The organism is Nitrosomonas sp. Nm166 (assembly GCF_900112825.1).
Classification (GTDB): domain Bacteria; phylum Pseudomonadota; class Gammaproteobacteria; order Burkholderiales; family Nitrosomonadaceae; genus Nitrosomonas.
Genome location: NZ_FONE01000015.1, coordinates 1 through 57,671, shown reverse-complemented (window position 1 = coordinate 57,671; position 57,671 = coordinate 1). Strand labels below are relative to the sequence as shown.

At 45.8% G+C, this 57,671-nt stretch carries 49 protein-coding genes, 1 tRNA gene and 2 pseudogenes (1 of these 52 running past the window's edge); 17 read left to right on the top strand and 35 right to left on the bottom strand.

Annotated features, from left to right (window positions below; genetic code table 11):
• The 10 genes from BM021_RS06120 to BM021_RS06075 form a co-directional block, all read right to left on the bottom strand.
• Positions 1–140, bottom strand: partial view of a hypothetical protein gene (locus BM021_RS06120; RefSeq protein WP_090719917.1) — the start only. Its footprint begins 1,696 nt before the window's first position; the window shows 140 of its 1,836 coding nt (coding positions 1–140); the start codon lies at positions 138–140; the stop codon falls past the left edge of the window.
• Positions 133–1,065 carry a toprim domain-containing protein gene (locus tag BM021_RS06115; RefSeq protein ID WP_090719915.1) on the bottom strand — a complete coding sequence of 311 codons (933 nt, stop codon included), beginning with the start codon at positions 1,063–1,065 and terminating at the stop codon, positions 133–135. Before BM021_RS06115 ends, BM021_RS06120 begins: the two co-directional genes overlap by 8 nt.
• Positions 1,066–1,299 (bottom strand): helix-turn-helix transcriptional regulator, encoded by a 234-nt coding sequence (locus BM021_RS06110; protein WP_090719914.1) that lies wholly within the window; start codon positions 1,297–1,299, stop codon positions 1,066–1,068.
• Between the two features lie 438 nt (positions 1,300–1,737).
• Positions 1,738–2,958, bottom strand: a complete 1,221-nt coding sequence (locus tag BM021_RS06105; RefSeq protein WP_090719912.1) for a tyrosine-type recombinase/integrase — start codon at positions 2,956–2,958, stop codon at positions 1,738–1,740.
• A 162-nt stretch (positions 2,959–3,120) separates the two neighbouring features.
• Positions 3,121–3,213 (bottom strand) — tRNA-Ser (locus tag BM021_RS06100).
• Positions 3,214–3,280: 67 nt separating this feature from the next.
• Positions 3,281–4,510, bottom strand: coding sequence for an aspartate kinase (locus BM021_RS06095; RefSeq protein ID WP_090719910.1), 1,230 nt, complete (start codon positions 4,508–4,510; stop codon positions 3,281–3,283).
• Positions 4,511–4,657: 147 nt separating this feature from the next.
• Positions 4,658–5,425 carry a 16S rRNA (adenine(1518)-N(6)/adenine(1519)-N(6))-dimethyltransferase RsmA gene (gene rsmA, locus BM021_RS06090; protein WP_177186311.1) on the bottom strand — a complete coding sequence of 256 codons (768 nt, stop codon included), beginning with the start codon at positions 5,423–5,425 and terminating at the stop codon, positions 4,658–4,660.
• Positions 5,415–6,431, bottom strand: coding sequence for a 4-hydroxythreonine-4-phosphate dehydrogenase PdxA (gene pdxA / locus BM021_RS06085; RefSeq protein ID WP_256207808.1), 1,017 nt, complete (start codon positions 6,429–6,431; stop codon positions 5,415–5,417). The genes rsmA and pdxA overlap by 11 nt, the downstream gene beginning before the upstream one ends.
• Positions 6,421–7,698: a peptidylprolyl isomerase gene (locus tag BM021_RS06080; RefSeq protein WP_256207807.1), complete on the bottom strand. Its 1,278-nt coding sequence runs from the start codon at positions 7,696–7,698 to the stop codon at positions 6,421–6,423. Before BM021_RS06080 ends, pdxA begins: the two co-directional genes overlap by 11 nt.
• 91 nt (positions 7,699–7,789) lie before the next feature.
• Positions 7,790–9,979 carry an LPS-assembly protein LptD gene (locus BM021_RS06075; RefSeq protein ID WP_090719908.1) on the bottom strand — a complete coding sequence of 730 codons (2,190 nt, stop codon included), beginning with the start codon at positions 9,977–9,979 and terminating at the stop codon, positions 7,790–7,792.
• Positions 9,980–10,509: 530 nt separating this feature from the next.
• Between BM021_RS06075 and BM021_RS06070 the strand changes: the two genes are divergently transcribed.
• From BM021_RS06070 to BM021_RS06060, 3 genes are all read left to right on the top strand, one after another.
• Positions 10,510–12,444, top strand: coding sequence for a DNA repair helicase YoaA (locus tag BM021_RS06070; RefSeq protein ID WP_090719906.1), 1,935 nt, complete (start codon positions 10,510–10,512; stop codon positions 12,442–12,444).
• 131 nt (positions 12,445–12,575) lie between these two features.
• Positions 12,576–13,088, top strand: coding sequence for a response regulator transcription factor (locus BM021_RS06065; protein ID WP_143074301.1), 513 nt, complete (start codon positions 12,576–12,578; stop codon positions 13,086–13,088).
• The gene (locus tag BM021_RS06060) at positions 13,066–13,725 is read left to right on the top strand and encodes a LuxR C-terminal-related transcriptional regulator (protein ID WP_256207806.1); all 660 of its coding nucleotides are present in this window, start codon (positions 13,066–13,068) and stop codon (positions 13,723–13,725) included. Before BM021_RS06065 ends, BM021_RS06060 begins: the two co-directional genes overlap by 23 nt.
• A gap of 21 nt (positions 13,726–13,746) precedes the next feature.
• Here the strand turns inward: BM021_RS06060 and motB are convergent, their stop codons facing one another.
• From motB to BM021_RS06045, 3 genes are all read right to left on the bottom strand, one after another.
• Positions 13,747–14,673, bottom strand: a complete 927-nt coding sequence (gene motB, locus BM021_RS06055) for a flagellar motor protein MotB (protein WP_090719901.1) — start codon at positions 14,671–14,673, stop codon at positions 13,747–13,749.
• Between the two features lie 33 nt (positions 14,674–14,706).
• Positions 14,707–15,567 (bottom strand): flagellar motor stator protein MotA, encoded by an 861-nt coding sequence (gene motA / locus BM021_RS06050; RefSeq protein WP_090719930.1) that lies wholly within the window; start codon positions 15,565–15,567, stop codon positions 14,707–14,709.
• Between the two features lie 271 nt (positions 15,568–15,838).
• Positions 15,839–16,981: a glycoside hydrolase gene (locus BM021_RS06045; RefSeq protein ID WP_090719899.1), complete on the bottom strand. Its 1,143-nt coding sequence runs from the start codon at positions 16,979–16,981 to the stop codon at positions 15,839–15,841.
• Positions 16,982–18,281: 1,300 nt separating this feature from the next.
• Between BM021_RS06045 and BM021_RS15470 the strand changes: the two genes are divergently transcribed.
• Entirely contained in the window at positions 18,282–18,506 is a 225-nt protein-coding gene (locus tag BM021_RS15470) for a hypothetical protein (RefSeq protein WP_090719897.1), read from the top strand.
• Between the two features lie 325 nt (positions 18,507–18,831).
• On the opposite strand, the gene BM021_RS15465 is transcribed toward BM021_RS15470, so the two are convergent.
• The gene (locus BM021_RS15465; RefSeq protein ID WP_177186310.1) at positions 18,832–18,999 is read right to left on the bottom strand and encodes a hypothetical protein; all 168 of its coding nucleotides are present in this window, start codon (positions 18,997–18,999) and stop codon (positions 18,832–18,834) included.
• A 116-nt stretch (positions 19,000–19,115) separates the two neighbouring features.
• Here BM021_RS15465 and BM021_RS06035 point away from each other — a divergent pair.
• The 4 genes and pseudogenes from BM021_RS06035 to BM021_RS06025 all read left to right on the top strand — a co-directional run.
• Positions 19,116–19,715 (top strand): annotated as a pseudogene (locus BM021_RS06035) (transposase); the annotation flags it as partial.
• 221 nt (positions 19,716–19,936) lie between these two features.
• Positions 19,937–20,065: a hypothetical protein gene (locus BM021_RS16035; RefSeq protein ID WP_256207805.1), complete on the top strand. Its 129-nt coding sequence runs from the start codon at positions 19,937–19,939 to the stop codon at positions 20,063–20,065.
• 141 nt (positions 20,066–20,206) lie between these two features.
• Positions 20,207–20,386 carry a hypothetical protein gene (locus BM021_RS06030; protein WP_090719895.1) on the top strand — a complete coding sequence of 60 codons (180 nt, stop codon included), beginning with the start codon at positions 20,207–20,209 and terminating at the stop codon, positions 20,384–20,386.
• A 595-nt stretch (positions 20,387–20,981) separates the two neighbouring features.
• A complete protein-coding gene (locus BM021_RS06025; RefSeq protein WP_090719893.1) occupies positions 20,982–22,553 on the top strand; it encodes an amino acid permease in 1,572 nt (523 codons plus the stop codon).
• A gap of 87 nt (positions 22,554–22,640) precedes the next feature.
• Here the strand turns inward: BM021_RS06025 and BM021_RS06020 are convergent, their stop codons facing one another.
• From BM021_RS06020 to BM021_RS06010, 3 genes are all read right to left on the bottom strand, one after another.
• Positions 22,641–23,273: a DedA family protein gene (locus BM021_RS06020; protein ID WP_090719891.1), complete on the bottom strand. Its 633-nt coding sequence runs from the start codon at positions 23,271–23,273 to the stop codon at positions 22,641–22,643.
• A gap of 184 nt (positions 23,274–23,457) precedes the next feature.
• Complete coding sequence (locus BM021_RS06015) at positions 23,458–23,688, bottom strand: DUF3330 domain-containing protein (protein WP_090719889.1); 231 nt, start codon at positions 23,686–23,688, stop codon at positions 23,458–23,460.
• 123 nt (positions 23,689–23,811) lie between these two features.
• Positions 23,812–24,444 (bottom strand): phosphoadenosine phosphosulfate reductase domain-containing protein, encoded by a 633-nt coding sequence (locus BM021_RS06010; RefSeq protein ID WP_090719887.1) that lies wholly within the window; start codon positions 24,442–24,444, stop codon positions 23,812–23,814.
• Between the two features lie 428 nt (positions 24,445–24,872).
• Here BM021_RS06010 and BM021_RS06005 point away from each other — a divergent pair, with 428 nt between their 5' ends.
• Both BM021_RS06005 and BM021_RS06000 read left to right on the top strand, forming a co-directional pair.
• Complete coding sequence (locus BM021_RS06005) at positions 24,873–25,475, top strand: peroxiredoxin (protein WP_090719885.1); 603 nt, start codon at positions 24,873–24,875, stop codon at positions 25,473–25,475.
• Between the two features lie 57 nt (positions 25,476–25,532).
• Positions 25,533–25,991: a ferritin-like domain-containing protein gene (locus tag BM021_RS06000; protein ID WP_090719883.1), complete on the top strand. Its 459-nt coding sequence runs from the start codon at positions 25,533–25,535 to the stop codon at positions 25,989–25,991.
• Positions 25,992–26,083: 92 nt separating this feature from the next.
• Here the strand turns inward: BM021_RS06000 and BM021_RS05995 are convergent, their stop codons facing one another.
• Positions 26,084–28,165, bottom strand: coding sequence for an NAD(+) synthase (locus BM021_RS05995; protein ID WP_090719881.1), 2,082 nt, complete (start codon positions 28,163–28,165; stop codon positions 26,084–26,086).
• A gap of 180 nt (positions 28,166–28,345) precedes the next feature.
• Between BM021_RS05995 and BM021_RS05990 the strand changes: the two genes are divergently transcribed.
• Complete coding sequence (locus BM021_RS05990) at positions 28,346–28,666, top strand: hypothetical protein (protein ID WP_090719879.1); 321 nt, start codon at positions 28,346–28,348, stop codon at positions 28,664–28,666.
• Positions 28,667–28,668: 2 nt separating this feature from the next.
• Positions 28,669–30,303, top strand: coding sequence for an MFS transporter (locus tag BM021_RS05985; RefSeq protein WP_090719877.1), 1,635 nt, complete (start codon positions 28,669–28,671; stop codon positions 30,301–30,303).
• Positions 30,304–30,707: 404 nt separating this feature from the next.
• On the opposite strand, the gene BM021_RS15460 is transcribed toward BM021_RS05985, so the two are convergent.
• From BM021_RS15460 to BM021_RS05960, 7 genes are all read right to left on the bottom strand, one after another.
• The gene (locus tag BM021_RS15460) at positions 30,708–30,845 is read right to left on the bottom strand and encodes a hypothetical protein (RefSeq protein ID WP_177186309.1); all 138 of its coding nucleotides are present in this window, start codon (positions 30,843–30,845) and stop codon (positions 30,708–30,710) included.
• A 301-nt stretch (positions 30,846–31,146) separates the two neighbouring features.
• On the bottom strand, positions 31,147–31,788 hold the full coding sequence (locus BM021_RS05980) for a hemerythrin domain-containing protein (RefSeq protein ID WP_090719875.1): 642 nt from the start codon (positions 31,786–31,788) through the stop codon (positions 31,147–31,149).
• 287 nt (positions 31,789–32,075) lie between these two features.
• The gene (locus BM021_RS05975; RefSeq protein WP_177186308.1) at positions 32,076–32,360 is read right to left on the bottom strand and encodes a hypothetical protein; all 285 of its coding nucleotides are present in this window, start codon (positions 32,358–32,360) and stop codon (positions 32,076–32,078) included.
• Positions 32,361–32,403: 43 nt separating this feature from the next.
• A complete protein-coding gene (locus BM021_RS15190; protein ID WP_143074300.1) occupies positions 32,404–32,913 on the bottom strand; it encodes a hypothetical protein in 510 nt (169 codons plus the stop codon).
• A gap of 243 nt (positions 32,914–33,156) precedes the next feature.
• Positions 33,157–34,680, bottom strand: coding sequence for a galactose oxidase early set domain-containing protein (locus BM021_RS05970; protein WP_090719870.1), 1,524 nt, complete (start codon positions 34,678–34,680; stop codon positions 33,157–33,159).
• Between the two features lie 440 nt (positions 34,681–35,120).
• A complete protein-coding gene (gene mnmA / locus BM021_RS05965; RefSeq protein ID WP_090719926.1) occupies positions 35,121–36,200 on the bottom strand; it encodes a tRNA 2-thiouridine(34) synthase MnmA in 1,080 nt (359 codons plus the stop codon).
• A gap of 4 nt (positions 36,201–36,204) precedes the next feature.
• On the bottom strand, positions 36,205–36,660 hold the full coding sequence (locus BM021_RS05960) for an NUDIX hydrolase (protein WP_090719928.1): 456 nt from the start codon (positions 36,658–36,660) through the stop codon (positions 36,205–36,207).
• Between the two features lie 397 nt (positions 36,661–37,057).
• On the opposite strand from BM021_RS05960, the gene BM021_RS05955 reads away from it, so the two are divergent.
• Positions 37,058–37,597 (top strand): glutathione peroxidase, encoded by a 540-nt coding sequence (locus tag BM021_RS05955; RefSeq protein WP_090719868.1) that lies wholly within the window; start codon positions 37,058–37,060, stop codon positions 37,595–37,597.
• A 50-nt stretch (positions 37,598–37,647) separates the two neighbouring features.
• Entirely contained in the window at positions 37,648–38,244 is a 597-nt protein-coding gene (locus BM021_RS05950; RefSeq protein WP_090719866.1) for an HIRAN domain-containing protein, read from the top strand.
• A 52-nt stretch (positions 38,245–38,296) separates the two neighbouring features.
• Here the strand turns inward: BM021_RS05950 and BM021_RS05945 are convergent, their stop codons facing one another.
• The 6 genes from BM021_RS05945 to BM021_RS05920 all read right to left on the bottom strand — a co-directional run bounded on the left by BM021_RS05945 (position 38,297) and on the right by BM021_RS05920 (position 45,339).
• Positions 38,297–39,493 carry an HAF repeat-containing PEP-CTERM protein gene (locus BM021_RS05945; RefSeq protein ID WP_090719864.1) on the bottom strand — a complete coding sequence of 399 codons (1,197 nt, stop codon included), beginning with the start codon at positions 39,491–39,493 and terminating at the stop codon, positions 38,297–38,299.
• Positions 39,494–39,779: 286 nt separating this feature from the next.
• Complete coding sequence (locus BM021_RS05940) at positions 39,780–41,921, bottom strand: FAD-dependent oxidoreductase (RefSeq protein ID WP_090719862.1); 2,142 nt, start codon at positions 41,919–41,921, stop codon at positions 39,780–39,782.
• A 9-nt stretch (positions 41,922–41,930) separates the two neighbouring features.
• Positions 41,931–42,890, bottom strand: coding sequence for a radical SAM protein (locus tag BM021_RS05935; RefSeq protein WP_256207804.1), 960 nt, complete (start codon positions 42,888–42,890; stop codon positions 41,931–41,933).
• Positions 42,881–43,927 carry a methyltransferase domain-containing protein gene (locus BM021_RS05930; RefSeq protein ID WP_090719858.1) on the bottom strand — a complete coding sequence of 349 codons (1,047 nt, stop codon included), beginning with the start codon at positions 43,925–43,927 and terminating at the stop codon, positions 42,881–42,883. Before BM021_RS05930 ends, BM021_RS05935 begins: the two co-directional genes overlap by 10 nt.
• Positions 43,928–43,967: 40 nt before the next feature.
• On the bottom strand, positions 43,968–44,657 hold the full coding sequence (locus BM021_RS05925) for a TIGR04283 family arsenosugar biosynthesis glycosyltransferase (RefSeq protein WP_090719856.1): 690 nt from the start codon (positions 44,655–44,657) through the stop codon (positions 43,968–43,970).
• Positions 44,650–45,339, bottom strand: a complete 690-nt coding sequence (locus BM021_RS05920) for a TIGR04282 family arsenosugar biosynthesis glycosyltransferase (RefSeq protein WP_090719854.1) — start codon at positions 45,337–45,339, stop codon at positions 44,650–44,652. The genes BM021_RS05925 and BM021_RS05920 overlap by 8 nt, the downstream gene beginning before the upstream one ends.
• A 215-nt stretch (positions 45,340–45,554) precedes the next feature.
• Between BM021_RS05920 and ovoA the strand changes: the two genes are divergently transcribed.
• The 3 genes from ovoA (at position 45,555) to BM021_RS05905 (ending at position 49,965) form a co-directional block, all read left to right on the top strand.
• Positions 45,555–47,669 (top strand): 5-histidylcysteine sulfoxide synthase, encoded by a 2,115-nt coding sequence (ovoA, locus tag BM021_RS05915; protein WP_090719852.1) that lies wholly within the window; start codon positions 45,555–45,557, stop codon positions 47,667–47,669.
• On the top strand, positions 47,666–48,838 hold the full coding sequence (locus tag BM021_RS05910; protein WP_090719849.1) for a MalY/PatB family protein: 1,173 nt from the start codon (positions 47,666–47,668) through the stop codon (positions 48,836–48,838). Before ovoA ends, BM021_RS05910 begins: the two co-directional genes overlap by 4 nt.
• Before the next feature lie 110 nt (positions 48,839–48,948).
• Positions 48,949–49,965: an IS110 family RNA-guided transposase gene (locus BM021_RS05905; RefSeq protein ID WP_090719845.1), complete on the top strand. Its 1,017-nt coding sequence runs from the start codon at positions 48,949–48,951 to the stop codon at positions 49,963–49,965.
• Positions 49,966–50,390: 425 nt separating this feature from the next.
• Here the strand turns inward: BM021_RS05905 and BM021_RS05900 are convergent, their stop codons facing one another.
• From BM021_RS05900 to BM021_RS15455, 4 genes and pseudogenes are all read right to left on the bottom strand, one after another.
• Complete coding sequence (locus tag BM021_RS05900) at positions 50,391–52,358, bottom strand: integrin alpha (protein WP_090719843.1); 1,968 nt, start codon at positions 52,356–52,358, stop codon at positions 50,391–50,393.
• Positions 52,359–52,594: 236 nt separating this feature from the next.
• Positions 52,595–54,601 (bottom strand): integrin alpha, encoded by a 2,007-nt coding sequence (locus tag BM021_RS05895; RefSeq protein ID WP_090719841.1) that lies wholly within the window; start codon positions 54,599–54,601, stop codon positions 52,595–52,597.
• A gap of 234 nt (positions 54,602–54,835) precedes the next feature.
• Entirely contained in the window at positions 54,836–56,815 is a 1,980-nt protein-coding gene (locus BM021_RS05890) for an integrin alpha (protein WP_090719840.1), read from the bottom strand.
• 355 nt (positions 56,816–57,170) lie between these two features.
• A pseudogene (locus BM021_RS15455) lies at positions 57,171–57,671 on the bottom strand (hypothetical protein); the annotation flags it as partial.

The following is a 57,671-nucleotide window of genomic DNA, read 5'->3' as shown; positions in this document are numbered from 1 at the left end:
TCAATAACCTGGCGAGCGTTTTTTAATGTTTCATCTTGCACAATTTCCGCATCGTCAAGGTTGAGGGTGGGAACATTGGGAACGTTGGGAACATTGTTTGAAAGTATTTCGTCCGGAAAAATATTTTGTAAATTATCCATATTGACGCCCCCCAGTCAGATAATCATTCCAATCCTGGCCGGGTACAGGTGGAATCATCACTTTCCCGCCTATTGCTAATGCTGCTTCTCTTGCCTTTTTTTTTCCAACGCCTGATAGATCGTTATCGCCACAGATGATGATTTCACTATCTGGTGATAGCTCTCTGATATTCTTAGTGACAGATAACAGGTTGCCAGCATCAAATGCGATAACTACACGCTGCCCACAATCTTCATAAAGACTTGCGCCCGTGGCAAACCCTTCACAGATCAGAATGCGCTTTGTAAGATCGCCAATGATATGAAAGCAGCCGCGCTTCCTTCCACCATATAGAAAGCGCTTATCACCTTGGGGACTAATGAATTGAAGGTTAACCAATTGATCTGATTCGTTATAGATTGGGATAACCAAAGATTCATGATAAAGCCTCGCGCTATGTTGCTGAATCTGTTTAGTAATCAGATATTGGTGATTTTCTCTTCTGGCGATTGGCTTTGATTTGCGCCAGATAGAAACAGCCTTGTTTGCTGCTTCCTTATGCTTTTGACGTATCTCTGCTTCACGCTGAGCCTTGGCTTCCTTGATCTTTTTAACAACAGTATAGGGAATACGAGAACTGCTTGAACTGTTCCACGTTTGGGATAAACCCGTTGTAAAATCCATAAACCAGCCAGCCGGGCAACCGTCAATGTGTAGCGTATAAGCGCCATTTAAACTGCCGCGCTTATGGCCTTCAATATGGAATCGATGCAATCTACCATCAGCAATGATTTCGCCAGAATAAGCTATTCCAGCGTCTCGCATTACTTGGCGGAATTGTTCAACTACTGAATATGATTGGTGTATAACAGGTTCAGAAATGTTAAAATAACACTTGTTATTTGCATTATCTAAACCCGCATCTTGCCTTTGCGGGTTTGTCATTTATGCCACCTCCGCTCTGTAATTAACGGGGTCAGCAAGCCATTTATGCAGTTCCTGATTGTCGTAGTAAGTACAACGAATACCCATGCGCTCAGGTTGTGGGGCACGGCCTTTTATAGATAACTTTCTGAATGTTTCTCTCGAAACGGGTGAGAATTTGGCTACTTTTGACCAGCGGGATTTGCCGGTTAATGGAAGTACTTCGGGTGAAACTCGTTTTTCTTTTTCTGACATAGGCACCTCTATGATTAATGAAAATTCACCAATCAGGTGGCTATCAGCGTATTTCTATTGCCTTGAATTTATTATCATCAATAAATGATATCGATTTATCTCTTGCGATATCGCTTTATCTCTATTGCAATAAGTACAGCATAGCTGTACTATGGCTTTAATAGAAAAAAGTATTGTGTTTTTTCATAATAAAAATAAATATTCAAATATATTCAATAGTTTAATAACGCAAATATCCACCATAGTGCGTTATTACATCATGAAGGTCTTGAAGTCCGCCATGACATAATTTGGCACAAACCCGTTACGGATTGCCGTCCTTGGCGGGTTTTCTCATTTTTGGTGTACTGAGATTCGCGCATCTTACCACACGTTTACAAATACACAAGATAACTTTATTTTCTGCTGTTGCATACTATATGTTGTGGATAACTTTTACTAAGAACTACCTATTGCGTTAAATTGTAATATCGTTGCACCCGTCTTTATCGCTTCCAAATAATCCGCCCAGTCCTGCATCATTCGTGCTCGTGGTTCAAGGTACAGCGCATGGTTATAGGCTGCTGAGACTGCATCACGTTTGCTATGCGCAAGCTGTAATTCAATATGCTCATGGTTATAGCCTTGTTCGTGAAGGATCGTTGAAGCTATGCTTCTGAAGCCGTGGCCTGTCATGCGTGAGTGATAGCCCATCCGGTAGATTGCATACAGGATTGTATTATTGCTCATTGTCTTGCCGTCTCGGCGTTCACTAGGAAACAGTAAAGTTTCATCAGTAGATAATGCCTTGATTTCTTCCAATACTGTTATAGCTTGAAGGGATAAGGGCACGATATGCGGTGTTTTCATCTTCATGCGTTCAGCCGGTATGCGCCATTCTTTCTTATCCAGGTCGATTTCTTGCCATCTTGCACCGATCAATTCACCTGTTCTAACGAAAGTATAGGCCATCAATTGCAGCGCCAGCTTGGTTAATGGCTGGCCGTCATATGCGTCGATTCTGCGAAGTAGTTCGGGAAGTTCTTTTTCATTCAAGCTGGCATAGTTAGTTTTCTTTGTCGATTTCAGTACATCAGAAGGCTTGATATCAGCGGCCGGGTTACGTTCTGCTAGTCCGTGCGCCACTGCATAACGGAATACTTGACCGCACATGGTTAAAGCGCGTTTCGCGATATCCAAGGCGCCCCGGGCTTCAATTTTCTTGATAACCGTTAGAAGTGTGGCTGCAGTAATTTCATTAATCGGTTTATTACCGATCCCAGGGAATACGTCCGCTTCCAGCCGCCGGATCGTATAGCCTGCATGTCGTTCGGTTCTGCCATGCTTCCAATGATTCCACCATTGACGCGCTACTGATTCAAAGCTGTTTTCGGCTGCTATGGCTTCTTGCTGCTTTTGTTCTTTGCGATTCTCTGAAGGGTCTATGCCTTGCGTGAGTAAATCACTGGCAGTTACCCGCGAATCACGTGCTTTTTTAAGGGTAACTTCTGGGTAAGTCCCAATAGATAGCATTTTTTCTTTACCGTTAAACCGGTAACGATACCGCCACCATTTGGAACCGTTGGGATTGATCAACAAAACAAGTCCATCGCCATCTGATAGCTTGTAAGGTTTATCCTTGGGCTTTGCTGCTTTTATAATAGGATCGTTAAGCTTCATTTGTGGGTAACTTTTTTAGATAATTGAAGTTACCCGCAATGTTACCCGCATTTTAGATTTGTTACCCACATTTTCTACTGTTGCCCAGCATTACCTAAAATCTGTTGAACTTGTTTATTTATAAGGGTATTTGGCAACTGTGGGTAACGTTTGGAATATTTGTGGCGGAGAGAGAGGGATTCGAACCCTCGATAAGCTTTTTGAGCCTATACTCCCTTAGCAGGGGAGCGCCTTCGACCACTCGGCCATCTCTCCAGTTTTTAATACGACAGAATAACAAGCTCAATCATCCCCGTAAACTGCTTTAGAATGCTATAAATAATCAAAGTGCCTGTTCTAAATCAAACGCTTTGTGAAGTACTCTAACAGCTAATTCCATGTATTTTTCATCGACAATAACTGATACTTTTATTTCGGAAGTAGCAATCATCTGAATATTAATGCCTTCCTCTGCCAATACACGAAACATTTTGCTGGCGATACCTGCATGTGAGCGCATACCAACACCAACAACAGAAACTTTTGCGATTCTATCACCTCCGAGCACATCGCGTGCACCAATATGCGGTTGAATTTTTTCTTTTAAGATATTCATCGTATTTTTGAATTCATTACGATGAACTGTAAATGAAAAATCCGTCAAGCCATCATGCCCTACGTTCTGGATGATCATATCCACATCAATATTTGCATCAGCGACTGGACCCAGAATTTGGTAAGCGATACCTGGATGATCGGGAACTCCTAGAACAGTAATTTTTGCCTCATCCCGGTTAAATGCAATACCTGAAATGACTGCTTGCTCCATATTTTCATCTTCCTCAAAAGTAATCAGGGTACCCTGCCCTTCATCTTCAAAGCTGGATAAAACTCTCAGCTTTACTTTATATTTTCCTGCAAACTCAACAGATCTTGATTGTAAAACCTTGGAGCCAAGGCTTGCCATTTCAAGCATTTCTTCAAAGGTTATGGTATTTAGCCGTCTGGCCTCAGCGACTACTCGTGGGTCTGTTGTATAGATTCCATCCACATCAGTATAAATTTGGCATTCATCGGCCTTCAAAGCTGCTGCCAATGCGACGCCTGTCGTGTCAGATCCGCCACGGCCGAGCGTAGTGATATTACCTTGTTCATCTACGCCTTGGAATCCCGCAACAACGACTACATATCCAGTATCCAGATCTACTCGAATTTTTTCTTCATCGATACTTAATATGCGTGCTTTGGTGTAGGTGCTATCGGTGAGAATTCTAACCTGTGATCCAGTATAACTTTTGGCTTTGACATTAAGTTCCATTAATGCCATAGAGAGCAGTGCAATCGATACTTGCTCGCCTGTTGAAACCATCACATCCAATTCACGTGGATCAGGATTTTCCTGAACCTCATGTGCCAGTGCAATAAGCCGGTTCGTTTCACCGCTCATCGCAGAAACAACAACGATAAGCCGGTGTCCTTGCGAATGAAATTTAGCCACCCTCCGAGCTACATTTTTTATTCGTTCGGTACTTCCAACCGATGTACCACCATATTTTTGTACGTAGAATGCCACGAATTACTGATCCACAAAGTATCGGAATAGAAAAAAGTCGGTTATTTTACACGATTTTCTAATAAAGATTAGATTTAAGTGATACTAAAAATATTGTTGACAATTCTGCCCAGAATCTTAATGTGAGTCAGCAATTAAGTAATTGGCTTATAAATTTAGGAAATTTGTGATAGTAACAAAATTTTCTACCGTCAAATTCTCGGCACGCAGTCCGGAATCAATACCTAAAGTCCTAAAATCATCCGCTTTAAGATAATGATGCAGTGTATTACGCAATGTTTTACGTCGTTGTGAAAATGCTGCTGAAACAACTTGTGAAAATAACGCCTCATCTTTGGCATTTCTAGATGGTTGATGACGCGGAATCATACGTACGATAGCCGACTCAACTTTAGGCATGGGATGAAAGGACTCTGCGGGGACACTAAAAAGATGCTCAATCTCAAAGCGGTACTGCAGCATAACTGAGAGGCGTCCATAATCGGCTGTTGCAGGTTTTCCTACCATGCGTTCAACAACTTCTTTTTGCAGCATAAAGTGCATATCCAGAATTTGTTCCGCGGATTGACCTAAATGAAACAGCAGCGGCGTTGAAATGTTATACGGTAAATTGCCGACTATCCGTAATTTGCCGCCGAATGCAGAAAAATCAAACTTCAGTGCGTCGGTTGCATGAATAGTCAATTTTTCTGGTGGAAATGCCTTGCTGAGCTTATCAACAATATCCCGATCAATTTCTATGACATCCAGATGGTCAACTACTTGAAGTAGTGGGTAGGTGAGCGCGCCGAGGCCTGGCCCAATTTCAATGACCTGGTCATGCTTGTGTGGATGAATTGCTGCAATAACTTGAGAGATGACATGTTGATCCACCAAAAAATTCTGACCAAAACGTTTGCGTGGCTTATGGCGCATGATGGGATAACGCTTGGTTTTTAGCCAATTGTATGGCCATTTCAATAGCCGCTAGCAAACTGCTTTCATGCGCACGTCCGGTTGCAGCAAGCTCCAGTGCGGTGCCATGATCAACCGAAGTACGGATAATCGGTAATCCTAAAGTAACATTGATACCACCGCCAAAACTTGCGTGTTTCAATACCGGTAATCCCTGGTCATGATACATGGTAAATATACAGTCATATTGCTTAAGTTGTGAAGGATTAAACAATGTGTCCGCTGGAATAGGACCGATCAGATGCATTCCTTCTTTTCGTAATTTGTTGAGCACGGGAATGATAATATCAATTTCTTCACGACCCAGATGACCCGATTCACCGGCGTGGGGATTGAGTCCTGCAACGGCAATACATGGTTTACCCACCATGAAGCGGGTGATTAAATCTCGTTGAATAATACGTAACTTATTTTCTATCTTATCCGCTGTGATCGCCGCCGCAACGTCTTTGAGCGGCAAATGGGTCGTGGCCAGGGTTATCCGCATATTCCCGCCCACCAACATCATTACTACCGAACTCTGGGTCAGTTCTGATAAATATTCAGTATGCCCGGTAAAAGGAATATTTGCATCATTAATGACTCCTTTATGCACCGGTGCAGTGACCATGCCATCAAATTGACCTGTTTTACAAGCTTCAGCGGCATGACGAAGCGTTGCCAGAACATAAGATGCATTGGCAGGATTTAATACACCAGGCATGGCCGGTTCGGCTAGTGGAATATGCAAAACTTGCAAGCTGCCCGGTTGATGCTGGTTTGCTGCTGTTGTAGAGACATCGATGAGCCTGAGTGGAAGTTTGAGTTGATGAGCACGTGCCAACAATAATTCAGCATCTGCGATGGCCACAAGCCTGCAGAGCAGTGATTGCTGCGCTACCTTTACACACAAATCAGGGCCAATTCCGGCAGGTTCGCCAGCAGTCAATGCGAGTGTTGGAATAAAATTATACCCATTAATCATCATCTAAACGTAGCTCAACATAGGCTTGATCACGCAATTGCCGTAGCCATTCCTCGACAACCACATCCGCTTTACGCGTTCGTATTGCCTGACGTGCCAACTGTCTGCGCCGATCCAGACTGATGTCTTGCGAGCGACGTTCTAGGACCTGGATTAGATGCCATCCGAATTGGGATTGCACCGGTTCGCTGACTTGGCCGGACAATAATTTATTCATGGCTTGTTCAAAAGCAGGCACGGTATCCCCTGGCGAAAGCCAGCCCAAATCACCACCTGATGTGGCACTGGTATCTTCAGAATAAAGCCTCGCGAGTTCCTCAAAATTTTCTCCTCGATCCAACCGTTCCTTGAGCTGGGTAATTTTGAGCCTGGCATCATTTTCAGAAGTTAACTCGTTAATTTTAATTAATATATGGCGGACGTGTGTCTGATCAATGATAACTGTTGGCACCTCCTGGGCGCGTCTACCAAGTAACTTGAAAATATGAAAACCCGATGGGCTTTGTATGATAGGTGTTAGTTCTCCGGGTTGAAGTGGAGCCAACAATTCAGCAAATCTCGGCCCCATTTGAGTGATAGGACGCCAATCTATAATTCCACCTTTTGAAGCATCGGCAGCATCTGAGAATTCAGCCACTACTTGCGCAAATTCTACACCTTCTTTGAGCTTCGCTAATGCCATATTGGCGCGTTCGCTTCTTTGTTGAATCTGACTTGAATCCATGCTTTCAGTTACCAGTATCAGTATATGAGCAAGACGATATTCATCATTTCCCACGGCAGACGTTTCCTGTGTACGAAGAAAATTATCCACTTCCCCTTCCGTTACGTTGACTTGATGTTTAATTTCACGTTCTTTGAGCCTGGCCATGATCATTTCATCACGGATTTCCTCGCGAAATTTGTTATAGCTAATGCCATCTCTCTCAAGTACCGCATAAAATTCTGGTAAAGATAATTTGTTTTCCTCAGCAATACGGCCAATCGTTTCATCGACTTCGCTTTCGCTGACTGAGAGGCCCACTTCCTTGGCATGTTGCAATTGGATACGCTTAGTCACAATTGATTCGAGCACCTGGTTTTGCAAGACGTATTTATCAGGTAATTGAATTCCTTGTGATTGGAGCCGACCAACGGCTGTTTTGATTGCTTCATCAAGTTCCTGCCGGGTAATGACGTCTTCGTTCACAATAGCGACAATATGATCAATCGGTTCTGCAATGGGTATAAATTCCGCTTCTTGTTCTTGTGCTGGGATATGAGCCGACATGAATGCCAAGAGCAGTAGAAGAATGCAGGAATAGTTTCTTTTATGCATAAATCGTTGACGATCCTTCATGGATACGAATGAGAGCCAATGATCAATGAACACTGGTATATCCTGGAATACTTTGCTGCAGCACCTGTAATGGGTTGTTGCCAATACCCATCAATCCTTTCAGTTCCAATTGTACAAAGACTGCGGTAGTGGTGGCTTGCGTTGCTGTTGTCAGCCGTTGCATGACAAACCGTAAAGCCCAACAGCACGAGTTATATTCAAACCCCGCCAGCCCGGCCAGGATTTTGTCATCTTTCAGAGAATAATTAACTCGCGCTACGCCATGCCAGTTTCCATGGATTGGCCATTGCACTGAAGTATCTACTTGCTCTAAAACGTCTCTCGTAAACCGATAACCGAGATTCAGCACCTTACCCACATCCGGCTGGTAACTGATGCCGGAACGAACCTTTTCAATCCCCAGTTTGGATTCATCCATTTGAATGTTGGAGTCTGTACTGATATGCGGCGTTAAGCGTCCTGCTATGGCGGCAACAAAATCGGATTTTCCGCTGGTAACTTGAGGAGGGAGCAACAGCACTCTAGGATCGGTAAAATTGATCTGCTGACCTACGGCAAGCCGCAAACGTTCAATACCAGTCTCCTGTTCAACAAATCGCGATGTTAATGCGGCTGTGAGACGGTTGGCATCATTAATGCGATCACCGCCGCTGAATCGATTTTCAGTGAGCATTTGTGCAAAACTGAAGTCATTTACGGCAGAATCAAAGTTGGGTAAATAATCCTGATTCCGGTAGGGCGCATAAACGTAAAACAGCCGCGGTTCGAGGGTCTGGATAAATTTTCTGTCGCTTAATTCCACCTGGCGGTCAAATGCGATACCGCTATCCAGACTGAAAATCGGAACAGTGCGGTCAACGTTTTCTCCCTTGCTGTCTACGGACGCGGCCAGGTTATAGTGCGTGTAGTGCAAGCCGAATTTAGGCGTAATATAACCATATTCATTCCGTAATGGCGCACTGACACTAGGATAAAATACCGTGCGGTTGCCATCAACAAGGGTAGGATGGTAAAAATTTGTCCAACTGCTATTCAGTTCAAAATCGAGTTTACCTACATTGTATTTAACAGCATTTAAAGCTAAATGAGGTAACCGTTCATAAGGTGAAATAAATAGCGCCAGCGGATCTTGAATAGTCTGAAAACGTTGCGCAAATCCGGTAAAATTCAATGATCCATTGGTACCTAGTCTGCCTGTATAAGAAAGGCCGCCTTGCTGTGATAGATTGGTCAAACTTATCTGGGCAAGATTGGGAGTGAGTTCACGAAAATAGCGATCGTCGGAAACCTGATTGTAATTCAGAAAACCTTGCCAGCCTTTGCCGATATTTTGCGTATGGGTGTATAAAATACCCCAGCGAGTTTGATTGGTGTTGATATCGTAAGGGAGAATATCGAGTAACAAATGGCCCTTTATATCGTTAGGCCCGATATATCGCACCTCGTTACTCAGCAAGAAACCACGCATCGTCATAATGCGCGGTGCGATGGTGGCGTCAATATGGGGTGCAATATTTAAATAAACCGGAAGTGCAACGTCGAATCCAGTGTTTACGTTATACCCGGCAACGGGTGCCAATAATCCTGTTTTACGTTTACCACTATAGGAAAAATCAATCCATGGCGAATATAGGATTGGTGTATCTTTAAATACTATACTGACATGCCGTGCGGTACCCACTTCTTTTTTATTATCTATTTCCAACTCTCTGGCGCGAATATACCAATCATGGTTACCTTCGGGGCAGGTAGTGTAGCTGGTTTTTTTCAGCCGATAGTGGTCTTTGCCTTCAAATAACAAAAGACTGCCGGCGCCGCGTCCTTTACCCTCTTTGATATAGTAGCGAGGCTCCGACATACGGCCTTCTTCAGTTTGCAAATTGAGCTGCAGATCCTTTCCTTTCAAAATGTCTCTAGGTCTTTCTAGGCATACATTACCTTCAACTTCAGTGTCTTCGGTCAATTGAAAGTACTTCATGCGGTCAGCGGTTAATACATTGTCTCCATAGCGTAATTCTGCGTTACCAGTTGCCTCTATTTCCTGCTTGTAATAGCCTGTAATACGGTCAGCTTCGATGAATATCGGTTTCTTTTGCGGCCTAATAGTTGATTTTTGTTCACTTTCTGATTGAGTAGATGCCTCCTTACTTAATCCAGTTAATGGCAAAACCAGCAATAAGAAAGAAATGAATATATTTAGAGCGATATTCATTATGTGATTATTTTGGAACTGGGAAACTTAAACAAAATGTACTTTTTTAGTATTTTTCAAATCGACGATTTAATTAATCGGATAGGATGATCGAATTAAAACCAGTGTGAATCGGCCTATGAAGGAAGATCTATACGGTAATTCAACTATTGGTACTTCTTTTTCTCTTATCGATAATTATAAGATCATATTAACACTTGGTAAGTGTTATTTAAGCTAATCAAACATTGTACTATTTCTTTTAGCAAGTTATCTATCGAGAAAAAAATATCAAACAAATTTATGCTGACGATTGAAATGCTTAACAATATAGTTTGTGTTATGTATGAACTGACAGATGAAATCTGGTAAATTTTGAAGGTCAGCGTTATTTCCCAACTTGATAGAGAGCGAGCATTCCCTTGGAAGCAGTATAATCACAAGAATTGTTATTTTACTGGAATGCGATTAATGAACTATCTGGTTAATTCCGGTCAACGTTGCAGAGTTAAGTACAGGCTCTGATCAAGAACATTGGGTTTTCTTATTCTATGCCTGATCTTAAGTCAATTTTTTCTTCCGATGGTATTCTTTCCTGCCATATTACAGGATTTCGCATGCGCTCTCAGCAGATGGAAATGGCGCAAGCAATTGCCGATACCATAGCAAAATATCAGATTTTGGTCGCTGAAGCAGGCACTGGAACAGGTAAAACGTTGGCTTATTTAGTACCAGCTTTGCTGGCCGGTGGCAAAGTCATTATTTCCACCGGAACAAAAACATTACAGGATCAACTCTTCAAGCGCGATATTCCGAATGTGCGAGCAGCGCTCAAAGTACCAGTGACTGTTGCTTTGTTAAAAGGCCGCGCTAATTATATCTGTCATTATCATTTGGAAAGAAGCTTGCAGAATACGCACCTGAGTTTTATCAATCGAGACGAAATCCAGTATTTGCAGCAGATAGAACGATACGCCAGCATCAGTAAAAACGGTGATAAAAGCGGACTCAGCGAAGTTCCTGAGAATGCGGCAATTTGGCAGCAGGTTACTTCAACACGCGATAGCTGCTTAGGTTCGGAATGCCCCAGCTTCAAGAAATGTTTTGTAATGGAAGCACGCAAACAAGCATTGCTAGCCGATGTAGTGGTAGTAAATCATCATTTATTTTTTGCAGATGTGATGCTGCGCGATGAAGGTTTGTCAGAGTTACTGCCTGCCTGTAACACGGTCATTTTTGATGAAGCCCATCAATTACCAGAAACAGCCAGTTTGTTTTTTGGTGAATCCATCAGTACCGGCCAGTTGCTGGATCTGGTACGTGATGCCAAGGTGGAGGCGATTCAGGCTGCCGGAGATTTTGTGCAATTGCCAGATGCTATTGCTGCCATGGAAAAAGCCGCACGGGATTTGCGATTGACGGTAGCAGAAGACAATACACGGCTGTCACTGGCGTTGATCAGGCAGAATCCAAATTTTAATGATGCATTGGATAATTTGCTGAAGAAGTTGAGTACGCTGACAGCATTACTGCAGAGTCAGGCAGAAAGATCTGAGGGATTGGGGAATTGCTGGCAGCGTGCCTCCAGTCATTTACATCTTATGCAACGCTGGCGCGATGAAACTGAGATGAAAGACCATGTACGCTGGGTTGAGGTTTATCATCAGGCATTGCAGTTGAATGCGACTCCGTTGTCGATCGCTGAAATTTTCCAAAAACAAATGATTACGTTGCCACGTGCCTGGATTTTTACCTCTGCCACACTGTCGGTTAAAAAGGATTTTACCCATTACAATGCTGAAATGGGATTGACTACAGCGCAGACAGCTTGTTGGGAAAGTCCGTTTAATTTTGCTGAGCAGGCATTGCTATATGTGCCAAGTGGTCTGCCGGAACCGCATCATAGAGGCTATACCGATCATGCTGTACAAGCCGCACTTCCGGTACTGCGCGCGAGCCGGGGACGTGCTTTTTTTCTGTGCACCAGCTTGCGCGCGATGCAGCGTGTCTACGAATTATTGCTGGCAGCGGATGAATTTGACTTTCCATTGTTGCTGCAAGGTCAGGGCTCGCGCTCTTATATGCTGGAACGTTTCCGTGAGCTGGATAATGCCATTCTCATTGGCAGCCAGTCTTTCTGGGAAGGTGTGGATGTGCGCGGTGAAGCATTATCACTGGTTATCATTGATAAACTTCCTTTTGCGCCTCCTGATGATCCAGTGCTTTCAGCACGCATTGAAAAAATTAACGGTGAGGGGCGTAATGCCTTCATGGAGTATCAATTGCCGCGCGCCGTCATTAATCTGAAGCAGGGAGCCGGCCGTTTGATTCGAGATGAAGCGGATCGCGGTGTATTGATGATTTGCGACCCACGTTTGACGACTAAAGCCTACGGCAAGCAAATCTGGCAGAGTTTACCGCCGATGAAGCGGACTCGCGAATTGGCAGAAGTTGAAAACTTCTTTAACACCGGCTATGGAAAATAACACCAATAATAGATGTATATTGCCATAAAGGTTATTCAGCATGGTAAGAGGAATATGAAAATTAGGGTTAAGATAATCGCTGCTGTTTCACCTAAGCATCACCAAGAGGAAAGAATATGCAGCCTATAACTGTGGCAATGGTCGAAATTGATCAGGATCAGCATGTTGCCTTAGAAAAATTTTTGCCACAAAACGAAACCCATGTAGCACTAATAACAGATATTCAATCGAATTATAAGAATATCGAGCGACGATTGGTATCTCGTGACACAGTTACTGCGATTGATAACGCCATAGCCCGGATAAAACGCTTAAATCCAAGAATTCTGTTGGTCAACGCGAATAAACCAACCGATGAGTATTGTGATTTGCTGTTTACTTTGCGGCAACAATGTCCAGATACTCAAGCAATTTTAATCATCAATGAAGCGGTAGAAGAAAATTATCTCCTAAAAACATTAGCTAGTGGTGCCCGAGGTTTTATCACGGATAGTTTTGATTCGCTCAATTTCTCTAAAGTTATCAGAGCGATTGATCGGGGTGAGGCTTGGATATCACGTCAGATGATTAAGAAAATCATGCATTATATCGTGTTTGCATCACAATATGATTCTTCAGAGGGTGATTTTGATTCTTCTCGCTAGTGCCAATAAAGAAATTCTTTCGCGCTGGAAGCAAGGTTTGTCTAATTTTTCTCCTATTTATTTTGCGCATGGTTTTGAATCTTTAACTGAGAAATTAGTGAAATTAAAACCTGAAATTCTTTTGCTTGATTACGAATTGTCAGGTTTAAAAGATCAACAATCTATTTTAAGATTAATAAACCTAAAAAAAGACATCAAAATTGTGGTACTTAGTCCAGGGCTATCCGAAGAAATGGAATGGAATCTATTCAAAGTTGGTGTCAAAGGGTGTTGTCAGCGTGATATTCAACCTGAGCAGATAAAGCGTGTTATCGATGTGATTTTGGAGGGAGAATTATGGATTCGCCGCACGCTGACTAATCAAATGTTGGACGAGCTCGTTAAAATTACTCATAAAAAAAAGCGGGTTGAGCAAGCTACTCATGATCTGCTAGAGAATCTTACTCACCGAGAATACGAAATTGCCATACTGATAGGACATGGAGATAGTAACAAGAAGATTGCACAAAGTTTGGCTATTACTGAACGGACAGTGAAAGCACATTTAACAGAAATCTTCCGTAAGCTTCGTATTTCCGATCGAATCAAACTAGCACTGATTATAAAAGATGTTACCAGCCGTTATGAAGATGAGTAGTCAATATGCAAGCTTGAGTGACTACATTACGGGTTTTTGTAATAATGCTTTGCTTGGCACTTCTTGCATATCAATATCTACTGGATGCTCATCCATGGTAATAGATTTCTCAGCTTTTTCATTCATTACTACGATACTAATACGACGATTAATCGGATTGAGAGGATCATTCTTATCAAATAACACTGCAGAAGATAAGCCAACAACTTTAAGAACTTTGCTGGGATCCATACCTCCTGTAATTAATTCACGTCGTGAAGCATTTGCGCGATCTGCTGATAATTCCCAATTGCTATAGCCCTTATCACCTGATTGATATGCCTTGCTGTCAGTATGTCCAGTGAGGCTTATTTTGTTATTGACATCATTAAGCATTTTGCCAATTTCACGAAGAATAGTTTTTGTATAAGGCTGCAACTCGGCTTTACTAAGCGCAAACATAGGACGATTCTGTTCATCGACAATCTGAATCCTTAACCCGTCAGTTGTGATATCCAGTAACAATTGGTTTTCAAATTTCTTTAATGATGGATTGGCTTGTATGGCTTGCTCTATTTTCTTCTTAAGCCCTTCCAGCCTCATCTGCTCAGCGCGTTCCCGGAGGATTTTCTTAATTTCTTTATCGATTTTTTCTTCTTTAATAACTCCCTTTTGTACTTGGCCATTTTGATGAGTAAAATCCGTTCCCCCGCCTTTAATAATGCTACTGCTGTCTCCGCTTCCTGAGCCGCCCAGCATGGTAATTTTTAGCGGTGTTTTGAAATAATCCGAGATCCCTTCCAGTTGAGTTTTAGTGGACGATCCCAATAACCACATGAGTAAGAAAAAAGCCATCATGGCAGTCACAAAGTCAGCGTAGGCAATTTTCCAAGCGCTGCTATGGTGACCGCCAGCTACCTTTTTAATTCGCTTGATGACTATTGGTCGCTGTGCAAGATCATCAGCCATACTCTTTTCGCAATTTAAATTATTTTGAAATGACTACCTTGCCTTACTTTGTTTAACATGCTCTTCCAATTCAATAAAAGACGGTCTTTCGGTGGTAAATAACACCTTCCGACCAAATTCAACAGAAAGAACAGGTGAATAACCATTCAAATTTGCTAGAAGGGTGATCTTGATGCATTCAAACAATTTGCAGGATTCATGTAAATTATGCTGAAGTTTGCCTGCTAATGGCGTAATGAAGCCATACGCAAGCAATATCCCAAGAAATGTGCCAACTAATGCTGCAGCAATCAAAACACCAAGTTCTGCAGGAGGAAGATGAACTGATTCCATGGTATGCACTACCCCCATTACAGCAGCTACAATTCCGAAAGCAGGTAATCCATCACCAATTTTGGATATGGTATGTATGGGAACTTCGCCTTCCTGATGATGTGTTTCTAGTTCACTATCCATAAGATTCTCAATTTCTAAAGAATTAAGATTACCGCTCACCATTAATCTCAAGTAATCAGTAATGAATTCTGTAATATGGTGGTCTGCTAAGATATCGGGGTATTTTGTAAAAATGGGACTGTTGGCTGGATCATCTACATCTGCCTCAATGGACATTAATCCTTCTCTACGAATTTTTCCAAGTACTTCATAGAGCAAGGTCATTAAATCCATATAGAGTGCTTTGGTATATTTAGAGCCTTTAAAAACACCGGGTAGAGCTTTTAAAGTTGCTTTTATCGCTTTATTTGAGTTACCAACTACAAACGCTCCCACAGCACCACCGCCAATCATAAGAAGTTCTACAGGTTGCCAAAGAGAAGCAAGATGACCGCCAGCCAAAGCAAAACCACCGAAGACCGAAGCGATAATGATAGTGTAACCAACAATAACGAGCATTTTGCTGACTCCCAGGAATGTAATAATGTAATCATTGATGGCAGATTCTGGGTTGAGAAGGTAGCATATCGTTATAAAATCCATTCGTAGAGATGAAACCAGTTTTCATCGTATTTCAATCTCTTTAGTTTAATAATGCACTATTGCGCATATTGAGCCAATAGTCGTTTCAAGCGAGACAGGAGGCAACTGTAAAGAGATAGCAATTCATTAAAAGGAGAGGAATGTACTTGGAAATGTACATCCTCGCGCAGTGGTCATTCAAGAAGTGCTAGTTAGTACAGGAAGCGTAGTTGCTTGGGCAGGTTGGATCCAGTCCGCCTGATAGGATACTTGTTTGGCTTTTTTGGTTTAACATTTGCAGCACGTCATCAAAGTAGCCTGGTGATCGTGTCCAAAAGATGTAATTGACCTTTAGTGTGTCTCGTGCAAAGGTTAATAACTCTTGAACGGTTGGTTGATAACCTTTTCTATCATGTCGAGTATTCTCATAATTTGATTTCTCAACTTGAATCGTTAATGGCATAATTCCCGAAAGTTCTGGATAGTAACTATAAATACCTCTCCGGGAATGTTTGGTTCCTTTAAAGAGCAATCCTGGATCTTCAAGGAAAATATCCGGACAACCTAGTGCTGTTCCTATTTCGTTCAACCCATTAATAAAGGATTCAAGAATTCCACGAGGATAGTTGGTAAATTGATACGTCATCGTATTTGGAAAACTGTTCCGCATCCACTGATTGATACTGAGCAGATTTTTATAATAATCATTTACTTGAGTACTGGTTAGTGGTTTAATCGGTTGCCCCATGGTAGTTTCTTGCAAACCGAAACCTTCAAAGTGAGGGTGAGAGTTATAGCGCTTACCAAGGGCACGAATTAGCGCAGCCAGGCGATCATGCACTGCTTTATTCCACAATTTGATGTTGTATCCTTTAGGGACAGTGCCACCGGAACCGGTAAACGGAAATACTCCCCCTTCATAGATTGCATCTTTTAGATAATCAGGTGCGAGAATTTCATCAGGTTTAAATGATTTTGTTTCTAGTAAAATAATCAGTCGCTTATCGCGTTCGGCAAGTTCAGCAAGATGCTTATCAATCGACGTGAAATTATACACATCTTTTTGGGATTCCAATTCTGACCATCTGTAGCGAATCGTTATTCCGCGTAATGCGGAATAAGTTTCGAGTTCACTGTATACCTTCGCCATGTACCGGGAACTGTCTTTACCTGGATTCACAAGTGTTACATAATGGCCTGGATGCCATTTGATGGGATTCTGCGTTACAGCACCGATAGCATGCTTTCCCAGCATAGCTAAAAGCACACTTATAATTATAGCTAATGCGATGCGCATTTTTTTGGGGGAAATAATATTGATGCGAGATTTGATAATATTTTCAATTTGCATATCAAGGATTCCTTTCTAAAAGTTAGAAAAGCTGCCTGAGAATGGAGTGGTTGCGGCGGTAATCCAAGGTTATATTTTCAAGGCCATTTTGTTAAACAAGAGATGATTTTTCTCAAATGTTCGAGAAATCTATCTTTAATTAAAATGACTGTTTCTCCATTATAGGACTTCTCAGAAAGCCTCGTAGATTTCTATAGTCTGGTTTTACTAGAAGCAATTAATGTAGATATCCTGTGAAGAAAACGCTTTTTAATTAACAAGAAATTCAGCTTGACATTACTTGCTTCTAGAATTGAAGAACGACAAAGCAGTAATAGAACTTTAGAATTTAAAAACGGAGCTTTTGGCGGGTTATTTCTCGATATCAAGTTAACCGTTTAATGATAGATAACTTATGTTGAATATTTTCACAAAGTAACTAGTCGGTCCTGAACAATTCACTTTTCATGCATAGGCAAACGTAAGGCGATGGCTAATTCGCTGATGGCAGGTAATCGCATGAAAATTAGAGCGAGAGGAAGTATTCCGAATTTGTGTAAACGGTATTTCAGTCAGCGTTTAAAAATTTTATCCTCAAACAGGATAGTAAACCGATTCAAATCTTTCCTGTCGGAGACAGGCACACTTTTTACTGATATTGCGTATTGTAAGAAAATAATTTTGTATAGCTTCATCGTACGAAAAGTCCGCAATTCTTGATAATTTTGCGCAAGCTCATGTGAACTGACTCAATTGCATTGGCGGTAAGTGATACGGTATATTTTGTGTAGGAGAGTTGAAGAATGGAGTGATCCGTTCCCAGTTGTTTTGCTAGGATTTAGCGATAGCGGAATAACTTTCTGTAAATGGTAGCAATTGCTTTTCTGCCTCTATGACTGTAGTGACAGCGTAGATGGAGTGGCAGATCAATAGCGACTGACTTGCGCAATTTCCAACTGACGAATCAGGCTGTAACGTACCCGATGAACAATGCAAAGCTGAATGATGGCTGGATATCTTGGTTACCGTTCATCTCGAGAAGATGGCTTTGGTTTTCCGTACCGTCATTCCCCGGGCCAGCAAGCTGTCTAATAATTTGTTTATATCATTTCTTCCTTTATTTATAAAAAATTACTGCCGTTTCTTGCTAAATAACCTTTTACATAAAATTTTATATCTTCAAGAAGGCCATGCTTTTTAAAAACCTTCGATCTTAAAACGTCCATGCCATTTAGGTCCCAGCCCCAGGGCATCACAAATCGTTAAATGGTATCATACTAGTAATCGCAGTTAAGTCTGTTCCGCAAGAAATTGGATATTCATGGATAAAAATATCATTGTTTTCTTAATAAAACTATTTGGCACTTTCGCCTTTCTTATTTTTGTTATCATCCTTGGAAAGGAATTAAAATCTTCAAAGGCTCTGAATGAAAATATTTCCTACGGTTCTCCGCACCTGAAAAATATTGTAACGGTAAATAAAACCCACCAGAAAATAGAGTTACAGATTCAGTTGGAGGAAATCGACGCGAGGATGAGTTGTTGAGGCCCGAAGGCCGAGGGCTCGAGTTCCTTTAGCCATCTCAAAAATCAAGTAATTACAACAAACTAAAAAACAATTTCCTACATCAAATAGAGATTTTGTAAGATGGCTGAGGAAATATTTAACTTCAGTTATTCAAAAGATAAATGATCAATAAAACAAAAGCAGGAACACCGAGCAGCCACGCTATAAAATATTTGCCAAATTTCATTTAATCCTCCATTCATTAAAACAGTCATAAATAAAATAATATGGAGAATACTTATAACTGTATATGCGGTGTCGTACAGAGTATTCTTTGATATTTTCAGTTCTGAAGATCAGTTAATTATCTACTAATAAAATTACCAGCTTCAACAACAATCGCGCATTCTGCTGATTTGCCAAGCCGTGCAATATTTTGCTTCCTGTGTTTGCCAAATATCAACTTCTTTCGCCGCTTTGGCATACCCATGATATTTACAATCCCAGCGCGGATGCTCAAACTTTGATACATCTCTGACTCCCTGTCTCGTGGTTGGACGAGAACGTTACGGCGAGCCTTAACAGTCAAACCTTTGAGAGTTCTCCGGCAAAGCCGGCCGGGGGCTTACCTGTTATTAATGCCAGAGGTTTGAACCGTGGTGGGAAGAGCGCTTGTTGGAGTTGGTGCCGAAGCGACGTTGGCAGCGAGGGGAGCTGTGGCTTAAGTGAAATCATGACAATCGTAATGGGTTTTCATCTGCCGGGTTACCGGACGTTTAAGCATTTTTATCTGGGTCAGGTGTTGAGGTATCAGCGGTCCTATTATCCGGTTGAGCTAGGCGGCCTGATACCCTTGTGCTGTTTTCTGTTTAGTCGCTTTAGGTGCTGGTGGAATCAGCTTTATTGATTCGACCAGGATCAGTGTGTGCCACAATCGCCGCATCTGGTCTCATCAAGTGATGGCAGAGTTTGCTGCTCGGGGAAAGACTCGCGTGGATTGGTTTTATGGGTTCAAGTTGCACTTGGTCATCAAGGACCAAGAGGAATTGCCGGGAGTGAAAATCACGGCAAGCAATGTTGCGATCTTGATTCCCTAAACACTCAATCATTGAGACTGTCAACGACCAATTGAAAAACATCTCGCAAATTGAACATTCCCGCCATCGCAGCCTATTTAACTTCTTTGTTAATCTGATAGCTGGGTTGGTGGCTTACACATTCCGCGAGAAGAAGCCTTCCCCTAATATTAGATTTCTCAGGCTCTTCCAGCCGTGGGATTGTGATCCTCATGTCGAACTCACGTTAATAATAGCAATCTTGACTTGGGCATTCTATTTACATCTCGTAACATAGCCATAGCCCGGATCTTTACTATTCAAAGTAATCTCAAACGTGGTCTACCGAACATACTATTCTTTTAGCAATTATTATTATACGTCGTAATTTCAAAAAGATAATGAGGAATATATATGTGGCACAATAACGATCGTATATTTGATGAGTCCGAAGATAGATTAAATGAAGAATATGGTCAGGAAGAAACAGAAGTAGACTTTGAAGATCTTCCAATGATGCAAAGTTTTTATAAAGAAGCTTAGCTATTACCTAACTTTGGTGGGTTTTTATTTCATATTGCTGACCAGAGTCAATAAGCTTAGTTTATTTTTTAAATGGATAACCTGCTTTTCAGCGATTAAGGAAGAGGTACTATCTATGACAATGCAAAAAAACCTCTCATATTGAAAACCAAAGAACCGAGCAATTCTGATAAAAAAGATGCTGCAGAAAAAGTTCCAACTGGAGAAGTTATGAATAATTCAGCAGCAAAAGATCTTTATGAACTTGATGAAAATTCCGACGATTTGGGACCTAATACCAGTGTGCCTGTTGGCAGTGATCCAGATAAAGCGGCTAGGTAAAATCAGAGCATGGATGTTACATCTTGCGGATCACCTACTGTCACAATGCAGATGCTCGGCAATAATTTGCAAACAAACCCTAAACATCAGTTCGTGTAGGGTTTAATGATAAATATTTTGTTCTAATATCGACGATTAAGCGAGTAACCATACAGAATATCATAGAAATTTGTTTAAAATATGTTAATGTATGAGAGCTCCTCAGTTCAGACGTCATGGAAGCTAGACGGCTGAAATATTCTCCCTCCCAGTGCGCCATCTAATCTCCCTCTCTTCCCTCGCAGGCGCACTGGGATTTCTTTATGGATTGAATATTTGAAGAGCAAGATAAGGTTCAGTGCTAAAGCCAAAGTATAAATGAATGAAAAATCCTAGCCATAGACAACTCATTCCTTAGCAACACCATAAATCAGCAGCTTACACAGCACTAAAATATTCTTAAGTTATGATAAAACGGTAGTTAAATATAGCCAACTGAAAAACACTACCGAGCAATTTTCTCTTTTTCTACCTCTATTATCTTGTACACTACTCCGCGAAATTTTTAACCTAAATATAGAAATAGACTATTTGCTTTAATTAAAAGGTGGTGTTCATGATTTTTTGGCGCGTAAAATCCCTTGATGCCATTTTGGCTACCGCAGAGAAGAAAAAACTTCATCGATCTCTAGGTCCATTGCAGTTAACTCTTTTGGGCATTGGTGCGATTATTGGGACTGGTATCTTTGTTCTGACTGCCGAAGCCGCACAAAAAGCCGGTCCCGGGATGATGCTTTCTTTCGTTATTGCTAGTTTCGTTTGTACCGTGGCAGCTCTGTGCTATTCCGAACTTTCCTCTATGGTGCCGGTTTCCGGATCCGCTTATACTTATTCTTATGCGGTGTTAGGCGAACTGATCGCATGGTTAGTAGGATGGGCGCTAATGCTCGAATATTCTGTCGCAGCCAGTGCAGTGGCTGTTGGTTGGTCAGGTTATTTCGTTGGCCTTTTCCAAAGCTCTCTAGGAGTTGAACTACCTTTTGCCTTGATAAATGGTCCTTTTGCTGGCGGCATCATCAATTTGCCGGCAGTTTTTATCTGCCTATTAGTCATCGGATTATTAGTCATTGGCACACGAGAAAGCGCTACATTTAATGCCATTCTTGTTGCAGTCAAGGTTGCTGCTCTGATGCTCTTTATCGCGCTTACGATACCTGCCGCAAGTATCGATAATTTCCAGCCTTTTTTACCATTAGGAGAGGCAGGGGTAATCGCAGCAGCATCTTCTATTTTCTTTGCCTACGTTGGGTTTGATGCGGTTTCGACTGCCGCAGAGGAAACCAAAAATCCCCAACGGAATGTACCTATCGGACTCATCAGTTCGCTCGGGATTTGCACTGTCTTCTACCTTTTGATTTCGGTGGGGGCGATCGGCGCAGTCGGTGCACAGCCACTCATGGACGCAACTGGCAAGAATCTCGCACCGGGTTCGTTGATGTTAGCCGAGCAATGTCAATCGCTTGCGGCTATCGGTCAGCAGCCACTGGTTTGCTCGCGCGAAGCACTGGCACAAGTACTGCGTGAGATCGGCTGGGAAAAAATCGGTAATCTGCTCGGTCTGACCGCTTTCCTGGCATTGCCTTCGGTGATTCTGATGATGTTATTTGGCCAGACGCGCATTTTTTTTGTTATGTCTCGCGACGGCTTGCTTCCAGAGGCGCTAAGCCGCATTCATCCACGATTCAAGACGCCGCATATTGTCACTTACGTGACAGGTCTCGGCGTAACCATAGCCGCTGCCTTCTTACCCGTGGGGAAGCTGGCAGATATTTCTAATTCCGGCACACTGTTCGCTTTCATGGTTGTGGCATTTGCCGTGATGATATTGCGTATTAAAGACAAAAGCCGCGCTCGTCCATTCAGGACCCCTGGCATTTGGCTCGTAGGCCCGCTTGCCGTAGGGGGATGTATAACGCTCTTTTTATTTCTACCCATGGATGCTAAGCTGGTGTTCCCGATCTGGTCAGGAATCGGGCTGATTTTCTATTTCTTTTATGGTTATCGAAAAAGTCATGTTGGATTAGGTATCGATACACCAGTCGGGGGAGAAAATATCATTAGCCCGGTTCGGCCTCTCGCAGATTACGATCAATCAGAACAACAGCCCGTCATCAAAAGTAAGGGTTGATTGCTTAGTTGTTCTATAAATCCAACCACTGATGCTAATGCTGACTGATTTATAGAAACTTCAGCCTTACTCTAGCAATTTATCATGCTATTTTTGATAGCGGTGCTTGAAGTATTCAATTACAGGCGGTGTTACCGATAGGATGATGATCGCAAAAATGATGAATTTGAAGTTATTCTGTACCAATGGAAGTTGTCCGAAATAAAATCCGGCATAAATGAACAGCCCGACCCATAGCACGGCACCGACTACGTTATAAACAATAAAAATGTGATAAGGCATCGTTCCGACCCCCGCAACAAACGGAGCGAATGTACGTATGATCGGAATGAAGCGTGCGATAATGATGGTTTTAGCCCCGTGTTTGAGGTAGAAGGCACGCGTCTTGTCCAGATATTCGCGCTTGAAAAAGCGAGATTCTTGTGAAGTAAAAACTTTGGGGCCGATTTTTTTTCCTATCCAATAATTCACGGTATCACCCAAAATGCCTGCAATGCATAATCCGGCAAATAAAACATGCGGACTAAGTTGGGAATTTTCCAATGATGCGAGAGAACCTGCAGCGAATAATAGGGAATCTCCAGGCAAAAGAGGCAATACCACAAGTCCAGTCTCACAAAATACGATCAGGAAGAGAATTCCATAAATCCATAATCCGTATTCTGAAGTAAGTTCCTGCAGGTGCTTGTCAATGTGAAGAATGAAATCGATAAGAAACATGAGTATTAAAAAAAGGATCTTTTATGTATTGAATTATCCGTAATTCAGCAACATTACGGTTAAATAAGCTGGTACCTGCCGTTGACAGTTAAAATTCTCTTAAGTACGTGCCATTACTTGAGCAAAATAGTCGCTTCCCTTCAAGAAGAGAATTACAATGATAAATATTCGATCAAACAGTCAATCAGGGATTTGGGGTGCCGTTTTTAGACCCTCTTCTTCTTTCAGACCCTCTTCTTCTTTCGGACCCTCTTTCTTCTTTCTGCTTTTTCCATTTGTCATAACATTCAAGACCGCAATAATACATAATATAATCAGTAGCTCTTACACTCGTAGCTTCGGATATAGGTATTTCTTTAAAACATACCTCACAGGAAATTTTTTCTGGTTCAACCACCTTATCTTGCTCAATCATTTTGGGACCTTTCTAAAAAATTAAAAATCAACTTTAAAACCATTTTACTCGTAGCATTCATCTCAAATCATTTATACCTTTATACCATTTTCAGATTGATTTGCGTACCGACTTCTGATTTTCTTATTTTATATGCAGTCCACATTCCCGTTTTTCGTCAGCCTTCGCTGGATCAAAATAATCCCACTCGTTCGGCAAATGATATTGCTTGAGATAGGCTTCCATGTCAGCGTCTGTCCAGTAGAAAACAGGGCTTATCTTGGTGGTGCCATAAGTTTCATCCCTGGAAAGAATATCCAAGGTAGCGCGATTCGGATTTTGCACCTTGCGTAATGCAGTGAACCAGACGGTCGGTGCAAGCTCTCTCATACCCCGTTGAAATGGTTCCAGTTTCATCATTGCACTGAATTTCTTCAGTTCAACTTCATCATAGATATCTGGAACCGGACCATAAACTGCATCTCTATGAGCTGCAGTTAGCTTTGGCAAATAAGTCTTAAGATTGAGATTGAGTAGACTACAAAGCTGCTCGGCATACCGGTAAGTCGCTGGCCGGTTGTATCCATGATCCACCCAAAGCACTGGAATATCTGGCTGTACTTGAACACAAAGATGAAGAATAACTGCTTCATAAGGGCGAAAATTTGTCGACACAACAGCATGGCCGTCTGCTCGTGCAATGCCCCAGCGTATTATCTCGAGCGCCGGCTTATTTCGCAACACCGCATTATATTCTACGATTTTGTAATTCGTCATTGAACAGGCTGAGCTTGATGAAGAAGACATTGAAAAATAAATCGCTCTGATTTCTAACTGCAAGGTACTAAAAACGCGATAGGTTGTCAAATTTGCTTTAAGATCAAGATCATTCCCTTACCCCAATTATGAGGAATAAAATCTTGTTAAATACTTTTTTCGTTGATGGGTTGCACGATCATGATAATGAGTATAATTTCAAGGAAATGAGGTGAAAATGATTATCTATTCAACTGACTTCATGTATGCTGATTGTGAACCTGATTCAGGAGTCTGTATATAAAATTGTTATACTCGCAAAGCTTGCCCTAGATTCCGATCGGGTAGTATATAGTTTGCTGATCTCCGGTTCTCTTCCGGATTCTTTTGATGGGAACAATGTAACTTACTCAAAGATTTGTTTTTATTTATAACTAAAAGGAGAAATAATGTCTACACTCGTTACTCGACCTGCCCCCGACTTTACTAAACCTGCCGTTCTGCCGAATGGTAGTTTCGATGATAATTTCAACTTTCATAGCCATATTCGTGACAAATATGCCGTATTGTTCTTCTATCCGCTGGATTTCACCTTTGTATGTCCATCGGAAATCATTGCGCATTCGCATCGGGCGAAAGATTTTCAGCAACGTAACGTGGAAGTCATCGGCGTATCGGTAGATTCTCAATTCACGCATTATGCATGGCGTAATACTCCTATCACCAAAGGTGGTCTCGGCCCCATCGACATCACATTGGTATCGGATCTGGGCGGTGAAGTGATGAATGCTTATGGGGTAAGCCATCCCAATCATGTAGCACTGCGAGGCTCTTTCTTGATCGACAGAAAGGGTATCGTGCGTCATCAGGTAGTCAATGACCTACCGCTTGGACGCGATGTCGACGAGATGTTGCGAATGGTGGATGCGCTGAAATTCTTTGAAGAACAAGGTGAACTCTGCCCAGCGGGTTGGAAAAAGGGAGCACCTGGCATGAAAGCAAGTCCTGAAGGGGTTGCAGAATATCTCACCCACCACGCAGAGGAGCTGTAAACGGTAAATTCCAAATAATGGCTTCACTGTTGCTAACACAGCTAAAAGGAGAAATACATGAACTTAGATAAAGATAAAGCGGTAGCATTACTGAATCAGATCATGGAACTCGAGCTTGCTGGCGTAGTTCGTTATACGCACTACGCCTTGATGGTGTATGGTTATAACCGCATTCCCATCGTAGAATGGCTGAACAAACAAGCTCAGGAAGCATTGTTGCATGCTCAAAAGGCAGGTGAACTCGTCACTTTTTTGGAAGGGCATCCCTCACTTGCCATCGGCCCACTGTTAGAGACGCATCAGCATGATGACAACCTGGTCTGCTCGATGCCGATCGGTGATATTCTTGAGGAATCCTTGGCGCATGAAAATGAGGCACTGAAGGCCTATTATCAATTACTGGAACTGGCTGAAGGTAAATCGGTGCTGCTGGAGGATTATGCTCGAAGCCTGATCGTTGAAGAAGAAATGCATGCCGATGAGGTCAAAAAAATGCTACGTCAACCCTGCAAGTAAACATCGGTTGTTAGCTTAAGCGAAAAATCAATAGAGAACAGGTAGATTAAACCTGTTCTCTATGTTTCCTTTTTAGAATCGGCTATTTCTTATTAGAAACCATCTTCAGGTACAGTATCTGGAATGCGCTGAACGTACTCAAGCCACACTGTCGCTTCACTGTCGCTAGGCGCTCGATAGTCTCCCCGCGGCGAAAGTGAACCGCCAGATCCTACTTTTGGCGAATTTGGAATACAGCTGCGCTTGAACTGACTGATTTGAAAGAATCGGTAGGCAAAGACTTGCAGCCAATGCTTGATTTCACCTATCGTATATTGATGTTGCTTGCTCTCGGGTATATGAGGCCAGTGACCTTGAGTTCGGTCATGCCAACTGCAATAAGCAAGAAAGGCTATTTTAGTCGGAAGATAGCCGAATCGGGTAGTGTAATACAAGTTGAAATCCTGCAATTCATAAGGACCGATGATCGCCTCCGTTCGTTGGAAAGGCTGGTCACTATCCGCTTTTCCGGGAATTAATTCAGGACTGATTTCCGTATTCAGAATGGCGTATAGAACGCTGTTTGCTTCATGGTCAAGCTGCTGCGTATCGGCCACCCAGCGAATGAGAAACTGAAGTAGTGTTTTAGGAATGCTGGCATTGATCGCATAATGTGACATCTGATCGCCAACGCCATACGTGCACCAACCTAAAGCCAACTCACTCAGATCACCAGTACCCAACACTAAGGCACGATGGTAGTTCGCAAGACGAAAAAGATGATTTGTTCGCTCACCTGCTTGCACATTCTCAAAGGTAACGTCATACACCAATTTACCGTGGATAAATGGATGGTTGAGATCCCGAAACATTTGTTCACAGCTTGGCCGGATATCGATTTCATGCGCAGTACACCCGATTACTTGCATCAAGGCTCTGGCATTAGTCAAGGTTTGATCGCTGGTGGCAAATCCTGGCAAGGTATAAGCTAAAATTTGTTCACGCGGCAGATGAAGCTCATCCATTGCTCGTGCTGCCACAATCAGTGCATGGGTTGAATCCAGCCCGCCTGAAATGCCGATAACAATTTTCTGAATACCGGTATGTCTGAGTCGTTTGACTAAACCCTGGATCTGAATGTTGTAAATTTCGTCACAGTGCGCATCACGCACGGCTGGATCGGAGGGAACATAAGGAAAGCGATCATATTGTCGTTGGCAGAATAATCGTCCAGTGTCAGGAAAGTTAATTTCAAAGGAAATTTCACGAAATTGACGGATTTCCTCATGAAAGCGCTGCACACTCTGACTGAAGCTATTTTGCCGCATGCGTTCCTGTGCCAAGCGATCCAGATCGAGATCAGCGAGGAGTAGCTGGGAGTCATACTGAAACCGAGCGGATTGCGCCACCAGCATACCATTTTCATAAACCATGGCGTGCCCGTCCCAGGCAAGATCCGTGCTCGATTCGCCCGTGCCAGCAGCTGCATACAGATACGCCGCAAGACAGCGCGCTGACTGATTGGCTATCAGATTATGACGATACTCGTGCTTGCCAATCGTGATATTGGAAGCGGATAGGTTCAGCAGCAGCGTGGCACCGGCCAAAGCTGCATGAGATGAAGGTGGGATGGGCACCCATAAATCCTCGCAAATTTCCGTAAAGAAGCTGAAATGCGGCTTATTCTGTGCTCGGAATAATAATTTCTCACCAAACGGAATCTCATCCTGACCACATAATGTAAGGGTCCGCCGGATAGCTGCAGCAGCCGGTGCAAACTGTCTCAGTTCGTAGAATTCCCGGTAATTGGGCAGGAATGTCTTGGGGACGACCCCAAGAATGCATCCCTGATATACAATTGCTGCACAGTTGTAGAGAAACTGATCGACTTGCAAAGGCAATCCAACAACTATTACCAGATTGAGTTGCTTTGAAGTTGAGAGGACCTGGTGGAGTGCATCAATCGCGCATTCTAAAAGCGCCTGCTGATGAAATAAATCCTCACACGAGTAAGCAGTCAATCCCAATTCAGGAAAAAGGGCAAGGATAGCCCGTTGCTCAGCTGCTTGTTTCATCAGTGAAATAGTTGCAGAAACATTAAACCCCGGATCAGCAACGCGAACGTCGGGTACGCCAATGGCAACACGTACAAAACCGTGATGATATAAATTGAAAAATTCTGTATGGTTTTGCATCAGCGGTATCCTATAAGAACCCAATGGGCCGTGCGTTACTTCAATTCATCAATGATCTTTCTGATTCTGCTAAATGAACGCACAGAATACAGCAAAGCAATGAAGGAAATACAGTATAGTACAGAGAACTGAAGCAAGTTATACAATCACAGTTGACCATTTTGATGAGAAGTACATGCCATGATCAAAAGCAATGTGATTTTCTACCACGGTAAAATTATCATGCTTGACAAAAATAATTCCAAAGTAGCAGCCATTGTGCTGACAGGTGGATTGGTATCAGCCACTGAATCAGAGCAGGATATCCATGCGTTAGCAATATCAGCTATAAAAAGGATCGATCTTAAGCTTAAGGATAAGCATGTCATTCCCGGTCTCAATGATTTCTACTTGCGCCTCATCCGCGACAGCTTAACTCAACACAACGAATCTTCGGAAAAACTGTGGCGACTCAGCTTTAAGAATCCGTGGGCTATCGGCTGCGGCTACTTTGCATATTGACAATGCCAGGCAAAACAGCAAGCTCAGCATTTTCTCCTTTCAAGCATCGCATTTTCGCGATTTTGTGGACGGCTACACTGATTTCAAACATTGGCACATGGATGTTCAATGTGACTTCGGGCTGGGTGATGACAGAGCTGTCGCCCTCACCTTTGATGGTATCGATGGTGCAGGCGGCGACAGCGTTGCCAGTCTTTCTGTTCGCTCTGCCTGCTGGAGCGCTGGGTGATCTTTTGAACCGCCGCCAGCTCTTGTTGTGGACCCAGATCTTTCTGGCATTTGTACTTTTTCTATTTGCCGGCCTGTTATGGCAAGGTGTCGTCAATGCCTGGGTTTTGCTTTTGTTCACCTTCATAACCGGTGCGGGATCAGCTTTCGCCATGCCCGCGTGGCAGGCGATCGTGCCGCGTCTTGTGCCACGGGATGCATTAGGATCGGCCATTGCGTTGAATGGGATAAGTATGAATATCGCCCGAGCCGTCGGTCCGGCTCTAGGTGGCTTTATTTTGGCAGCGGCAGGCGCCGTGGCAACGGCGCTGCTTGATGCCGTTTCCTACCTTGCCGTCGTGGCAGCGCTGTTATGGTGGGGAGCTGCCACCACGCAAGCCGATAAACTGCCGCGCGAACATTTGACTGGCGCTATGCAAGCGGGCATTCGGTTTGCGCTGCATAGCGCACCGCTGCGCCATACCTTGATTCATGCGCTGGCTTTTTTCATTTGTGCATCCGCTTACTGGGCGTTGTTGCCTTTAGTGGCCAAGGATACGCTGCAAGGCGGTCCCAGCCTTTACGGTATTTTGCTAACCGCGCTGGGAATCGGCGCTGTAGCGGGTGCATTTCTGCTCCCGTTCATGAAAAAACATTTGAACGCGAATAAAGTCATGATGCTGGCAATAACAGGAACCGCACTATGTTCGATGATGCTCGCCTATGGTAAGTATGAAATTGTTGGTATTGCTGCTGGATTAATAGGCGGTGTGTCATGGCTCATGGCAGTATCCTCATTGAATATTTCAGCACAAATGGCGTTACCAGATTGGGTTCGCGCCCGTGGGTTGGCCATCTTTCAGATGGTGTTTTTCGGTGCGATGACGACGGGATCGCTGGGTTGGGGACAAGCAGCCGAAGTTGTTGGCTTGCCGTTAGCCTTGGCAGCTTCAGGATTGCTGGCGCTTTTTCTGATTCCTGTAACAGGACGATTCAAGCTTAATCTGGGTGAACATCATGATCATACGCCATCTGGCCACTGGGCTGAACCTGTTCTGATTACGCCAGTTGCGCACGATCACGGCCCTGTTCTTGTCACGCTGGAGTACCGCATCGACGATGCGGATCGTGATGCATTTTGCTCCCTAATGCGGGAACTGGGAATCATCCGTCGCCGCGATGGGGCCATTCAGTGGGGATTCTTTGAGGATGTCGAGGATCATGGGCGATTTATTGAGGTGTTTACGGTTGAATCCTGGCTTGCCCATCTGCGCCAGCATGCGCGTGTCTCAGCCTCTGATAAAATTTTGCAAGATAAAATTCTTGCCCTGCACGGTGGAAATGCCCCGCCGCGGGTGACGCATGCTGTGATGCCGAACGCAGAAAATTCTATGAAAAGAAAAATTCCTAGCACCCATCATGACCTATAAAAAAGAAAAACAAGCAAGCTATCTGCTCGGATATTTTGCCTGAAACAGTATCCGTTAATAAGAATCGGGAGTGAAAGCCGCACAAATGGTGTTGCTCGATCACGTCGGCAAAATCCTACACTCGAAGCTCAAGAGATGTGATGCCGCTCCTGCTCAGCCGCAAATCCATTGATAACTCATTGTTGGACAAGTCCTTTTATAATAATACAACCCACCTACTTAACTCATCTTTACTATAGGAAGGAATACGGTCACTAAGCCAGATTGCTGCCACAGTTGGCGTGATTTGAACCCGAGAGATTCAAAAATTTCACGCCCTTCTTAATAATGCTATCTTAATCTTTCTGAAAATCAGGAGGGAAGCTCGCCGCCCTGAAGCTAATCTGTCATTGAATATGTGCTGGTTAAATCTTGTCCTTGAATGCCTCTTGATTCATTTGCTCTTCCTGCTCATGAGTAAACTCTGCAAATACAGATGTACTAAGAAGAAAATAAATGCCAGTAATAAAAACGACCAAGGCAGTGTATAAGAATGTGGTCATGGTATTACTCCAATTATTAAAAGAGAACGCATAATCCTATGAAAACCAAACTCGATCAGTGCGTTACCAAACATAGAAGAAACTAAGCGATTAATTAAATTAAAACAAAATATTGCTGTAGAAATTCACAGTTTGGATTTTGTTTTGATGAGTCCGATTGCTCCTAATTTTTAGTGCCCCAACCCCTATCCTTTGCTAAATAAAAACAACAGCATACAAAAAAACCCGCTTAATTAAGACGGGTTTTGACTGAGCCTGCCTGGCTTCAAATTACTTCTGGAAAGCGCTTTAAACATTCAGCTTATTTTGAAATTTCTTTATTTTCAGCTTTATGTCCTGATTTAGATTTCCTGGCGTGCTCATCTTCATCATCCGCGTCTTGTCCATTGCTATCTTTTTTAGTTTGCTTGACAGACGATTTCTTTGCAGCATGAATTCTCTTTTTAGCGGAGGAAGTTGAATCATCATTTTTATGTTCCTCTTTGAACTGCGTAACCTCTGCTGCCATCTCCTCGCCGTCTATTTCTGATTTTGCGAGCTTAGGAAACATTTTGCCTTCTTCTTCCTTAACATGATGTTCTATATACTCGCGTAATACGATTACTTTTGCATCATAATGGCTTTCATCGGCATCCATATCTTGTAGCTCTGCAATAAGTTCTTTCGCTACAGCATGCTCTACATCAGCTTCATCCATTAGATCTTCATCTTCAATAGAATCCCGTGCAGCGGGATAAACGATTGATTCTTCAGCCATTGCATGAAGTGTTAATTCATGACAAATCTCTTTAACTATTTCCGACTTTTTATCAGTGTTACCATTTTTACTGCGCAATTTCTCAAATTCATCGAATAGAGATTTTACTTTTTCATGATCCGCCTTTAGTAATTTAATAACATCATTCGAAGTAGCTTTTGTGGTATGTCCTTTTGCATAAGTCATGGTCTATCCTTTATTTTAAATAGCTTAATAATTAACCCTAAAGAGTTATGATCACAATAATTTTTTTACTTACTGATGGTCAGTACGCAAACTAACTTAGTAAAGCTCAACTAAATAAAACCCTGTTGCGGAAGAATGAACTAAGTAAATGCTGATTAATTCGGCGAACGTGATGAAGCGCGAGGCGCACGGAACGCAGCAACCGAGACATATCAATCAAATAAACGAGGAAGCGGGTACCGCGCAACAAAGCGATTCGCCCGTGCAGTCAATTAATCAGCGTTTCCCTAAAGTTGAACAGGGGGTGTTTTATCATCCCCTTCATCATCGGTATCCCGATTTCTCTTATCCAATGGCATCCTTTCCTCGAGATCATCCTTACCAGGCGTTTCTTCTGGTATGTTATTGCGACGCTTTGACCCTTGCGGGCGGTTTCCTTCAAAAGGGATATCTTCTGGTAATTCTTCGTCAAGTAAGTCTTTGTCCGGCCTGTTTAATTCTGGATCAGAGAAATATATGTACTTTGAATTAAATTCTTCAAGCAGTGTGATGTGATTGAATTGCGTCATCATTGTCTCCAAGTAGATGAAATAGAGGCTCACTGTAAAGGAGCTCCTAAGGAGCAGTTCCCGAACTTGTTCCCGAAGGGCTGCTGGGATTTACACTGGCAGGGCTGCTAGGTGCTGAGGGGCTCACACCGGATGGACTTACACCCGAGGGACTTACACCTGAAGGACTTACACCAGATGGGCTTACGCCCGAGGGACTTACACCTGAAGGACTCACACCAGATGGGCTTACGCCCGAGGGACTTACACCTGAAGGACTCACCCCCGAGGGATTCACACCCGATGGGTTGACACCTGTGGAACTCCCGTCTGATGGGATATTAGGATGAACCCTTGGCGTACTTGCCGTAGTACCCGTAGGATCATTAGGATTAACCAACACAGGGTTTTTAGGCTGCGAGCTGGTAGAATAAGTGGGGTTAGTGGGCAAATTCGAATTCGGATTATTGCTGCCTAGAGATTGCTGAGAAGAATCAGCAAAAGTAACCGAATTCCCCATTAACATCATTGCTGCAATAGCAGTTACAAAAATTATTTTCTTCTGTTGATTCATCATGGTTCTCCTGTATAAAAAGCTCCATTGAGCCATGATGCTACTGACGTTACATCACTTAGTCTGTTCGGTTCAGTACTTTGAAGGTAAGAATTAAATCCCTAGATGCAAATTGATGAGGCTTTCTTTATTGATCACTTGGTGCTTGTCCCACGTTGTTGTAATGCCTAACCCTAAGTACCACCTTGATAGCATCACCTCATGTAGATCCCTACATGAGGTTTTTTGGCTATTTGCTACGGATACTCAGCCAATATGCAGAAATTTAGCTATGGAAGGCGTTCCCGAAGCATTCCAAACAAAAAGCAAATAGAAGCCTGGAGGTGCTATATTGGCCGATGCTGGAGATCGTACTGATACAATATTGTCGGTTTGTGAAATGGGTAAATCAAAAAAGCGCTGCTCATTATTAAATGTATGCGTAACTACACCCACACGCACAAGGGTAACTTTGGCAATAGGATCGGTTGCTTCAACTGAAAATTCCTGGTCCCAGCCAATCATATTCGTTGGTGCATCAACGACTTCCGGACGAGGTGCGAGCTCACCGGTGCCATCTGCTTTAAATAAATAAGGTGGGTAGTAAATTTCACCGTTAAGTTGTCTTATTGGGCCTGGATTGCCGCCCCCGCCAGTGAGCACTGTTCCATCCGGAAGCAGAAGTGAAGCCGAGTGATATAGCCGCGCTGTGGCAGCACTTGCTACTGTCGTCCATACCCTTGTTGCAGGGTCCCAAAGTTCAGAATCCAACGCTGCACCCGTCAAATCATTGCCAGTCGATGATCCACCATTAACCCAGACCCGGCCATCGGCAAGCACTGTAGCATTGCTATATTTTCGATCCTTTATCAGATTCCCACCCGAGGACAAGACAGGCTCACCAGTACCATTGATATCGACGACAGTCGCTACACGATTGTTTCGAAGGGAGAGAATACGACCAGGAGCAAACATTACGCTTGGCAAGTTGCTGTTACTACCTGATGTTTTTTTTGTGTACTGCGAAAGTGTACCGGTACCTGAAGTGTCGAGCTTGTACATCAAACCCTGGTAGGTAAGAATAAATACACTCCCCTGCGGGTTTACCCAGGCACGTGGATAGTTCCAAGAATTTCTGCTCGCCCCATAAGCAGAATCGCTAACTGCCGAACTGAGTGTGCGCCAATTGCCGTCCGCGGCACGTACCTCTGGTGTAGAAGAATAAGTGGCACTCGTTCCTGAAGAAGATTCTGTTCTGCGACCACCAAGCGCTACATGCTCGCCATTAGGCAGTGTCACTGCAGTTGCATACCAGCGAGTAAAAGCCATGCTCTGAGTTTGTGGCGTTAGCGTCTCTGTAGCTGGATCAAAGATATTAACATCATCAGAATCATCTCCAGAACTCAAATTAGTCCCACCGATGAGAAGAGCTTGACCAGTTCCTGGGATAAATGCTTGACCACTACAGAAAATATTCGTATCTGTGATATTAGGTAGTGTCTCAAATGCATCGGTACCTATACCGATATAGGGATTCCAAATAGTATATTTCAGTTTCCCCATTTTCGTTCCGAAAGCAAACACTCGTCCATCCGGTAACAATGCCATGTGAATGGGTACGATTGGCCAATTGTGTAGAGGACCAAATTCACCCTTCAGGTGCGCTTCTGATCCTGCCGCCGCTGCAGGAGCAATACTTCCATAACTGATGAGTAACAATATCAAGCCAACAGTTATAAGGTAGAGGAAGCGCTCGATTCTCTCTACCACAATAAAATTCTTTGATTCCATATTAGTACATTCCATAATGTGCCCTTGAATAATCCGAGAAATGAATGTTTATAAGTTAAAAATACAGAAAATCAGATATATCTTCTTCTTTCATCAGCTACTTTCATGTTGCCATCTGCTGCTCTCGTGGTTCACTTAACCCTACCTCAGCAATATCAATATAAGCCATGGATTTATAACTGTCATGGGGCAAACCTACTCATTTTCATAGGCGCAATATCCTATGCAAGTCGGGATAAAACGATTGATTCTCAAAGAACAATCCTGGGGATGAATTGTTTTTTTAAGGCTTAATTATTGATAAATTTATTCTTTCTCATTCTGGAGAGAAAGTATCTAAGAAGCAGAAGATGGAATTAAGTTGAGTTTCAAATAAATCTTCACTCCTCCGGTAGAGATTAGAAGATCATGCGAGCTGAAATGAAGTGAAGCTTCTTGAGTTATTCGATGATGATTCCACCGCCCAAGCATACCTTGCTTTCATAAATGACAACTGATTGCCCGGGTGTAACCGCCCATTGATCCTGTGCAAAATCTACCTGGCAATAATCATCCGTAAAGTTTGCAATCGTACAGGGAGCATCAGTTTGACGATAGCGGGTTTTAGCGGCATAGACCCAGTTGCAATGCGGCCGTTGTCCACTGATCCATGTTAAATCTGTAGCCTTCAAGGAAGGTTTAAGTAGATCAGGATGATCATGGCCTTGCACTGCAATCAGTACATTGCTGGCTATATCCTTGGCAGAGACGAACCACGGCTCATCACTGCCATCACGCTTGCCACCGATCCCTAACCCCTGCCGCTGTCCAATGGTGTAATACATCAATCCAATATGCTGACCAATCACCTTCCCTTCAGGCGTTTGGATTTCTCCAGGTTCATGTGGCAGATAGCGATTGAGAAATTCACGAAATGGACGTTCTCCGATGAAACAGATGCCTGTGCTGTCTTTTTTGGAGAAATTGGGTAACTTTAATTCTTCGGCAATCCTGCGCACTTCACGTTTATAAAGATGCCCAATCGGAAATAAGGTATGAGCAAGCTGTGTTTGATTCAACCGGTACAAGAAATAACTCTGATCCTTGGTACCGTCCTCGCCCTTTAATAGCTGGAATATATCGCCCACTTTCCGCACCTGGGCATAATGGCCTGTTGCAATATAGTCAGCGCCCAATTTATTCGCATGATCCAGGAATGCCTTGAACTTGATTTCAGCATTGCATAGCACGTCTGGATTGGGCGTTCGCCCAGCCTGATATTCGGCAAGAAAGTGTGAAAAAACCCGATCTTTATATTCGGCCGAGAAATTCACTACTTCGATCGGAATGTCAATCACATCCGCAACCGATACCGCATCCAGAAAATCCTGGCGAGAGGAGCAATACTCATCGGTATCATCATCTTCCCAGTTTTTCATGAACAGACCGACAACATCGTAACCTTGCTGTTTCAATAAATAAGCGGCCACGGATGAATCAACGCCGCCAGACATACCAACCACTACCCGGTATTTTTTCATTCCATCACGAGTCATAGTGCATCAATAACTCCAAGGGGTAATGCTTACCGGCAAGATGATCCTGAATACATTGCATCACCAGTGGACTGCGATGACGATGAGCCATTTGATTAATCTCATCCAGATCAAACCAGGCAGCGCGCAGAATCCCCGTATCAAGTATCCGCGCAGGATCATGATGTGTCACATGCCCGCCAAATGCAAATCGAATATAAGTAGCATCCGCGCGCTGCGAATGCCATTGATAAATACCCAGCAAATACTCAGGCACAAAGGTGTAGGCAGTTTCCTCCAGCGTTTCCCGGATGACCCCCTGAATGATGGATTCTCCTGGATCCAGATGCCCTGCAGGCTGATTTAAAAACAGACCTGAACCTGCTTCAGGCTCTTCCTCGACCAGCAAATATTTTCCGTTTTGTTCAACAACGGCCGCAACCGTTACATTAGGTTTCCAGATCATAGTTTTCATGATAGATAAATAGGATGATTGACCAGCGCAGATATTTTGCATCCCCTGCTGTTTCTGCCATTCCTGTTACTTAGCTTGAAATCTGCCTATTATCGCACTGATCGCAGTGACACAAGAATCCGGTTGAATTAAAAAATTTCCTTCAGACTGATCACCTATACACAAGTTTCTAATTAACCGCTGATGCCACTGCTTTCGAATTAGGCCAAACATACATCTTATCCAAATCTGCAAGCTACCTGATAGCAATGAAATGACTGATTGATGAAATGTTCAATGAGAGGCGGCGATATGCGATTGATAAGTCCACGTTAATGAAATTAATTTAAAAAGTAAGATAGAATAAACGCAGGTTTTCGTCTATTCACCCATCAATCGGAGAAAACACATGCGTATTCTTCTTATTTTGATCATGACTTTTCTGGTTAATGCTGCTTTTGCCTGCAACAGCATGTTGCTGGATCAGAATTTCCGCCGACTCGCTGCATCGGAAACTGTGAATTTATGTGAAGCTTACTCTGGCAAAGTACTACTTGTCGTCAACACCGCGAGTAAATGCGGCTACACGCCGCAGTACGAGGGACTAGAACAGCTGTATGAAAAATATGAACAGCGGGGGCTAGTCGTACTGGGCTTCCCATCCAATGACTTTATGGGTCAGGAACCAGGCACCGAAGCGGAAATTCAGAATTTCTGCCGTCTCACCTATGACGTCCAGTTCCCCATGTTCGAAAAAATACCGGTAAAAAAAGAACATGCGCATCCTTTCTATGTACAACTTGCCGAACTCTCGGGCACTTACCCCACCTGGAATTTCCACAAGTACCTGATCGGCCGCGATGGCAAGCTCATCACACAGTTCAGTGCGCATACCAAACCGTTTGACCCAGCCGTTGTAGCCGCCATTGAGCAGGCTTTGCAACAATAAATTGATGAGAAAGTAATGCTTCCAAAAGAATTTTTCTGATTCTCTTACAAATGCAAAAAAAAGCAGCGCCAAAGCTGAGCTTATTACAAATTTTATCTTTCTCGTTGATCCTCGGATTTCTCGCAGGCACCGGCGCAGGCAAGGATGCAATTCTTCCAGTCACATGCCTGGCAGCGATAATTTTCTATGTAAACAGATATAAAATCGCCGCCCAACAAGTTGCGGCACCATCAAAAGGCAACTCGCAACAAAACACCCATTCACCAGGCTATTTTGCCTGGCTAGCATCGGGGAAATTCGCAGTTGAAATGGCAGGAAAGTCCTATCAAGGAGCTATCCAGCAATTGGCACAGGAAAATGACATAGACTTTGATGAGGTTATCGATCCTGATGCTTACATCCTGAAAGCCCACTTGATACCGGACAATGAGAACCCCTACGACAGCCGTGCTGTGCGCGTGGATATCAATAACCGCACAATCGGCCAGTTCAACCGCGAACAGGCCAACATCTTTCGCCGCAGGCTCGATGAGAAGGGGCTTTCGGATCAAACTACTATTTGTGATGCCATCATTACGCGCGAAAACGCGGTGGATGGCAAAACGCCCAGTTACACTGTAAAGCTCGATCTTGAACCGCTTGAATAAATCAGCCAACGGGAGCATAAAGCTCCCGTTACAAACTAACTGCAAATTTCAGCTACTCCTCAATTGGCTTTCTGCGCCACATCACAAATCCCAGCAAGCCTAAACCGGCCAGCAACATCGCATAGGTTTCGGGTTCGGGAATTGGTGGAGGCGGTGGGGACATTGCAGGCGGAATAAATATTGGACTAGGAGTAAATACAGTGTCAGATGTATACGATAGTAGAAACGCTTCCTGAATATCATTTCTATTAGTCCCAACCCCAACAATCTGTCCGTGGTTGTTGATGTCTATTACGTGAAGATCTTTCCAGCCAGCCGCAACCACCGCATCGAGCAGGTTAAGATCAGTTATTCCGCCATGACTGAAAAGGAAGGAATGATTGTGATCATCAGCGGTATAGGCTTTTCCAATTACTTCTCCCAAGTCGTTGATATCGATGGCTTCGCTGTAAAATCCGCCCAAGGTTCCCAAATCCTTCATATCAATTCCATCAGGCCCGGTGATAAAAGCATGCGCAGTGCCATCAACCATAGCAGAAGTCCCTACTACTTGACCGGAATCGTTAATAGCTTCGGCAGTGCTGGATCTTCCGCCCAAGGTACCCAGATCCGTCATGCCATCACCGCTGGGACCCGTCATGAAAGCATGAATATTGTTATGCTCATTATCTACATAGGATGAACCGACTACTTGCCCAAAATCGTTAATGCCATAAGCTTTGCTTTCGCCTCCCCCTAAAGTACCTAAATCGGTTATGCCGATGCCATCAGAGCCTGTGATAAAAGCGTGGTAAGAGCCATTCACTAAATCATACCCGACCACCTGCCCGGAATTATTGAAATCCCGGGCAACACTGCCGTCATCTCCATCAAGGCTGCCCAGCAAGGTCATACCAACACCATCCGGTTCAGTGATAAAAGAATTGTAAGTAAAATCAGCACTATTAAAAGCTCCCCACATTTGTCCGGAATCATTGATTCCAAATGCCCTGAAACTCAGTTCTGTCATGCCAACACCGTCCGGGCCCGTAACGAAAGGATAATAAACAGTATTAAAATCATCAGCATCAGCAGAGGATTCGCCGAGCACCTGACCGGAATCGTTGATGCCATAGACGTAGCTGCTCAATCCATGCAGGTTTAATCCTTTAATTGACCAGTCGGCATGAGCCATTGTGGAGATTGATGCGGTGGAAATTCCGGCAAGAACGATTGCGATGCGTTTGAATCCTGATCGTTGAATATTCATGATACCTCTCAGAAGTGAATGAGTTTATTAATTTAACTACCTGTATGGTAAAAATATCAATATTCCAAAATAGATAATACTTACAAGGTTTTTCATTGTAAAAACGCAAAAGTAAGAGCGTTATCAATGACTTTTAGAATCTTCTGGATATTGGAAAGTATTAAAAAGTAATACTGCGATCTTGCAGACAAAGTACTATGAACTGAATTCCTCCGTTAAATAAAATTAATAAAATCAAGGCACAATCTCTGAAATTCCACGAAATTCAACCTCAATTATAGCCCCATTATCCTTTCTCTCGTTTTCTCTCATGATATCTCTCCACCCATCTCAGCAGCCATTGCGGCACATGTGCACGCTTCCATTCCCCTGCTGCATATTTATTGGCTTCCGGCCAGGTAGGATAGGTATGGATAGTGCTCAGAATTTTGTTCAGGCCCAGGCCGTGCTTCATGGCCAGTACAAATTCAGCCAATAAATCGCTGGCATGCGCGCCGACTATGCAGGCACCAAGAATGCGACCCTTGCCCGGCGCCGTCAGTACCTTTACAAAGCCATGCGCGGCTTCATCGGTAATCGCACGATCCAGATCCGCAAGATTGAAACGCGTCACTTCGAAGGCGATGCCGCGCGCCTTTGCTTCATTTTCCGATAGCCCTACCCGTGCAACTTCCGGATCGGTGAAGGTAGCCCAAGGAATCACTGAATAATCCACTTTGAAATGTTTGATAGCGCCAAACAGTGCATTGACTGCGGCATACCATGCTTGATGCGCGGCTGTGTGGGTGAATTGGTAGGGTCCGGCGGCATCGCCGCAGACATAGATGTTGGGATAAATGGTTTGCAGCCAGTCGTTGGTTTCAATAGTACGCTGGGAGGAAAGTGGAATGCCCAATTCTTCCAGCCCAAACCCTTCCGTGCGTGGCACTCGGCCAACCGCACATAGTAGTGCATCAAACGGTAATTTGATTTCTGCACCGTCTTTGCCACGAACGATCAAATATTGCGCACCATCTTCTGATTCACAACGTAGCGCCTCCGTTTGCATCATCAAAATAATGCCATCCGCTCGCAATGCCGCTTTAACCAGCGCTACCGCATCGGCATCTTCTCGTTGCATCAAGTCGCCGCGCTCCACCTGTGTCACCTGACAACCCAGGCGGACAAATGCTTGCGCCAATTCGCAGCCAAGCGGCCCGCCGCCCAGTACAATCAGGCGTTCCGGCCGCTCAGTCAGCGACCAGATGGTGTCGGAAGTATAATAACGCACCGACTCCAGTCCCGGAATTTGTGGCACGAAGGGACGCGCACCGGTTGCAATGACGATGGCGCGCGTCGTGAGCGTTTGCCCATCCACCGCCACCGACCAGGGTGAAGTAATGTTGGCTTTTCCATGCAATACTTCTACACCCAATTGCGTGTAACGTTCTACTGAGTCGTGCGGCTCGATGGTTCTGATCACGCGCCGCACACGCTCCATCACAGCGGCAAAATCATACTGCACATGCGTTTGTGTGATACCCAAGGATTGGGCGTTCTTTGCCTGTTGTAAGAAAGTAGCGGTACGGATCAATGCCTTGGAAGGTACACAACCATAATTGAGACAATCGCCGCCCATTTTGTGGCTTTCAATCAACGTCACCCTGGCGCGTGTAATCGCCGCGATATACGCGCTGACCAGGCCGGCAGCACCGGCACCAATCACGATCAGATTGCGGTCAAACTGAGCAGGCTTGGTCCAACGTGCATAAAGCCGACGGATTTTGATCAATCCGATACCCCAGCGCGCCAGCCATGGAAACAAAGCTAGTGCAACTAATGAAGCAATTAATGCTGGAGACAAGATATCCGACACGTGGGTAATCGCTGCCAATTGTGTACCCGCATTTACGTACACGGTTGTGCCAGCGAACATACCGGCCAGGCTGGCCCAGAAGAAAGTCGAACTGCGGATGGTGGTCAACCCCATCAACAAATTAAGCAGGAAAAACGGAACAGCCGGCACCATGCGCAGCGTAAATAAATAAAAGGCGCCATCGCGCTCCAGGCCTTTATTAATGGTTTTCAGCCGATCCGAGAAGCGTCGCTGCACGGCGTCGCGCAATACATAACGCGCTGTCCAGAAAGCCAATGTTGCGCCGATCGTGGATGATATTAACACTACCGGCACACCGACCCATAAGCCTAGCATAGCGCCACCCGTCAATGTCATGATGGTAGCGCTGCCTGGAAGCGATAGAGCGGTTAGCACGATATAGGTGAGCGCATAAATACCGATTACTAAAAGTGGCTCTTCCCGGTACGCTTGTTGTAATGCATCGCGCTGGTCTTTGAGCGTATCCAGTGTCAGAAAACGTCCCAAATCAAAACTGAAATACAACCCGATCAGCAGGCCGAACAGAATCAGTACCCACCAGCGGTATTTCATAGGTATCCTTTATCGTTTCATTTCACTACACGAAGCCCCATACCGAAAACAACTATAGCAGCGGTGATGTTTCATGCTGACTGGCACTTGCAAACTCTCGACAAGTGTTTCTCCCAGCACATAATCGTCGTCATCATCCACCAGTGTACACGCATATACCTTGCATTGCCCTTCACTCTTGACCACCATGCGACTGAATGCACACATAAACTTCCGGAGCGTGGCTTCGGTTTGATAATCCACCATGCAACTCTGCGTGATCTGTGGCGCTGTAACGGCTACGCCAGGTGGATGGAATTCAGGAAACTCAATACGCGGCAAGTTCTCCGGCAAGCCGGCGCCGCGAAAAACTTGTGCAAAACACTCAGCCACTTTATAGGCGGGCAATTCTGGAATAGCTTGATTGGCTACCGATATGGTAAATCCCATGTCATATAATGCACGCAAACCATCCAGTGCCATTGAAAAAGTACCTTCACCTCGTGCCTTCTCATGCTGATCGGCTGAGAAGTGATCCAGACTGACGCGAAAGTGCAAAGCATGCGACCGCTCCCGCAGTGGCCTTAACTGCGGCAGACGTTTAAGCAAGGGCTCGGTGGCATTGGTCAACACCATGCAGGGACGATACTGTAATGCATAATCCAGAATGCGCACCAAATCTTTATTCACAAAAGGTTCACCACCGGTAAAAGAAAATTGCTTGACGCCCAGTGTCAGTGCTTCGTCGATAAAGGGCTTAACATCGTCGAAGCGCATCAGCTGCAGACGATCATCGCCGGGTTTGGAACCCTCCAGGCAAAAAGGACAAGCCAGATTGCATGCAGTACCCGTGTGAAACCACAATTCCTCCAACGCATGCGAGCGGATAAAACCACGTGGCTTGCCATCCGGTGTGACACGCCACAGCCTGGAACGCGTACGCTGTGCACCGGGTGTGGGTGCAATGATCGCATTCATGCTTAACAACACCCGCTTTTCTGCTCACCGGTAACGGCATCAGCAAACGGAATCCCCATGCCGCAACCGGGGAAAATACCAAAATGCTGATCAAAATTACCGTAAAAATCAAAATGCTGCATGAAGCGTGTGTCATGCAACATGCGCCAGGTGTTGCCGCACACCGGAAACTGCTTGCCGGTTTCAATAAAATGATGTTTATCGAGCCGGAATGCATGGCGATGGTGCGGAATGGTGCCACGATACACTACGGATTGCCCGTGATCTTCACACGCCAGTTCCAGATCATGCAGCTTGAACAGACGATAGGTCGCCGAATAAAAACGGATATGGCCGGTTTTTTCTGCCAGCGCCGCGTTATCAATCCTGATCGGGTGATCGTCCACCAGACGTGGATCGGTAAACCCCTGTTTACGGGCCAGTTGCAGAAAATCGTTCCAATACAGCGCGCCGCTTAAGCATTCTCCATACAGCACCGGATCGTGCGTCAATGCCGCCGGAATACGCCGGTCACTGTAGACATCAGAAAAATACAATTCCCCGCCGGGTTTCAACACACGAAAAGCTTCACGCAATACCGCCGCCTTATCCGGCGCGAGGTTAATGACACAATTGGATACGATCACATCCACGCTGGCATCCGCCAATTCAAGTTCATGCAAGCGCTCGATATAACCGTGCAGAAAGCGAACGTTGCTGCGCTGGTAGCCAAACGCTTGCTGGTGATATTTTTCATGTTGGCGCGCCACTGCCAATTGTTCCTCGGTCATATCCACTCCAATCACCTGACCCTTCTCACCGACCAGTTGCGCCAGCACATACACATCACGCCCTGCCCCGCAGCCCAGGTCCAGCACTGTCAAACCTTGCAGTAATTCGGGTAAAACCAGGCCGCAGCCGTAATAACGCTTCTGCACTTCCGCATGCACCCGTGCCAGCAACGGTTTGACGAAATGCGGCAGGCCTGCATCGGTGCAACAGGCATTGGTCTGCAAATCCTGACTTCCCGTCAATGTTTCGCCATAATATTTTTGTACAATCTCTTGCATGGTATTCCTCGTCGTTGGATGATAAATGTCATTATGTCACTCAGGAATCGATTTTAGAATGATAATCTGCAGCCAGCTCCTGAGGTGTAATGCCGCGCATAAAATTCAAGGCCAGCTTGCGGTTGTTCCAGGTGCGCCGCCACCAGCCATCGCGTTGCCAGCGCCGCGAATCGACAAAAATAGGCTCAGATAAAGGCAAAAATTTGCCAAACTGGCGTGCGGCGCGTACCAGAGGCACTTCCTCGAATAATGGCCAAGGCGCGTGCCTACCCGCCTGATGATAAGCGGAGCGCGCCATGAAAATCCCCTGATCGCCATACGGCACACCGAAACGGCAGCGTAACGCAATCGCTGGCTCCAGAATGCATGCCGGCCATGCGCGCGGATTGGCAAAACGGAAACGAAAATATCCCCCGATTGCGCCTTGTGTAATCGCTCTTGTCATTGCCCCCAACGGATCTACGGATAATTGCGCATCGGCATGCAAGAACCACAAAACCTCGCCTTTTGCCTGCGCCGCACCCGCCAGCAATTGTTGCCCACGGCAAGGTTCACTGATGAGCCGTCGCACCTGGAATTGCGCGCAAGCCTTTGCACAATCTGCACTCTTGGCAGCGTCTACAACGATGATCTCATCCAACTGGCGGGGAAATTCCTGCAATTGCGCGAGCAAACAAGCCAGCTTTTGCTCATCGCGATAACAAGGAATGATGACGCTGAATTCAAGCATTGCTGATACCCATCGTAGTGATAATAGTGTCTACAAGTCCCCGCAATGCCCGGCGTGCCGGCCGTGAATCCTGCTGCAGGAAGGTGGTCAGTTTGAGAAAATCATCTATTTCATCCACATCGTAACCTTGTCCGAATGTTTTTACCGATTGCCCTGCAACGCGGCAAATATCCATCAGCGCGCTTCCCAATCGATCGCTGCTCCACGGCAGCAGGGATAAATCCGGCCATGCTCGCCGGTTGGCCATCAGCACAACACCGCCATCCCGTGCTGGAATCAGCGCCACATCCGCACGCTGCAATGCGCTACGGGCAGCCGCATAATCTGCGGCACTTAATCCCGGTGCGTCACTACCGATGAATACCAGTTGCTCCATGTCTTGCGCACGCAATGCCTGATCCAATGCATTCAGTCGCTGCCCCAGGTTACCCGTTGCTTGCGGCACAATCGTCACCGCGGAAGGAATCGAAATGGACAGGTCTCGCGCCCATTCCACATCTTCTGCACTGGCGGGTGCAATCACCACCGGGCCGGGCCACTCACAGACATCTTCCAGCGCACAGGCCAGTAATGCAGTGGCAACCTGGTGCGTCATTGCAATGCCCAGATTCGCTGCCAGCCGTTGTTTTCCGATCCCGGCAGCGGGCCGCTTGCACACCAGAACCAGCGTAGCCTCACTCATTTTTCTTCGCGCATTTTTTAAAATTCACCAACCAAACATCCAGCTAAATCCTTAATATCCACAGCTTCAGAGGGGACGGACATCAGCACTTTCCATTTCCTAAAAGCATTATTAATCAATAACAAAGCACATTCATTCCGGATTAAACATGATCTGAAAAGCTTGAGACGTTATAATACCCGCCAAAAAGTGAATAATCCGTTAATTATTAAGCTATGTCACAACCTTTATTTCAAAGAACTCCTTTACTGGATGGCGACGATGTCAATTTAAAGCGTGAAGAGATACGCACTTATTTTCACACCGCGTTGGACCGTTATGAACAGCTTTTCGAAACGCTGCGTAACGATCAAGCTTACTATAAAAAATCCATTTCACTGCGCCATCCGTTGATTTTCTATCTGGGGCATACAGCCACGTTCTTTGTCAACAAACTGATTCTTGCCGGACTCATCACTGAACGCATCAATCCAAGACTGGAATCGACTTTTGCCGTCGGGGTCGATGAGATGAGCTGGGATGATCTGGACAGCACGCATTACGACTGGCCTAGCGTGGAAGAAGTGCGTGCTTATCGCAAAGCCATGCGTAACATGGTCGACAAATTAATCACCACCCTGCCGCTGACCTTGCCGATCACCTGGGAAAGTCCGTGGTGGCCGATTCTGATGGGTGCTGAACATGAACTCATTCATCTGGAAACTTCCTCTGTCTTGATCCGCCAGCATGCACTCGAATTTGTGCAACCGCATCCCGACTGGCAGCCATGCCGTAAAGCTGGTACAGCGCCGGATAATGAACTCATTCCTGTTGCTGCAGGCACGGTTACCATCGGTAAAAATAAAACCGATCAATTGCATTACGGCTGGGATAACGAATACGGCTTGCACACGGCAGATATTCCCGCTTTTCAGGCCAGCAAATATCTGGTCAGCAACCAGGAATTCCTGCCCTTTGTCGAAGCCAATGGTTATCGCACGGAAGGCCATTGGCAGGAAGAAGGCCGCTCCTGGCAGAAATTCACACAAGCGGAATATCCCACTTTCTGGGTTAAAAAAGGTAATGCCTGGTACCTGCGGCTCATGACGGAAGAAATACCGATGCCGTGGGACTGGCCGGTAGAAGTCAACTACCATGAAGCCAAAGCGTTCTGCAACTGGAAAGCTGCCACTACCGGCCAACCGATTCGGTTACCCACAGAGGATGAATGGTACCGCCTGTACGATGTTACCCAGTTATCCGAGGTACCACCGAATGCGAAGGCTTCAGGTAATCTGCATCTGGACTACTATGCCTCCAGTTGTCCGGTAACCGAATTTGCGCACGGAGAGTTTTTCGATATCGTCGGCAATGTATGGCAATGGACTGAAACACCCACCTATCCGTTTCCCGGCTTTGACGTGCATCCGCTGTACGACGACTTCACCACGCCTACTTTTGATAACCAGCACAATCTAATCAAGGGTGGCTCCTGGATTGCCTGCGGTAACGAATCATTGCGCAGTTCACGTTACGCGTTTCGCCGACATTTCTTTCAGCACGCAGGTTTCCGCTATGTCGTATCGGCTGCGCCGGCAACCCAACCAGGCTCCAACTATGAAACTGACAAACTGCTGTCGGAATACGCTGAATTTCATTACGGCGACACCTATTTCGACGTGCCCAATTTCCCCAAAGCACTGGCGGAAATCGCCATCGCGGCGATGGGCAACCGTCCTAAACATACCGCTCTGGATTTGGGCTGCGCCTCCGGCCGCGCCACGTTTGAGCTGGCGCGCGCTTTCGATCACGTCACCGGAGTCGATTTTTCCGCGCGCTTCATCAACCAGGGCGTTCAATTGGCACAACAAGGCCTGCTGCGCTACACATTGACCGATGAGGGCGAGCTGGTTTCCTACAAGGAGCGTACGCTCGCCAGCCTGGAGCTGGATCACGTCAAAAATAAAGTCGAGTTTTACCAAGGCGATGCGTGCAACCTGAAACCCCTGTTCACCGGTTACGACCTGATCCTTGCCGCCAATCTGATTGACCGCCTGTACGATCCAGCCAAGCTGCTCAACAGCATTCACACGCGCATCAATAGCGGTGGCTTGCTGATGATCACATCGCCTTACACCTGGTTGACCGAGCACACCAAAAAAGAAGCCTGGATCGGCGGATTCAAGCGCGATGGCGAGAATTTCACCACGCTGGATGGCCTGAAAGAAATTCTCGGCAAACACTTCCGCCTGATTCAAGGTCCGCAATCAGTGCCGTTTGTGATTCGCGAAACCAGGCGCAAATTCCAGCACACGCTGTCGGAAGTCACCATCTGGGAGAAGATTTCTTGAGCAGTGGTTTTGACTTTGACCACGAAATTAACCGCGAAGGCAGCAATAGCGTCAAGTACGACGGACGGCAAAACATGTTTGGCAACAGTGACGTCATCCCGGTGTGGGTGGCGGACATGGATTTTGCCGCACCCCCCGCAGTCACCCGTACACTGACAGAACGCGCTGCCCATCCCATTTACGGCTACACGCTGTTTCCGGACAGTTTATACGACGCACTGATCGACTGGATGCAGCGGCGCCACGGCTGGAACGTTCAACGTGACTGGATCGTGATGTGCCCCGGCGTAGTGCCGTCTCTGAATGCCGCCGTGATGGCGTTCACGCAACCTGGTGAGTCCGTCATTATTCAACCGCCGGTCTATTTTCCGTTTTTCTCCGCCGTCACCCAAACCGGCAGGAAGCTGATCCAGAATTCACTGTTGCTGCAGAATGGCCGTTATACCATCGATTTTGATCATCTGGAACACTGCATGAGGCAAGCGCGTCTGCTACTGCTTTGTTCGCCGCACAATCCGGTCGGGCGTGTCTGGCAGACCTCAGAATTAGAACGTTTGCTGGAAATTGCCGCAAAACACGAGGTGATGATTTTCTCCGATGAGATTCACGCCGATTTGATCTACCCCGGCAACCGGCACCACACATTGGCCACTTTCTCGGAGCATCCTGCCAACCTCATCACCGCCGTCGCCCCCAGCAAAACATTCAACATCCCCGGATTGAATTTATCGGCGCTGATCATTCCCGACCCATCCACCCGCCATGTCATTACCAAAGTATTCGATACGCTGCACGTCAGCGCATCCAACCCGTTCAGCATCACCGCTTTTGAATCCGCCTACCGCGAAGGCGAAGCCTGGCTGGAAGCCCTGCTGATTTACCTGCAAGATACGCGCGACAGCGTTGAAACATTTCTGAACGAACATTTGCCGGAAATCAAAGTCATCAAATCCGAAGGCACCTATCTGTTATGGCTGGATTGCCGGGCAATGAACATGACCGATGCGCAACTAAAACATTTCTTCATCCACGAAGCAGGCGTTGGTATGAATCCTGGCACGCAGTTTGGGCAGGAAGGCAGCAGGTTTATGCGGTTGAATATCGGTGCACCGCGTCCAACGGTCTTACGGGTGTTGGAAAAAATCCGTCAGGCGCGGAAAATTGAGTAGCTTGTGAGCAACAAAACCTTTATCAGGCCAATGGAATGGACTCCTCCCACTCAACGGCATCGCAATGTGCCAAACTAAAGATTTTAGCAATCAAAAAGCGGGAGGAGATTATGAATATAGCACGTATCGGAGTTGATTTGGCGAAGCAGGTATTCCAGGTTCATGGCGTGGACAGAACGGAGAAGGTACTGGTACGCAGGCAATTGCGCCGATCGCAGATGCTGGATTATTTCAGCAAACTGACACCATGCCTGATTGGCATGGAAGCATGCGGGAGCGCGCATTACTGGGCGCGCGAACTGAGCAAGCTGGGCCATGAAGTTCGATTGATGGCGCCGCAGTTTGTGAAACCTTACGTTAAGAGCGGCAAGAACGACGTCAATGATGCGGAGGCGATCTGTGAAGCTGTTGGCCGGCCGAACATGCGTTTTGTTGCGATCAAGACGGCCGAGCAGCAGGTTATTCAGGCGGAACACCGCATCCGTGCCCGGCTGATCAAATCACGCACGGCGTTAAGCAATGAGATACGGGGTTTACTGGCCGAGTTTGGTATTGTGGTCGCAACATCGATTGGGAGATTGCGCAAGGCGTTGCCTGAGTTATTGGAAGATGGTGAGAATGGATTGTCGGGGAGTTTTCGTGTGTTGCTGGCCGGGCTTGGCGAGGAGTTGCGCGCACTGGATGACAGCATTGCAGCCTTTGACGCCAGAATTGCCCAGACAGCCCGTGAGGATGACCGCATCAGGCGGCTGCTCGAAGTAGAAGGGATCGGCCCGGTCACTGCCAGTGCGCTGGTCACGGCAGTGGGCAACGGCACACAGTTTAACAGTGGCCGGGACATGTCCGCATGGCTGGGTTTGACGCCGCGGCAATATTCCAGCGGCGGCAAGAACAGGCTCGGGGGGATCAGCAAACGCGGCGACAAATATATGCGCATGCTGTTGATACATGGCGCCCGTGCTGCGCTTAATGCCGCCAAAAACAAAGAGGATGGACGAAGCCGCTGGGTAAAAAGTCTGGCTGCGCGGCGCAACAAGAACATTGCAACGGTGGCGTTAGCCAACAAGAATGCGCGTATTGCATGGTCGATATTGAGCCGTGGCGAGTCTTACAAGAAGGCAGCATAGCGCTGTAATGAGAGCAAGTTTTGTTTAGCAGAGGGGAAAACCACTGGTAATTGCGTAGCAAAATGAAATGATGGCAAACAGGTCAGACCGGCGTAAGTCATTCAGTTTTTTCAACAGGCTCCCTGCCTGACACATGACAAGGCAAAGCCGCCAGGCCGATTTGAATCTTACGCGCGAAATCCATCATGGCTCGGATAGTAAAGCTATCCAACGAGAAGCCGGATATACGGAAGCAGTTGCACCTTAAAATCATCACAAATTTTGCTTGCAAAACAGGATGAGTCCATATACGTTGAAAAACGTTTTCGAGGCAGCCGATTCAAGGCAAAAACAGGCGAAAAAGCGCAGTTTATGCGTAATAAATGAGCATTTTGAGCCTGTTTTTAACACCGTAGCAGCAACGCAGATAGTTTTTCAACAGCCTGTTATGCAAAATCCGTCGCCACATTCACACCCACCAGCAGCACTGCCGCATCATTAAAGAAGGTATGGAAGTCACCATGAACACCGCCATCGCCCCAGCCATGGCTTAATCCAACGATGCGATCGCCCTCATTGCCATTCACTTTCAAGGTATTCGTGGTATCTGACAGATTGAGTACATCCGCTGCGGTTAACGTCAAAGTGTTGTCACCGGTGCCAAACAGGCGAATGGTCTCGATGCCGCTGATCTTGCTACCCATATCGGTCAGATTCAGATTCAAATCGCTGCCACCCAAAGCCAGAATATCATTGCCGATGCCGCCATCAACTAAACGGAAGCCAAGATCGGGTACCCGCATATAATCATTGCCTGCTTCACCATGAAACTCATCCGCCCCGCCGCGACCGATCATTCGATCATTGCCGTCACCCGCCTCGAAGCGCTCTGCTGCTGATGTGCCCGTGAGGGTATCATCCCCGGGAGTACCTGATATGACATTGCCATTACCGTTAAAGTCGCTACGACCAAATATCACGTAACTGGAGCCGGAAAAATCACCGTTCCTATCAGAGGGAGCACCGACAATTAAATCGTCAAAACCATCGCTGTTGACATCCCCTGCATTGCTGACCGAGTCCGAAGCATCACCCGCCACGCCATCCAGACGGAAACCGCTATTGCTGTCGAGACTGGATAAATCGATGGTGGCATCAAAACCAGAAGCCTTGCCAAATACCACATAGCTGGAGCCGGATAAAGGCCCGTTCGGGTCAGCTCCAAAAGCACCGACAATCACATCATCAAAACCGTCGCCGTTCACGTCTCCTGCATTGCTGACCGAAGTGCCCGATTGATCACCCGCCGCCTCCCCATCGAGGCGGAAACCGTTGCTGCCGTCGAGGCTGGATAAATCCAGTGCGGCATCAAAACCGGAAGCCTTGCCAAATACCACGTAACTGGCGCCGGAAAAAGCGCCGTTCGGGTCAGCAAAGGCAGCACCAACAATCACATCATCAAAACCATCGCCGTTCACGTCCCCTGCATTACTGACTGAGTAGCCCGACCGATCATTTGCCGTCTCCCCATCTAGGCGGAAGCCGTTGCTGCCATCGAGACTGGCTAGATCCAATGTGGCACCAAAACCGGAAGCCTTGCCAAATACTACATAACTGGAGCCGACATCGTTTATGGTGGGGGCGCCGACAATCACATCATCAAAACCGTCGCCGTTGACATCTCCTGCATTGCTGACCGATCTGCCCGATAAATCACCCGCCGCTTCCCCATCCAAGTGGAAACCATTGCTGCCATCGAGGCTGGATAGGTCCAGCGTAGCGGTAAAACCGGAAGCCTTACCAAACACCACGTAACTGGAGCCGGAGTAATAGCCGTTTGAATCAGTAAGGGGGGCACCGATAATCACATCATCAAAACCGTCTCCGTTGACGTCCCCGGCACTGCTGACCGATCTGCCCGACCGGTCATACGCCGTTTCTCCATCGAGGCGGAAACCATTGCTGCCATCGAGGCTGGATAAATCAATGGTGGCATCAAAACCAGTAGCCTTGCCAAACACCACGTAACTGGAACCGGAGTAATTGCCGTTTGAATCAGTAAGGGGGGCACCGATAATCACATCATCAAAGCCGTCACTATTGACGTCTCCAGCGCTGCTGACCGAAGTGCCCGAAAAATCATTCGCCGCTCCATCTAGGCGAAAACCATTATTGCCATCGAGACTGGATAAATCAATGGTGGCATCAAAACCGGAAGCCTTGCCAAATACCACGTAACTGGCGTCGGGCGAATTGTCATAGGGATTCTCATTATGAGCACCGACAATCACATCATCAAAGCCGTCGCCGTTGACGTCTCCTGCATTGCTGACCGACCTGCCCGAATAATCCCCATCCAGGCGAAAACCATTGCTGCCGTCGAGGCTGGATAAGTTAATCACAGTTGTAGTCATATCAAGAACTCCTTCAAAAAGATTTATCAAAAAACTTACTTGAAAGAAAACCTTATTGCGTTATTTTAAAATAACAAAGGGAATACTACTTCAGAAAAATCCTACTAACAACCTGAGCGGTTTTGTGATGGATAGGGATGAGGCTTCAATAACCCACATTTGTCATTCCGAACGCAGTGATGAATCTTTAGAATCAACAGCACAGATTTCTCGCCGCGCTCGAAATGACAGTTCTTTTAAGCAAAATCCGTCGCTACATTTACACCCACCAGCAGCACTGCTGCGTCATTAAAGAAGGTATGGAAGTCACCATGAACACCGCCATCTCCCCAGCCATGGCTTAATCCAACAATGCGATCGCCTTCATTGCCATTGACTCTCAAGGTATTAGTAGTATCCGACAGGTTGAGCACATCCGCTGCGGTTAACGTCAAGGTATTGTCACCGGTGCCAAACAGGCGAATGGTTTCGATGCCGCTGATCTTACCAGCCATATCGGTCAGATTAAGATTCAAGCCGCTGCCGCCCAAGGCCATCGTATCGTTGCCAATGCCGCCATCCACAGACTCGAAGCCAAGGTCGGATATCCGGATATAATCATTGCCCGCTTCACCCAGAAACACATCCGCCCCGCCGCGGCCGATCATTCGATCATTGCCATCACCCGCCTCGAAGCGCTCCGCTGCTGATGTGCCCGTGAGGACATCATCCCCGGGCGTGCCTCGTATTACACCATCATCAGTAAAACTGCTTCTGCCAAATACTACGTAGCTGGAACCAGAGTCAATACCATCCAGGTCAGCTTCTGGTGCACCGACAATCAGATCATCAAAACCATCATTATTGACATCCCCTGCGCTGCTGACTGATCTACCCGAATTATCAAACTCCGCTTCTCCATCTAGGCGAAAACCATCATCGCTGCCGAGATTGGATAAATTAATTGTGGCATCAAAATCCGAGTTTTTACCAAACACCACATAACTGGAGCCAGAGTGAATGCCATTCGGATCAGCATGGGGGGCACCAACAATCAGATCATCAAAACCGTCGCCGTTGACATCCCCCGCGCCGCTGACCGATCTGCCCGATTGATCATGCGCCATTTCCCCATCCAGGCGAAAACCGTTTCTACCATCGAGGCTGGATAGATCCAGCGTGGGATCAAAACCGGTAGCCTTGCCAAACACCACATAACTGGAGCCAGAGTGAATGCCATTCGGATCAGCAGAGTAAATACCGACAATCACATCATCAAAACCATCGCCGTTAATGTCCCCCGCATTGCTTACCGAAGTATCCGAATAATACAACGACGACTGCGACTCCGACGCCCCATCCAGGCGAAAACCGTTATTACCATCTAGACTGGATAGATTCAATGTGGCACTAAAACCGGAAGCCTTGCCAAACACTACGTAACTGGATCCGGCGTTGTAGTTGCTGTCCAAATCAACAGGCGTATGGGTGCCCACAATCACATCAGCAAAACCGTCGCCATTGACATCGCCGGCACTGCTGACTGAAAACCCAGAAAAGTCATTTGCCGCTTCTCCATCCAGGCGGAAACCATTGCTGCCATCGAGGCTGGATAGATCCAGCGTGGGATCAAAACCGGCAGCCTTGCCAAACACTACGTAACTGGAGCCGGAGTAGTCTCCGTTCGGATCAGCTCCCACGGCACCGATTATCACATCATCAAAACCGTCTCCGTTGACGTCCCCGGCACTGCTGACCGATCTGCCCGACCGGTCATACGCCGTTTCTCCATCCAGGCGGAAACCATTGCTGCCATCAAGGCTGGATAAATCAATTGTGGTACTAAAACCAGAAGCCTTGCCAAATACTACGTAACTGGCACTCTGGTTGCTGTACGGGGCACCGACTATCACATCATCAAAACCGTCACCGTTGACGTCTCCGGCACTGCTGACCGAACCGCCCGAAAAATCACCAGCCGCTACCCCATCCAGGCGAAAACCGTTACTACCATCGAGGCTAGATAAATCAATGGTGGCATCAAAACCCGACGCCTTGCCAAATGCCACGTAACTGGATCCTGCACCGTCGATCCCATCTGGGTCAGCAAAGACGGCGCCGACTATCACATCATCAAAACCGTCGCCGTTGACGTCCCCTGCATTACTCACCGATACGCTTGCTCGATCATCTGCTGCTTCTCCATCCAGGCGAAAACCGTTACTGCCATCGAGACTGGATAAGTTAATCACTGTGGTAGCCATATCAAGAACTCCTTCAAAGAGATTTATCAAAAAAACTTACTTGAAATAAATACTTATTAGGTTACAAACAACTAAGTGGATACTACGCCGGAAAAATCCTACTGACAACCTGAGCGGTTTTGTGATGGATAGAGATGAGGCTTCAATAACCTACATTTATCATTCCGAACGCAGTGAGGAATCTTTGGAATCCACAACATAGATTTCTCGGCTGCGCTCGAAATGGCAGTTCTTTTAAACAAAATCTGTCGCCACATTGACCCCAACCACCAGCACTGCTGCGTCATTAAAGAAGGTATGAAAGCCGTCATGAACACCGCCATCTCCCCAGCCATGGCTTAATCCAACGATGCGATCACCGGCATTGCCATTGACTCTCAAGGTATTCGTGGTATCCGACAGGTTGAGCACATCTGCTGCGGTTAACGTCAAGGTATTGTCACCGGTGCCAAAGAGGCGAATGGTTTCGATGCCGTTGATCTTACCAGCCATATTGGTCAGATTCAGATTCAAGCCATTGCCGCCCAAAGTCAGCGCATCGTTGCCAATGCCGCCGTCCACAGACTCAAAGCCAAGGTCGGATACCCGGATATAATCATTGCCTGCTTCACCCAGAAACACATCCGCACCACCGCGACCGATCATCCGATCATTGCCATCCCCCGCTTCGAAGCGTTCCGCTTCTGATGTGCCCGTGAGGATGTCATCCTCGGGAGTACCTAGTATGACATTGCCACCGCCAAAGTCGCTACGGCCAAACACTACATAGCTGGCGCCAGCGTTGTTACTGCCATCCGGGTCAGCAAGATAGGCACCGATAAGCAAATCATCAAAACCATCGCCGTTGACGTCTCCTGCACTGCTAACCGATCTGCCCGAAGAATCATCTGGTGTCTCCCCATCCAGACGAAAACCGCTATCGCTGTCGAGACTGGATAAATCAATTGTTCCATCAAAACCGGAAGCTTTGCCAAACACAACGTAACTGGAGCCGGAGGAGAGAGTACCGACAATCACATCATCAAAACCGTCGCCGTTGACGTCTCCGGTATTGCTGACCGAGCCGCCCGAAACATCATACGCCGCCCCATCCAGACGGAAACCGTTGCTCCCATCGAGACTGGACAGATCCAATGCGGCATCAAAACCTGAGTTCTTACCAAACACCACGTAACTGGAACCAGCGCCGGGAATGCTATTCGGGTCAGCTCTAGAAGCACCGATAATCACATCATCAAACCCGTCGCCGTTGACGTCTCCGGCATTGCTAACCGAAATGCCCGATGAATCATACTCCGCCACCCCATCCAAGCGAAAGCCGTTGCTGCCATTGAGGCTGGATAAATCCAGCGCAGCATCAAAACCGGAAGCCTTGCCAAACACTACATAACTGGATCCGGAGCCTTCGCCATTCGGGTCAGCATTAAGAGCACCGACAATCAAATCGTCAAAACCGTCGCTATTGATGTCTCCGGCATTGCTAACCGAAATGCCCGATGAATCATACTCCGCCACCCCATCCAGGCGGAAACCGTTAGTGCCGTTGAGGCTGGATAAGTCCAGCACGGCGTCAAAACCTGACGCCTTGCCAAATACCACATAACTGGAGCCGGAAAAATCGCCATTCGGTTCAGCGCCATGGGCACCGATAATCACATCATCAAAACCGTCACCGTTGACATCCCCCGCATTGCTGACCGATCCGCCCGAAGAATCACCATCCGCCACCCCATCCAGGCGGAAACCATTGCTGCCATCGAGGCTGGATAAATCAATTGTGGCATCAAAACCTAACGCCTTGCCAAATACCACATAACTGGAGCCGGAAAAACTGTAACTGTCAGCGACGGAAGCACCAACAATCAAATCATCAAAACCGTCGCCGTTGACATCTCCTGCATTGCTGACCGATCCGCCCGAAGAATCACCCGTCGCCTCCCCATCCAGGCGGAAACCATTGCTGCCATCGAGGCTAGATAGATCCAATGCGGCGTCAAAACCGGTAGCCTTGCCAAATACCACGTAACTGGAGCCGGACAAATTGCCGTTCGGATCAGCTCTAGAGGCACCGATAATCAAATCATCAAAACCATCGCCGTTAACGTCCCCGGCATTGCTGACTGATCTACCTGAATAATCAAACGCCGCCTCTCCATCCAAACGAAAACCGTTAGTACCATTGAGGCTGGATAAGTTAATCACTGTGGTAGCCATATCAAGAACTCCTTCAAAGAGATTTATCAAAAAAACTTACTTGAAATAAATACTTATTGCGTTATTTCAAAGATAACGAAGTGATATTACCTCAGAAAAATCCTACTTACAACCTGAGCAGTTAGCTGACAAATCAAGAGAATAGGCATTTCAATGGAACAACTCACGCTATTTGGCACTGGGCTTTTCAAAGTTTAACAAGTGATTTTGAAAACTTCTAATATTGATCGAAGAGCAGATCAATTGGAGAGAATCCGTCAGACAAGATCAGGCAAGAGAATTAATAAGCTTGTGGATCTTAACAACAGCAGAGTTAAATTACCCCAAACCAGGGGGTAATTTAACTGATAAGTTACTATCCACTAAAACTTGCAAAATCTGTTGTTACATTTACGCCAACCAGCAGCACCGCCGCATCATTAAAGAAGGTATGAAAGCCATCATGAATTCCCCCATCTCCCCAGCCACGGCTTAATCCAACGATGCGATCGCCCTCATTACCGTTGACTTTCAAAGTATTGCTGGTATCCGACAGGTTGAGCACATCCGCTGCGGTTAGTGTTAAGGTATTGTCACCGGTGCCAAACAATCGAATGGTTTCGATGCCGCTGATCTTGCCGGCCATATCGGTCAGATTCAGATTCAAGCCGCTGCCACCCAAGGCCAGCGTATCGTTGCCGACGCCGCCATCCACAGACTCAAAATCAAGATCGCATACCCGCATATAGTCATCACCTGCTTCACCCAGAAACTCATCCGCGCCACCGCGACCGATCATTCGATCATTGCCATCCCCCGCCTCGAAGCGTTCTGCTGCTGATGTGCCCGTGAGGACATCATCCCCGGGAGTGCCACG

Excerpts from the sequence above, each read along its gene's own strand:
- BM021_RS05905 (WP_090719845.1), top strand. The coding sequence starts at position 48,949 with ATGAATATAGCACGTATCGGAGTTGATTTGGCGAAGCAGGTATTCCAG.
- BM021_RS06010 (WP_090719887.1), bottom strand. The coding sequence starts at position 24,444 with ATGACGAATTACAAAATCGTAGAATATAATGCGGTGTTGCGAAATAAG.
- motB (WP_090719901.1), bottom strand. The coding sequence starts at position 14,673 with ATGGCTGATGATCTTGCACAGCGACCAATAGTCATCAAGCGAATTAAA.
- BM021_RS06005 (WP_090719885.1), top strand. The coding sequence starts at position 24,873 with ATGTCTACACTCGTTACTCGACCTGCCCCCGACTTTACTAAACCTGCC.
- BM021_RS05930 (WP_090719858.1), bottom strand. The coding sequence starts at position 43,927 with ATGCAAGAGATTGTACAAAAATATTATGGCGAAACATTGACGGGAAGT.
- BM021_RS15190 (WP_143074300.1), bottom strand. The coding sequence starts at position 32,913 with ATGATGAATCAACAGAAGAAAATAATTTTTGTAACTGCTATTGCAGCA.
- ovoA (WP_090719852.1), top strand. The coding sequence starts at position 45,555 with ATGTCACAACCTTTATTTCAAAGAACTCCTTTACTGGATGGCGACGAT.
- pdxA (WP_256207808.1), bottom strand. The coding sequence starts at position 6,431 with ATGATGATTAATGGGTATAATTTTATTCCAACACTCGCATTGACTGCT.
- mnmA (WP_090719926.1), bottom strand. The coding sequence starts at position 36,200 with ATGAAAAAATACCGGGTAGTGGTTGGTATGTCTGGCGGCGTTGATTCA.
- BM021_RS05995 (WP_090719881.1), bottom strand. The coding sequence starts at position 28,165 with ATGCAAAACCATACAGAATTTTTCAATTTATATCATCACGGTTTTGTA.
- BM021_RS05890 (WP_090719840.1), bottom strand. The coding sequence starts at position 56,815 with ATGGCTACCACAGTGATTAACTTATCCAGCCTCAATGGTACTAACGGT.
- BM021_RS06000 (WP_090719883.1), top strand. The coding sequence starts at position 25,533 with ATGAACTTAGATAAAGATAAAGCGGTAGCATTACTGAATCAGATCATG.
- motA (WP_090719930.1), bottom strand. The coding sequence starts at position 15,567 with ATGCTCGTTATTGTTGGTTACACTATCATTATCGCTTCGGTCTTCGGT.
- BM021_RS05925 (WP_090719856.1), bottom strand. The coding sequence starts at position 44,657 with ATGCTTGAATTCAGCGTCATCATTCCTTGTTATCGCGATGAGCAAAAG.
- BM021_RS06110 (WP_090719914.1), bottom strand. The coding sequence starts at position 1,299 with ATGTCAGAAAAAGAAAAACGAGTTTCACCCGAAGTACTTCCATTAACC.
- BM021_RS15460 (WP_177186309.1), bottom strand. The coding sequence starts at position 30,845 with ATGACCACATTCTTATACACTGCCTTGGTCGTTTTTATTACTGGCATT.
- BM021_RS05975 (WP_177186308.1), bottom strand. The coding sequence starts at position 32,360 with ATGATGACGCAATTCAATCACATCACACTGCTTGAAGAATTTAATTCA.
- BM021_RS05900 (WP_090719843.1), bottom strand. The coding sequence starts at position 52,358 with ATGACTACAACTGTGATTAACTTATCCAGCCTCGACGGCAGCAATGGT.
- BM021_RS06015 (WP_090719889.1), bottom strand. The coding sequence starts at position 23,688 with ATGATTGAGCAAGATAAGGTGGTTGAACCAGAAAAAATTTCCTGTGAG.
- BM021_RS05990 (WP_090719879.1), top strand. The coding sequence starts at position 28,346 with ATGATCAAAAGCAATGTGATTTTCTACCACGGTAAAATTATCATGCTT.
- BM021_RS06080 (WP_256207807.1), bottom strand. The coding sequence starts at position 7,698 with ATGTCGGCTCATATCCCAGCACAAGAACAAGAAGCGGAATTTATACCC.
- rsmA (WP_177186311.1), bottom strand. The coding sequence starts at position 5,425 with ATGCGCCATAAGCCACGCAAACGTTTTGGTCAGAATTTTTTGGTGGAT.
- BM021_RS05940 (WP_090719862.1), bottom strand. The coding sequence starts at position 41,921 with ATGAAATACCGCTGGTGGGTACTGATTCTGTTCGGCCTGCTGATCGGG.
- BM021_RS05985 (WP_090719877.1), top strand. The coding sequence starts at position 28,669 with ATGCCAGGCAAAACAGCAAGCTCAGCATTTTCTCCTTTCAAGCATCGC.
- BM021_RS06020 (WP_090719891.1), bottom strand. The coding sequence starts at position 23,273 with ATGTTTCTTATCGATTTCATTCTTCACATTGACAAGCACCTGCAGGAA.
- BM021_RS06105 (WP_090719912.1), bottom strand. The coding sequence starts at position 2,958 with ATGAAGCTTAACGATCCTATTATAAAAGCAGCAAAGCCCAAGGATAAA.
- BM021_RS05980 (WP_090719875.1), bottom strand. The coding sequence starts at position 31,788 with ATGACTTATGCAAAAGGACATACCACAAAAGCTACTTCGAATGATGTT.
- BM021_RS06075 (WP_090719908.1), bottom strand. The coding sequence starts at position 9,979 with ATGAATATCGCTCTAAATATATTCATTTCTTTCTTATTGCTGGTTTTG.
- BM021_RS05970 (WP_090719870.1), bottom strand. The coding sequence starts at position 34,680 with ATGGAATCAAAGAATTTTATTGTGGTAGAGAGAATCGAGCGCTTCCTC.
- BM021_RS06070 (WP_090719906.1), top strand. The coding sequence starts at position 10,510 with ATGCCTGATCTTAAGTCAATTTTTTCTTCCGATGGTATTCTTTCCTGC.
- BM021_RS15465 (WP_177186310.1), bottom strand. The coding sequence starts at position 18,999 with ATGTATCAAAGTTTGAGCATCCGCGCTGGGATTGTAAATATCATGGGT.
- BM021_RS06045 (WP_090719899.1), bottom strand. The coding sequence starts at position 16,981 with ATGCAAATTGAAAATATTATCAAATCTCGCATCAATATTATTTCCCCC.
- BM021_RS05955 (WP_090719868.1), top strand. The coding sequence starts at position 37,058 with ATGCGTATTCTTCTTATTTTGATCATGACTTTTCTGGTTAATGCTGCT.
- BM021_RS05895 (WP_090719841.1), bottom strand. The coding sequence starts at position 54,601 with ATGGCTACCACAGTGATTAACTTATCCAGTCTCGATGGCAGTAACGGT.
- BM021_RS16035 (WP_256207805.1), top strand. The coding sequence starts at position 19,937 with ATGTGGCACAATAACGATCGTATATTTGATGAGTCCGAAGATAGATTA.
- BM021_RS15470 (WP_090719897.1), top strand. The coding sequence starts at position 18,282 with ATGGATAAAAATATCATTGTTTTCTTAATAAAACTATTTGGCACTTTC.
- BM021_RS06025 (WP_090719893.1), top strand. The coding sequence starts at position 20,982 with ATGATTTTTTGGCGCGTAAAATCCCTTGATGCCATTTTGGCTACCGCA.
- BM021_RS05960 (WP_090719928.1), bottom strand. The coding sequence starts at position 36,660 with ATGATCTGGAAACCTAATGTAACGGTTGCGGCCGTTGTTGAACAAAAC.
- BM021_RS05920 (WP_090719854.1), bottom strand. The coding sequence starts at position 45,339 with ATGAGTGAGGCTACGCTGGTTCTGGTGTGCAAGCGGCCCGCTGCCGGG.
- BM021_RS05950 (WP_090719866.1), top strand. The coding sequence starts at position 37,648 with ATGCAAAAAAAAGCAGCGCCAAAGCTGAGCTTATTACAAATTTTATCT.
- BM021_RS06115 (WP_090719915.1), bottom strand. The coding sequence starts at position 1,065 with ATGACAAACCCGCAAAGGCAAGATGCGGGTTTAGATAATGCAAATAAC.
- BM021_RS05945 (WP_090719864.1), bottom strand. The coding sequence starts at position 39,493 with ATGAATATTCAACGATCAGGATTCAAACGCATCGCAATCGTTCTTGCC.